We start from the raw sequence: 57,671 nt of genomic DNA, 5'->3' as shown, positions 1-57,671 counted from the left end.
GCAGGCTTTGCGTATAGGCGATACGCACGTGCTGGTTGGCGCGGTGGTGGCCGAAGTCGATGCCGGGGGTGAAGGCGACATGTTCGGTCTCCAGGAAATGCGCGCAGAAGGCCTGGGCATCGTCCGAGAATGCGCTGATGTCGGCGTAGAGGTAGAACGCGCCCTGCGGTTCGACGGCGATGTTGAAGCCGAGCTGGCGTAGCGCCGGCAGCAGATAGTCGCGGCGTCGCTGGAACTCGGCACGGCGGGACTCGAAGATGGCGATGCTGTCGGGCGTGAAGCAGGCCAGCGCGGCGTGCTGGGCGATCGTGGAGGCGCTGATGTAAAGATTCTGCGCGAGTTTTTCCAGCTCGGGTACCGCCGCGGGCGGGGCGATCAGCCAGCCCAGGCGCCAGCCGGTCATGCCGAAATATTTGGAAAAACTGTTCAGCACGAACGCGCTGTCATCCACTTCCAGCACGCTGTGCGCGTCCATGCCATAGGTCAGGCCGTGGTAGATCTCGTCCACCACCAGATGACCGCCGCGCGCATGCAGCGTCTGCGACAAACCGGCCAGTTGCGCGCCCGACAGCACGCTGCCGGTGGGATTTGCCGGCGAGGCGACCAGTGCGCCGACGCTGTCGGCGTTCCAGCAGGCCTCGACCAGGCCTGGCGTCAGTTGGTAATCGGTGCCTGCGCCGACCGGCACCAGTTGCGCGGTGCCTTCGACCAGGCGCAGGAAATGCCGGTTGCACGGATAGCCGGGGTCGGCGAGCAGCCAGTGTTTGTCCGGGTCGACCAGCAGGCTGCTGGCCAGCAGCAATGCACCGGAGCCGCCCGGCGTGACCAGGATCCGTTCCGGATCGATGGCGCAGCCGTAACGCTGCGCATAAAAACCTGCAATGGCGGCACGCAGCGCGGGCAGGCCACGGGCCGCGGTGTAGCGGGTGTGTCCCGCCGCCAGTGCGGCCTGTCCGGCCGCGACGATCGGAGCGGCGGTGGTGAAATCCGGTTCGCCGATCTCCAGGTGGATCACATCGTGGCCGGCCTGCTCCAGCGCATTGGCGCGCGCCAATAGCGCCATCACATGAAACGGGGCGATGTCCTGGCTGCGGCGGCTGTAGCGTGGAACGTGCAAATGTATGGAGTCCATGACGAAGAGGATAGAGCAGCATGACCTCGGGCACATGACGCTCCCGGCCGGCCTCTTCCACACTCGGGCGCTGGGATGGCATTGCGTTCATCCAACGGACCCCAATCTGATGAAACCTGTCCTCACTCTTTTGATCGCCAGCCTGATGACCACATCCGTTCCTTCCGCCTTCGCAGCTCTCCCGTCGCCGCCGGACGTGGCCAAGCGTCCGCATGTGGTCAAGGCCCCGTTCGGCGCCACCCGCAACGACGACTATTACTGGCTGCGCGACGACAAGCGCGAGGACAAGGCGATGCTGGCCTATCTCAACGCCGAGAACGCCTACACCGACACGCTGATGGCGCCGCTCAAGCCACTGGAAGACACGCTGTATACCGAGATCGTCGGGCGCATCAAGCAGGACGATGCCAGCGTGCCGTATCGCGAGCGGGGCTACTGGTATTACACGCGCTTCGAGGCCGGCAAGGACTACCCGATCCAGGCGCGCCGCAAGGGCAGCATGGAGGCGCCGGAGCAGATCCTGCTCGACGTCAACCAGATGGCGCAGGGCAAGGGCTACTTCAGCGTCGGCGATGCGGAAGTCAGCCAGGACAATCGCATCCTGGCCTGGGCCGACGATGCGGTGGGCCGTCGCCAGTACACGATCCGTTTCAAGAATCTGGACACCGGCGAGATCTACCCCGATACGGTAGAAGGCGTGTCGGCCAACGTGGTCTGGGCCGACGACAACAAGACCCTGTTCTATGTCGAAAACGATCCGGAAACGCTGCTCACCGTGCGCGTGAAAAAGCACGTGCTGGGCACGCCCTCCAAGGACGACGTGCTGGTCTATGAGGAGAAGGACGACAGCTTCTACATGGGCATCGGCCGTACCCGCGACGACAAGTACATCGTGATCGGCGTGGAAAGCACGGTATCGTCCGAATCGCGCTACGCGCCGGCCGACAATCCCGAGCGTTTCACCTTGCTGGCCAAGCGCGAACGCAATGTCGAATATCACCCCGAGCATTTCGATGGCCGTTGGGTGATCCGCACCAATGCCGATGGCGCCAAGAATTTCAAGCTGGTGACCGCACCCACCGATGCGACCACGCGCAAGCAGTGGACCGATTGGGTGGCGCACGATGACAAGGTCTATATCGAAAACTTCGAGCTGTTCGATGGCTTCACCGCCATCGAAGAGCGCTCCGGCGGGCTGGAGCGCGTGCGCCTTCAATTCAACAGTCCGCACATGGATGTGGGGGCTCTTGCGGGGGAGCCGCAATACGTCAAGGTCGACGAGCCTGCGTATTCGATGGGACTGGCGGTCAATTCCGAGCCGGACACCGCATGGTTGCGCTACAGCTACACCTCGCTGACCACGCCGGCCACCACCTATGAGCTCAATACGCAGACCGGCGAGCGCAAGCTGCTCAAGCAGCAGCCGGTGATTGGCTACGATGCCGGCAAGTACGTGACCGAGCGCGTCTGGGTGACCGCGCGCGACGGCGTCAAGGTGCCGGTGTCGCTGGTGTACAAGCAGGGCTTCAAGAAGGACGGCACTGCGGCGTTGTTCCAGTACGCCTACGGCAGCTACGGCATGTCGATGGACCCGGCCTTCAATCTGCCGGCGATCAGCCTGCTGGACCGTGGCGTGGTGTATGCCATCGCGCACATCCGCGGCGGCCAGGAAATGGGCCGCCAGTGGTACGACGACGGCAAGCTGCTGCACAAGAAGAACACCTTCACCGACTTCATCGACGTCACCCGCGGCTTGGTGGCGCAGGGCTATGCCGCCAAGGATCGTGTCGCCGCCTCCGGTGGCAGCGCCGGTGGATTGCTGATGGGCGCGGTGGCCAACATGGCCCCGCAGGACTACCGCGTGATGGTTGCGCAGGTACCGTTCGTCGACGTGGTCACCACCATGCTCGATGCCAGCATCCCGCTGACCACCAACGAATACGACGAGTGGGGCAACCCGGAAAAGAAGGCTTATTACGACTACATGCTGTCCTACTCCCCGTACGACAACGTGACCAGGCAAGCCTATCCGGCACTGTTCGTCGGTACCGGCCTGTGGGATTCGCAGGTGCAGTACTGGGAGCCCGCCAAGTGGGTCGCCAAATTGCGCGACGACAACACCGGCACCCAGCCGGTCGTCTTCCGCACCAATATGGAAGCCGGCCACGGCGGCAAGTCCGGCCGTTTCCGCCGCTACCGCGAACTCGCCGAGTCGTATGCGTTTGTGCTGGATCAGCTTGGGGTCAAGTAGCTGAGGGGCGGGGATTCGGGATTGGGGATTGGTAAGGGCAGGTGGCTGGGGCCAACGCCAACTCCCGGACCACCTCACCGCCCACTGGCCGTATCATTTACCCATGACGCGACCGACTCGATTCCGCTGGGCCTGGTGGTTGCTGGCCTACGCCAGCCTGGCGACCGGCATCGTCGGTATCTTCGTGCCCGGCCTGCCGACGACCGTGTTCATCCTCATTTCCGCCTGGGCCGCCTCGCACGGCTCCGAGCGGCTGCACAACTGGCTGCTCTCGCACCCGCGTTTCGGCCCGGCAATCGTCGAGTGGCAGACCTATCGCGCGGTCAGTCGCAAGGCCAAGTGGATGGCCACGCTCACCATGACCGTCTGCGCCGGCATCATGCTGTGGTGCGTGCCGGTGTTCTGGGTCAAGTGCCTGTCGATCGGCAGCATGGCGGTGGTGGCGATCTGGCTGTGGCTGCGCCCCGAGCCGCCACCGCGCGCGATCCCTGCGCCGCGCTGAGCGCACGGCAGTCAGGGTGTTCTGGCTATACTTCGGCGCATGAGCCTTCTGTCCCGACCATCCGTTCGCCTCGCACTGGTTGGTGCGACCTTTGTCCTGCTTGCCGCCTGCGGCAACAAGGGCCCGCTGGTGATGCCGCAGAAGCCGGTGCCGGTGGAAGCCCAGCCCGTGCTGCAGCCGCCGGACGCGCCGCAACCGCTGGATGAGTCCTCGCCCGCGCCTGCGCCGGTGGACACCGACACGCAGCCCGCGCCCACCACCGACCAGCCCGCTAGCAGCGGCAATGAGCGCTGACGGTCGCAGCGAGCGTCTGCGTTTCACCAAAATGCATGGCGCCGGCAACGATTTCGTGGTGCTGGACCTGCGCGACGGCACGCCGCCGCCGGACGCCGCGCTGGCCGCACGTCTGGCCGATCGCCATTTCGGGGTGGGCTGCGACCAGATCCTGACCATCGAAGCCCCACGTAGCGGCGAGGCGGTGGCCGCGTACGGCATCTGGAATTCCGACGGCACGGCCGCGCGCCAATGCGGCAACGGCGCGCGCTGTGTGGCGGCCTGGCTGGTGCGCGACGGCACCGCGCAGGGCGATGATTTCGTCATCGATAGCCCGTTCACTTCCCACCGCGTGCAACGTCTGGACGCCGGCACTTATGCGGTGGCGATGGGCGTGCCGCAATTCGAGCCCACACAGATCCCGCTGGCCGGCTTTGCGCGCGCGCGCGAGGAATACGCGCTGCCGGTGCATGGCGAAACCGTGCGCTTTGGCGCGGTGTCGATGGGCAACCCGCATGCGGTATTGGAAGTGGGGCGCGTGGATGCGGCGCCGGTGGAGCGCGTCGGCGCCTTGTTGCAGCAGAACGCCGCGTTCCCCGATTCGGTCAATGTCGGTTTTGTGCAGGTTGTCGACCCGACGCACGTGCGCCTGCGCGTGTTCGAGCGCGGCGTCGGCGAAACCCTGGCCTGCGGCAGCGGCGCGTGTGCGGCGGCGGTGGTGCTGATGCAGCGCGGCCGTGTCGAACGCGACGTGCAGGTGTCCTTGCCCGGCGGCGAACTGCGCATCCGCTGGGCCGGCGATCAACAGCACGTGGTGATGTCCGGTCCGGCCGTGTTCGTCTTCGATGGAGAGTGGAACTGATGAGCGAGAACACGGATACATTCAGCGCGCACGAAGTGGCAACCTGGTTGCGGCGCCACCCGACCTTCCTCAAACAGTTCCCGGACCTGGCGGTGAGTTTGCTGGTGCCGCGCGACGACGGCCCGACCGCGTCGCTGGCCACCTATCAGCTGGAAGTGCTGCGCGACAAGAATCGCGAACTGTCGCGGCGCCTGCACGAGCTTGGCCACAATGCGCAGGACAACGAGCGCCTGGCCGTGCGCACGCATCAACTGACCCTGGCGCTGATGCGCCAGACCAGCGCGGCCGACACGCTCAAGGCGATGGCCGCCTCGCTGGCGGAAGATTTCAACGGCGAACTGGTGCGGTTGGTGTTGCTCAAGCCGGTCGCCGGTCTGGACGCCGACTGGCTGCAGGTCATTGCCGCCGATGACGCGCGGCTTGCCCCGTTCCGCGATTGCCTGGGCGACGGCGAGCCGATCTGCGGCCGCCTGCAGGCAGAAAAGCACGCGCTGCTGTATGCCGGCCAGGCCGCCGATGTGCAATCCACCGCGCTGCTGCCGTTGCCCGGCATCGGCCTGATTGCGGTCGGCAGCAGCGACGCCAATCGCTTCTATCCCGGCATGGGTACCTTGTTCCTGCGCATGATGGGCGAGTCCTTGAGCGTGGCATTGCAGCGCTTCGACACATGATGCGCAACGCGGGGTGCGCCGATGCGTGCAGCCTGCGCTGGATGGCCGCGCAGATGGTGCGGCAGCGAGGAGCCTGAAGTGGCGTCGGTCGACGATTTCCTGGCGTATCTGCAGGTCGAGCGGCAGGTGTCTGCGCATACGCTGGATGCCTATCGGCGCGATCTTGCCGCGTTGGTGGGTTGGGCCGGCGAACAGGCCATCGACGATGTTGCGCAGCTGGAGAGCGCACAGTTGCGGCAATTCGTCGCGGCCGAGCACCGGCGCGGGTTGTCGCCCAAGAGCCTGCAGCGTCGCCTGTCGGCATGCCGCAGTTACTACGCCTGGTTGCTCAAGCATGGCCGCATCGCCGCAAGCCCTGCCGCGGCGCTGCGTGCGCCCAAGGCGCCACGTAAATTGCCGCAGGTACTGGATGCCGATGAGGCGGTGCGTCTGGTCGAAGTGCCGACCGATGCGCCACTGGGCCTGCGCGATCGCGCCTTGCTGGAGTTGTTCTATTCGTCCGGGCTGCGCTTGAGCGAGCTCTGCGCGCTGCGCTGGCGCGATCTGGATCTGGACAGCGGGTTGGTGATGGTGCTCGGCAAGGGCGGCAAGCAGCGCCTGGTGCCGGTGGGGTCGCATGCGATCGGCGCGTTGCGTCAATGGCTGCGCGACAGCGGCGGGCGTGCCGACACGCATGTATTCCCCGGCCGCGCCGGCGGAGCCATTTCGCAACGCGCAGTGCAGATCCGCATCAAGCAACTGGCGGTACGCCAGGGCATGTTCAAGGACGTGCATCCGCATATGCTGCGGCACAGTTTTGCCAGCCACATCCTCGAATCCTCCGGCGATCTGCGCGGCGTGCAGGAGTTGCTTGGCCATTCCGACATCGCCACCACGCAGATCTACACGCATCTGGATTTCCAGCATCTGGCCAAGGTCTACGACGCCGCGCACCCACGGGCCAAGCGCAAGAAAGCTGCCGGGTAAGTGGCACGCAGTGCCCGATGCTGCGATTGACTGGTGCGCAGCGTAAGGATTTGCCGATTGCGTGATGTACAGCCACAGGCAGTTGATGCACCTCGCTGACCGACCACCGCACGCTCAAGACACTCTCCCCCCGGAGAGGGGCTTGAGCGCACTCGGGCGCTGCCATGTCCGAAGACGGCGAGCAGGGCCGGCATGCGCGCGTCACGCTGTGCTTCCACCTCTGGAAGATCGCCATGACCTCGTTTCGTTTGACAGGGCTCGATCCGGCATTGTTCGCCCATCTGCACGGACTCGATGACGTTGCGTTGACCAATCACCAAGCAGTGCGCGTGATCGCCGATGCCGATCACGGATTTCCGTGTCGTGTCAGCCTGCAGGATGCGCGCGCAGGTGAGCAGTTGCTGCTGCTGCCGTATCTACATCAAGCTGCCGATTCGCCTTACCGCGCGAGCGGGCCGATCTTTGTGCGTGCCACAGCGGTGCTTGCGCAGCTGGAACCAGATGCAGTGCCGGCTGCGATCCGATCGCGGCTGATCTCGCTACGGGCTTACGATCATCGCCATCATCTGGTGACCGCCGAGGTGTGTGCAGGCGAACACGTCGCAGCGTGGCTGCACGCGTGTCTGGACGAGGCGCAGATCGCCTATGTGCATTTGCATCACGCACGTCAGGGCTGTTACGCGTGTCGCGCGGATCGCGTTGCGGGGACTGAGCGTGATTGACATCTTCCTGTAGGACAGACGTGTGGCTTGAGGGGGGGAGGGCGATGGATCAGCCAATGGCACGCCCAATGCCGTGCAGGAACCCGCAGCACAACTGCTTGAAGCAAGCTTGCGAGTGCCGATCCGCCGCAAGCGTGCCGGCGGCGGTGACGTGCGCACGCTGCGGCGTGCGTGGGCGCGCTCGCCCCCCTTCGATGCGGCGCATGGTCGCAGCATGCTTGAACCCGGCAGGGGCGTCCCCACCTCTTTGGAAACCCCCGGAGGACCCATGGACCCCAGCCAGAACCCCAACATCGTTCACGCCACCACCATCATTTCGGTTCGGCGTGGTGGGCATGTCGCCGTTGCCGGCGATGGCCAGGTCACCCTCGGCCACACCGTCATGAAGGGCAATGCGCGCAAGGTGCGCCGGCTCGGCCGCGAGGGGCAGGTGCTGGCCGGTTTCGCCGGCGCCGCCGCCGATGCGTTCACCTTGTTCGAGCTGTTCGAAGCCAAGCTGGACAAGCATGGGCAACTGACCCGTGCCGCCGTGGAGCTGGCCAAGGATTGGCGCACCGAGCGCCGCCTGGGCAAGCTCGAAGCCCTGCTTGCGGTCGCCGACAAGGAGACCTCGCTGATCATCAGCGGTACCGGCGATGTGATCGAACCGGAAGACGGCATCATCGCCATCGGTTCGGGCGGCTCGTACGCCTTGTCGGCCGCCCGCGCGCTGCTGGCGCACACCGAGCTCGATGCCAAGACCATCGCCACCGAAGCGATCAACATCGCCGGCGATATCTGCATTTATACCAATCGCAATGTGGTGGTCGAAGAGCTGTGAATCGGGAGTGGGGAATCGGGAATCGCAACAGCGGTTTTGGTTCCACTCCGACGACATAGGCTCTTGATTTCGCGCTTGCGATTCCCCTTTCCCCATTCTCGATTCCCCAATGCCCAACATCGATACCGCCACCATGACTCCGCGCGAAATCGTGCAGGAGCTCGACCGTCATATCGTCGGCCAGCACGACGCCAAGCGTGCGGTTGCCATCGCGCTGCGCAATCGCTGGCGCCGCATGCAGCTGCCCGAAGAGCTGCGCAACGAAGTGATGCCCAAGAACATCCTGATGATCGGTCCGACCGGCGTCGGCAAGACCGAGATCGCGCGGCGTCTGGCCACGTTGGCCAATGCGCCGTTCGTCAAGGTCGAAGCCACGCGCTTTACCGAAGTCGGCTATGTCGGCAAGGATGTGGAGCAGATCATTCGCGATCTGGCCGACACCTCGGTCAAGCTGTATCGTGAACAGGCCAAGGTGCGCGTGCGCAACCAGGCCGAGGAGCGTGCCGAAGATCGCATCCTGGATGCGCTGTTGCCGCGCCGTGCGGCCGGCATCGGCTTCGATCCGGAGGCGGCGCGCAACGAGCCCTCGTCGCAGGACAATGACACCCGCATCAAGTTCCGCCGCATGTTGCGCAACGGCGAGCTGGACGAGCGCGAGATCGAGCTGGAAGTGGCGGTCAACGCCAGCATGGACATCATGACCCCGCCGGGCATGGAAGAAATGGGCCAGCAGCTGCGGCAGATGTTCTCCAATCTAGGCAGCGGCAAGTCGCAGAAGCGCAAGCTCACCATCAAGGCCGCGCGCCCGCTGCTGATCGAAGAAGAAGCCGGCAAGCTGGTCAACGAAGACGATGTGCGCACGGCGGCGATCGAGGCCTGCGAGCAGCACGGCATCGTGTTCATCGATGAGATCGACAAGGTCGCCAAGCGGGGTGAAGCCGGCTCCAATGGCGGCGATGTCAGTCGCGAAGGCGTGCAGCGCGATCTGCTGCCGCTGGTGGAAGGCTCCAACGTGTCGACCAAGTACGGCACGGTCAAGACCGACCATATCCTGTTCATCGCGTCGGGCGCATTCCATCTGGCCAAGCCCAGCGATCTGATTCCCGAATTGCAGGGCCGTTTCCCGATCCGCGTCGAATTGACCGCGCTGACCAAGTCCGATTTCGTGCGCATCCTCACCGAGCCCAAGGCGGCGCTGATCAAGCAGTACGAAGCCCTGCTGCAGACCGAGGGCGTGAGCCTGACCTTCGGCGCCGATGCGGTGGAGCGCCTGGCCGAGATCGCCGCGCAGGTCAACGAGCGGCAGGAAAACATCGGCGCGCGCCGCCTGCACACGGTGCTGGAGCGTCTGCTCGATGTGCTGAGCTACGAGGCACCGGATCGCGACGGGCAGAGCGTCACCGTCGATGCGGCCTATGTCGATGCGCAGCTCGGCGAGCTGGTGCAGGACCCGGACCTGAGCCGCTACATTCTCTGAGCGCATTGCACCTGCTTGCCGATGTCGAATGCAATGCGCAGATACACCGAGTGCATTGCGAGCGCATCAGTGAGGGATAACGAAACGGGAGTGAGCGCGGTGGTTTTTGTCAGCCGCATCCCGTCAGATGCAGTCAAAAGCCGAGTCGGTCGAGGGCGCGGCGCCCTCACCGCTCGCGGGACACGCCGTGAATCCTTCCGTGGAGGCTCCTTGGCGACATCCATGCCGCCAAGGGTCCCGCAATCGGCGAGGGCACCGCGCCAAAGAGTTGTTCGGTGGTCACGCAAAAAGCTGCTTATCGCTCGACTTACGCCGGATGTTGCGCCGGCGCATCAGGATCAAACAACGAGCATCACGCACTGCCCTTACTGCCCTTACTGCTCTTAATTAAGCATACCGACCATCTCGACTTGGTCCTTGCCCGCCCACCGTCGCGGGACCTTACGCGGCATGGATGCCGCGTAAGAGCTTACAAGGACGTACTTGCAGCGTGTCCCGCGATGGTGGGCGGGCAAGGGCCCTGCAGCAAACTCGAAGCGTCGAGAGCGCGGCGCCCACACCGCTTGCGGGACACGCCGTGAACCCGTCCCTGGGGGGCTCGGTGGCGGCATCCATGCCGCCACACGGTCCCGCAATCGGCGAGGACACCGCACCAGACAGTGTGCTGACTTTTTTTAAAGACATGCACACCGACCATCTCGACCGGTCCTTGCCCGCCTACCGTCGCGGGACCTTGAGCGGCATGGATGCCGCGCTAGAGCCTACAAGGACGTACTTGCGGCGTGTCCTGCGATGGTGGGCGGGCAAGGGCCCTGCAGCAAAGCCGCAGATCAGCACCCCTGCAACGAAGGCTCAGATCATCGGCCCTGCAATGGACCTTCACCTTGGCAACCACCTGCACTGCACAGCCAACCTAAATCCGGCAAACCGCTCAGTCCTCGCCGATATCCTCGTTCCACACGTCGGGGTTGGCCGAGATATAGCCGCCCAGCAGGTCGATGCATTCCTGGCTCTGCAGGTCGATGACGTTGACGCCATGCTCGCGTAGCCACGACACACCGCCCTGGAAGGTGACCGACTCGCCGACCACCACGGTACCGATATTGAACTGGCGCACCAGTCCGCTGCAGTACCAGCAGGGCGCCAGCGTGGTGACCATGATGGTGTCCTTGTAGCGGCGTTGCCGGCCGGCCTTGCGGAAGGCATCGGTTTCGCCATGCACGGAGGGATCGTTTTCCTGCACGCGGCGGTTGTGACCACAACCGAGCAGGCGCCCGTCGTTGTGATACAGCGCCGCGCCGATCGGGATGCCGCCTTCGGCCAGCCCCTGGCGGGCTTCGGCAATGGCGGTGTCGAGCAGGGCGCGGTAGTCGGGGGTGGTGATCATGCAGGCTCCTGGGTGGCGGCGTCGGCGCGACGCAGCATGTCGATGTGGGGAATGCCGTCTTCCAGATACGGTGTGGACGAGGGCGTAAAACCGTGTGCTGCGTAGAACGCCTGCAGGTGCGCCTGCGCGCCGAGTTGCACTGCGCTGGTAGGCCAGTGTTGCTGCACCACGCGCAAGCCTTCGCGTAGCAGCGCATGGGCGAAGCCGTGGCCGCGCTGCGCGGCGGCAATCACTACCCGGCCGATGCTCGGTTCTGGATAACTCACACCGTGCGGCAAGATGCGCAGATAGGCGGCCAATGCATCGTCGTGGGTGCTGCCGAGCAGATGCAGCACACCTGGCAAGCTGTCCTTGCCATCCAGCTCCGGATACGCGCATTGCTGCTCCACCACGAACACATCCGAGCGCAGCCGCAGCAGCGCGTACAGCTGCGTGGTGCTCAGTTGGTCGAAGCGCAGGCACTGCCAGTTCAGCGAGGGTGGGGACCGGGACGACATCACCGCATGATAGCGGCTGTGTCGCTTCAGTCGACCGCGCTGTCGGTGTCGATCGCCACCACCACCGACATGCCCGGGCGCAGCCGCGGTGCCAGCGCCTGGTCGGGATCCACGCTGATGCGCAGTGGAATGCGCTGGGCGATCTTGACGAAGTTGCCGGTGGCGTTGTCGGCCGGCAGCACGCTGAATTCCGAGCCGGCTGCCGGGGAGATGTCCTGCACGCGCCCGTGCAGACGCGCATTGTCCAGCGCATCCACGGTGAAACTGGCGCGCTGCCCGATGCGGATCTTCGCCATCTGGGTTTCCTTGAAATTGGCCACGATCCATAGCGTGTCCGGCACCAGCGACATCAGCTGCGTGCCATTGGTGACGTAGGCGCCCTGGCGCACCCCGAGCTGGCCAAGCTGGCCATCGCGCGGGGCCAGGATGCGCGTGTTGTCCAGATTGATCTGCGCCAGTTGCACGGCCGCCTGCGCGTTGGCCACCGCCGCTTTCAGGGCGGCGCGATTGACGGTGACGCTGCGCGCGTTCTCTTCGGCGGCCTGCACGGCGGCACGCGCCTGAGCCACGCCGGCATCGGCCTGCGCCCGCGCGGCGAAGGCGGTGTCGCGGTCCTGTTCGGACACCAGCTTCCGGTCGGCCAGCTGTTGCGTACGCGCATACGCCGAGCGGGTGCGGTCGCGCTGGGCCTGGTTGCTGCTCAGTGCGGCGCGTTGTTCGGCGATGGTGGCAGCGGCGCTATGCCGCTGCTGGTCCCAGTTGGACAGGTTGGCCTGCGCGGTCTGCAGCTGCGCCCTGGCCTGCTCGAGCTGCTGGGCGTAGATGCGGTCGTCGATTTTGGCCAGCAACTGGCCGTGTTTGACGTGGGCGAAGTCCTGCACCGGCACATCGGTGACATAGCCGCTGACCTGCGGCGCGATCACCGTGATCTGGCCATGCACCATCGCGTTCTCGGTGCGCTCGAGGGCGCTGACGAACGGCGGCAACCGCCATGCGTACAGCACCAATGCGACGCCGAGCAGGGCCAGCCCGCCGAAGCCGATCACGCCACCGATGCGGCGACGTCTGCGTCGTTGCCGATCGGCAGGAGACGTTGAATCTGCAGGTGTATTCATGGGCGCGCTGTGGAAGCAGGAGAGGGAGGCGAAGCGGGTGGGCGCAGATAACGCCGCCACACCAGCACGGACAGGATCCATAGCCCGGTGGCGATGGCGATGCAGCCGATCAACAGGAACACGTCGTTGTAGGCGAGCACATTGGCTTCGCGCGTGGCCACGCTGCCCAGTGCGCGTACGCCCTGGGCCTGGCGCAGGGCCGGGTCGCCGATGCTGCGGCCGTACACAGCCGCATAGGCCTGCACGCGTGCGGCCACTTGCGGGTCGGTCAATGCCAGATGTTCGACCAGCTGGCTGGAATGGTATTTCTCGCGCAGCACCTGCACGGTGCCGAGCAGCGCGCTGCCGAGCAGACCGCCCATGTTCTGCGCCATGCCGAACAGCACGATGAAGCTGATCAGATTGCCCGGCTGCGCGATGACCCGGCCCAGCCCGGCCACCATCGCCGGGCCGATGAAGAAGGTGCTGCCAAAGGCGAGCAGGAACTGGCTGACGTACATCTGCTCCGGGCGGGTGAGGCTGGTGGCATGGGCATCCATGAAGCAGCCGACGCAGATCGCCGCCACCGCGATGATCAGGTGCTCGGCCACCCGCGCCGGATTGATCAGCCACGCGCTGGCGGCCACACCGACCACCGCGCCCAGCAACATCAGCGCGAACAGGGTCTGCAGTTGCGTGTTGGCCAGTCCCAGGGTCTGGAAAAAGCCGATCGCGCCGGTGCTCTGCTCGGACAGCACCAGCCGGATCAGCAGGATCGCCAGGCCCAGCCGCAGCATGTCGCCGCTGGCCAGCCAGCGCGTGTTGATCATCGGGTTGCGGCGGTTGTGCTCGATCCACGCCGCCGTGGACAGCAGCACGATGGAGGCCGCCAGCACCACGCCCAGCCACGGCGTGCTGGTCCACCACAGCAGCCGCCCCAGCGACAGCACCGCCGCCAGACCGGCCGAACCGGCTGCGAACAGGCCGAAAGTGAGGAAATCCAGCGGCTCGAACACGCGATAGCGATCGCTCGGCGGCAGCTTGAGCGCCAGCACGCAGGCCAGCGCGAACACCGCCAGGCCGAGTTCGAACAGGTACAGGCCCTGCCACTGCGCAAATTCCAGCAAATCGGTGGAGACCACTCGCGCCAACGGCAGCGCCAGCTGGGTCACCCCCAGCCCGGTCACCACCGCCTTGAGCCGGTATCTGGCCGGAAACGCTTGAATCACGTAATACAGCCCCAGCGAGCTGAGCGCGGCGCCCACCAATCCGTGCGCAGCACGCACGGTGATCGCCGAGCTCAGGCTGTGCACGAACAGATGCGCCAAGGCGATGGCCGCATACAGCGCCAGGAAGATCTCGGTGAAGCGCCGCAGCCCGAACTGCTGGCGAAACTTCACCAGCAGCAGGTTGGCCGACATGTTGGTCATTACGTAGGCGGCCGGCAGCCACGCCATTTCGGTGGCGTAGGCGCCCAGCGTGCCCTGCAGATAGGTCAGGTTGGCGGTGACCAGCGCATTGCTCAGTCCGCCGGTCAGCGCCACCACCACGCCCACCAGCCCGTACTGGATGCGGCGCCGGGTGGAGTGCAGGGGCGTGGAGGCCGACCCGGGCAGGGTGGGCTTCTCGTGGGGCTGCCAGTCGCGCTGGACGTACTTGTCGTGCACGTAAGGCTCGCAGGGCCGTCGCAGGAAAGGCGGTGATTGTGGTCCGGTTGCGGTCATGGCGGCGTCAGCAGTGCGATAATCCGCCCATGAGCGAATCCCCCTATACCTCCGGTACCACCCATTTCGGCTTCCGCGATGTCGCTGCCAAGGACAAGCAGAAGCTGGTCGGCGAAGTGTTCACCTCGGTCGCGCGCAACTACGACCTGATGAACGATCTGATGAGTCTGGGCGTGCACCGCGCATGGAAACGCTACTTCGTGGCGACCGCGCAGGTGAAGCCGGGCGACCGTGTGCTGGACCTTGCCGGTGGCACCGGCGACATCGCCGTGCTGCTCAAAGAGCGCGTCGGCAACGAAGGCGCGGTGGTGCTGGGCGACATCAACGCAGGCATGTTGTCGGTGGGCCGCGACCGGCTGACCAATCGCGGCCTGGTGGCCGGCTTCGATTACGTGCAATGCAATGCCGAGGCGCTGCCGTTCCCGGATCAGAGCTTCGATCTGGTGACCATTTCCTTTGGCCTGCGCAACGTCACCGACAAGGATGCCGCGCTGCGCGAGATGTATCGCGTATTGAAGGTGGGCGGGCAGGCGCGGGTGCTGGAATTTTCCGAAGTCACCACCGACTGGTTCAAGCCGATCTACGACTTCCACTCGTTCAAGATCCTGCCCAGGCTGGGCCAGCTGTTCGCACGCGATGCCGATAGCTACCAGTATCTGGCAGAAAGCATCCGCAAGCACCCGCCGCAGGAATCGCTCAAGGGCATGATGGGCGAGGCCGGGTTCGCGCGTTGCCACTACAAGAACCTGACCGGCGGCATCGTGGCGATCCACTCCGGCTACAAGATCTGACCCGGATCCGACGCGGCGTGATCTGAGTCTCCAGTCCGGCCAATACCACGCGCCGGACACCGCGCGAGCAGGCCATGCTCGTGTTCGCTTGCCGCACGATCGCAGTCTGCGCGTGTGCGTTTGCCGACAAACTTTTGAGACTCCCGTCGCGCCGGCTCCACCAACGGTCGGCGACACTGGGCGCTCTTTTGCCGGAGACGTGGATGCGCTTGTACGCAGGGTTGTCGCACGTGTTTCCCCGTTCCTTCAGTGCCAAGCTGCTGGCGGTGACCTTTGTCGGCATCCACCTGCCGCTGCTGTTGTTGATCGCCTGGCTGGCAGCGCAAAGCGAGTTGAGCGGGCGCCCACTATGGTCGGTGGTGATCGTGGCGCTGCTGGCCACGCTGGCAGGCACCGCGGCGACCTTGTCGGCTCTGTATCGCCTGCTCGCACCGCTGCGCATCGCCGCCGACGCACTGGATGCGTATTACGCCGACCAACGTCTGCCCAGCCTGCCCGAACATGGCGACGACGAGCTGGGGCGGTTGCTGCGCGGAATCAATCGCAGCCTGCGCGGCATCGATGCCGGCGTGCGCGATCTCAAGAAGCACGCCTTGTTCGACCCGCTGACCGAGGCCTTGAACCGGCGCGGATGCGAGCAGGCGATGCGCGATTCGGTCACCGCCGCGCAACGCGAAGGCTGGCCGTTCGTGCTCTTCGTGCTGGACATGGACAACCTCAAGCCGATCAACGATCGCTTCGGCCATCCGGCCGGCGATCGCGTGCTGGTGCGGCTGGTGGAATCGGCCTACGGCTGGCTGGGTGCGCAGGACTGGATCGGACGCTGGGGCGGCGATGAATTCATGATCGGCGTGCATGCCAGCGAAGACGACGCCACGCGCAAGCTCAATCAATGGCTGTCGACGCTCGAACGCGAGGATGCCGACGAAGCGCCGCTGCATGTGAGCGTCGGCAGCGCGGTGTGCGAGCGGGGCCTGGATGCCACCGAGCTGTATCGCCGCGCCGATGCGGCGATGTATCGCGCCAAGTTCTCCGGCGGCCGGCGGCTGGTGCGCGACGGGCATGACAGCCCGCGCAATCATCCGGTGGTCTAGGCGATCCGGAGATACCTGGCGGCCGGGCCACAGGCTGCTGCGCGCTGCGCAGTGGCGACATGCATCACGCCACGCCTGCTGCAGACGGTTCGCGCCGATCCAGGCAGCGACATGGGCATGGTCCTCCGCTGCCGAAGCTTGACCGGCCGCCAGGTGCCCGCCTGGCGCCGCACGGGCAGGCGACGGCCCGGGGCGTTAAAATGCCCTATTCCCTCGCTGCGGTGCCGTCGATGCGCTTCCCGTTCCTGTCGCTGTCCCTGGCCGTGTCCATCGCGCTGGCCGGCTGTTCCAATGAGTCCACGCCGCCGGCCGCCAGCACCGCCGCGCCGGCCGCCACCGCCAAGGCCCCCGTGAAAGCAGACGCCCGCAACCACGACGAAAGTTCCTACGCCCAGCCGCAGCTGGTAGTCATCAAGGATCTGTCGCTGGACCTGAAGCTGGATTTCGACAACAAGCAGATTGGCGGCACCGCCACCTACACGCTGGAGTGGAAGGACAAGGCCGCCAAGCAACTGGTGCTGGACACGCGCGAGCTGAGCATCGCGCAGGTGCAGGCCGACGACGGCAAGGGTGGCCTGGCGCCGCTGCAGTTCGCGCTGGCGCCGGCCGACAAGACCTTCGGCAGCAAGCTGACCATCGAGGCGCCGAATCAGCCGGCCAAGGTCGTGATCACCTATCACACCGCACCGACCGCCTCGGGCCTGCAGTGGCTTGAGCCGTCGATGACCGAAGGCAAACAGCTGCCTTTCATGTTCAGCCAGTCGCAGGCGATCCACGCGCGCAGCTGGGTGCCGTTGCAGGACACGCCGAGCGTGCGCTTCACCTATGGCGCGCACGTGACCTCGCGCCCGGACGTGATGGTGCTGATGAGCGCCGACAACGACCCCAAGGCCGCGCGCGACGGCGATTACAGCTTCAAGATGCCCGAGCCGATTCCGTCCTATCTGCTGGCGATCGCCGCCGGCGATGTGGTGTTCAAGCCGATTTCCGCGCGCTCGGGCGTATGGGCCGAGCCGGCCATGGCCGACAAGGCCGCCAAGGAATTCGAAGACACCGAAAAGATGATCGGTGCCGCCGAAAAACTCTACGGCCCGTATCGCTGGGGCCGTTACGACATGCTGGTACTGCCGCCGTCGTTCCCGTTCGGTGGCATGGAGAATCCGCGTCTGACCTTCGCCACGCCCACGGTCATCGTGGGCGACAAGTCGCTGGTCTCGCTGGTGGCGCACGAACTGGCGCACAGCTGGTCGGGCAATCTGGTGACCAACGCCAGCTGGAAGGACATCTGGCTCAACGAAGGCTTCACCACCTACGTGCAGGCCCGCATCACCGAGGCGCTGTATGGCGCCGAGATGGCCGAGATGGAACGTGAGATCGACCAGGGCGATCTGCTGGCCGAGGTGAAGGGCATGGCGCCGGCCGACCAGGCGCTGGCACTGCCGCCGCTGGCCGAGCGCGACCCCGATGAGGCCCTGAGCCAGGTGGCCTACGTCAAGGGCGCGTGGTTCCTGCAGTTTCTGGAGCAGCGTTTCGGACGCGAGGTATTCGACCCGTTCCTGCGCGGCTGGTTCGACGATCATGCGTTCCAGAGCGCCACCACCGCCCAGTTCGTCGATTACCTCAAGAAGAACCTGCTGGACAAGCATCCCAACACGGTCAGCGCGGCCGAGGTGGATGCGTGGTTGAAGCAGCCCGGCATCCCGGCCTTCGCCAGCAAGGCGCGCTCGCGCAGTTTCTCGATCGTGGACACCGCACGCATCGCCTGGAGCGGCAGCGGCACGCTGCCGAGCAAGCAGGTCACCGGCGACTGGGGCACGCAGGAGTGGGTGCACTTCCTCAGCGGCATGGGCGCCACGCTCAAGCCCGAGCAGCTCAAGCAGCTGGATGAGGCCTACCACTTCACCGGCACTCCGAACGGCGAAATCGCCATGCGCTGGTATCCGCTGGCGATCCGCAGCGGCTACACCGATGCGCGCGCCGCTGCAGGCGGGTTCATCGAACGCGTCGGCCGCCGCAAGCTGGTGCTGCCGATCTACGCCGAGTTGTTGAAGACCCCGGACGGCATCGCCTTCGCCGAGCAGGCCTTCGAAAAGGCCAAGCCGAGCTACCACCCGATCACCACCGCATCGGTGGCCGAGATGATCGCCAAGGCCAAGGCGCCCCCGCCGACGCAGCCGTAATGGCGGGCGAGGGCGTTGCAGATGCCCTCCCGCCGCTTCCATCGCTGCAATCGCCGCCGTAGGAGCGCACCCGGGCGCGACAGGGGCTTTCCCGGTGGAGCCCCACGCCCTCCCGCCGCTTGCAGCGCCGCACCGTGCCCCGCAATCACTGTCGTAGGAGTGCACCCGGGCGCGACAGGGCTTTCCCGGCGGAGCCCCATCGCGCCCGGGTGCACGCCCTCCCGCCGCTTGCAGCGCCGCACCGTGCCCTGCAATCACTGTCGTAGGAGCGCACCCGGGCGCGACAGGGCTTTCCCGGTGAAGCCCCGTCGCGCCCGGGTGCGCTCCTACGGTGTGCGGCGGTTTGATCGCGGGTCATGCGGGCAGGCTGGTATCGTTGCCGCTGCTTTTCATGCATTCCGGAGTCGACGATGAAGTATCTGCTGAGCGCGGCCTTGTGCGTCGCTGCAGTGAGTGGCTGTACTGATCGCGAGGCGCAACGCCAGGCGCAGGAAACCGCGCAGGCGCAAGCCAAAGAACACGAGGCCGATGCACTCGCCAAGCAATACGACGAGGCGGTGAAGGCCGGGAACTGGGACATGGCGCGTGCGCATGGCGCTGCGGTGCTGGAAGGTTTCCCGGGCACGGCGGCGGCCACACGCATCGAGCCCGGTTATGCCGACATCAAGGCCAAGGGCGAACAGGCGCGTGAACTACGCCGCATGCAGGCGTTGTGGCAGTACTCGCAAGTGCCGGCCAAGGGCGGCACGCAGCGCTCGGCGATGATCGAGGCCAAGAACCGTGTGGATGTCGACGGCAGCGGCCCCAAGCCGGTCAGCCTGGTGTTCCGCGATCACCCGCAGTGGAAGCGCCACAGCTATCTGGTGCTCAAGGCCGGCGACTTCAACTGCTATGGCGGCTGCAAGGTGCAGGTCTCGGCCGATGGTGGCGCACCACGCGCGATGGCCGCGCACCGCCCCGACACCGATGAAGCGATCGCGATGTTCATCGACGACGACAAGGCGCTGTGGAAGCTGGTGCGCAATGCCAAGCGCATCAGCATCGCGTTCCCGGTGAAAGCCGGCGGCACGCGCACGGCAGAGTTCGACGTGGGCGGCCTGGAGACCACCCAGATGCCTGGCTGGAAGTAGGCACGACCGCCGGCTGCACGGCACCAGGCGCGCAGCCGGTGTACTGCATCGGCATGGAGTGCCGTCCTTTCGGGTGAGTGTGCGAGGTATGCGTTCACCTGATGAGGCTTGCGGTGTTGCGTCAACCATCTCTCGAGTCTTCGCACGTATGGACGGTATGGCCATCACACAGATCTCTCCCGCGTTGTCCGGTTACCGCCATTGGGTGTTCGACATGGACGGCACGCTGACCGAAGCCGTGCATGATTTCGCGTTGATCCGGCGTGCGTTGGACATTCCGCCCGAGGCGGACATCCTGCATCACCTGGCATCGCTGCCGGCCGACCAGGCCGCAGCCAGACACGCCTGGTTGCTAGAGCACGAGCGTGAACTCGCGCAGACCGCACGGCCCGCACCGGGCGCAGTGGCATTGGTGCGCGCGTTGCAGGCAGCCGGATGCCGGCTCGGCATGCTGACCCGCAACGCGCGCGCATTGGCACAGGTGACATTGCAGGCGATCGGCCTGCACGATGCATTCGCCTGGGACGACATCGTCGGCCGTGATGAAGCCGCCCCCAAACCCGCACCCGACGGCCTGCAGTACTTCGCACGACGCTGGGCGGTGGACGGTGCAGCACTGGTCATGGTCGGCGATCACCACAACGACCTGGCCTGTGGTCGTGCAGCCGGTGCCTGCACCGTGCTGGTCAATACGCCCGGCGATCCGTGGCCGGGACTTGCCGACTGGCGGTTGCAGGATTGCACGCAGTTGCTGGCGCAGTGGGACGGCTAGCGTGACGTTTCGCGAGTAGGCGACGAGTGCGGAAGGATGGATAGCGATGCGTGGCTAAACGCGTGTCGTTGGATGACGAGGACGATTGAGGCACCGTCAGCGCATTGGAGGGAAATACCTTGCGCCCGAAGGGCCTGAGAGCTGCTGAATTTTTCGCCACACGCCAACCTACGCCAGACCTTACACCGCTGTCGACGCCGTACCCTCATCCGCCCTTTGGGCACCGTCTCCCGGCGGGAGAAGGCAAAGCTGCGCCACCAATGTCACAGCACGCCCGGCGCAAACTGTGCCAGAAGCGTGACAGTGCACCTGGCGCAAGCGACTGCCATCACAGCAAACCCCCACTGCCCCGGCATGGTGCATCGCATCAGCGCGCTGGCATGGCGCTTGCTCTTTCCCTCTCGACGTTTCCGACGTCCGCGACGCAACTGGCGGGTGCAACGCCTGCGCCGCGGGATGTTTCAACCGACTGGTTGTTCAATCGAGAGGGGTAGACGTATATGCACCAATCTTCCTGTCGCAGCCTGCGCAGCAGCGTGCTGCTCATGCTTGCGCTGAGCGCCGCGTTGGCCGGCTGTAAGAAAGACGCCGCTACGGAAACGACAACGCCTGCACCGGCCGCCACTCCCGCCGCCGCGCCGGCGGCCGCCGTGGTCGATACCGATAGCGAGTTCACCGCCAATGCCGGCAATCCGGACAACTGGGGCGGCATCGGGCGCGACTTCGCGCTCACCCGGCACAGCCCGCTGGCCGAGATCAATCGCGACAACGTCAAGAATCTGAAGATGGCGTGGGAAATGAAGACCGATGCCACGCGCGGCCACGAAGGCCAGCCGCTGGTGATCGGCAGCGTCATGTACATGGTCAGCGCGTATCCGAACAATGTGTTCGCCATCGACCTGGCGGCGCAGGACGACGGCGGCAAGGTGCTGTGGAAGTACACCCCGCAGCAGGACGAGCGCTCGGTCGCGGTGGCGTGCTGCGATACGGTCAACCGCGGCGCCTCGTATGCCGATGGCAAGCTGGTGTTCGGCAGCCTGAGCGGCGATGTGATCGCACTCGATGCCAAGACCGGCAAGGAAGTGTGGAAGCAGAAACTCGCGCACCCGGACAAGGGCGAGACCATCACCATGGCGCCGATCATCGCCGATGGCAAAGTGGTGGCCGGCATCAGCGGCAACGAGTTCGGCGTGCTTGGTCGTGTCGCTGCCTACAACCTGGCCGATGGCAAGCAGTCCTGGTCCTGCGCTGCCGCCGGCACCGACAAGGCGATCTGCCTGGGTGCGGATTTCAACAAGGCCAATCCGCAGCACGGTCAGCTCGGCGATCTGGGCGTCAAGACCTTTCCCAACGACGAATGGAAGCGTGGCGGCGGTGCGGCCTGGGGCTGGTACAGCTACGACCCGAAGTTGAAACTGCTCTACTACGGCACCGGCAATCCCGGCCTGTGGAGCCCGTCGTATCGCTGCGGCAAGACCTCGCATGAGGAATGCAACAACGGCGAACATGACAACAAGTGGTCGATGACCTTGTTCGCGCGCAAGATCGATACCGGCGAAGCGGTGTGGGGCTACCAGAAGACGCCGTTCGACCAGTGGGATTACGACGGCATCAACGAGCCGATCCTGGTCGATCTGACCATCGACGGCAAGCAGGTTCCGTCGGTAGTGCAGTTCGATCGCAACGGCTTTGCCTACGTGCTCGATCGTCGCGACGGCACCTTGCTGCGCGCGCACAAGTTCGTGCCGGCCAACTGGGCCGAACGCATCGACATGAAGACCGGCCGCCCGGTCAAGGTGGCCGCGCATTCGCCGCTGGAACGCGGCAAGAAAGTGCAGGCATTTCCCTCGGCCATGGGCGGCAAGGACCAGCAGCCGTGCTCGGTGGATCCGGCCAATGCGGCAGTGTTCTTCTGCGGCACCAACAACTGGCATATGGAACTGGAGCCGCAGGAACGCGGCAACACCATGATGGGCCTGCCGTACGTGTTCGCCAACGTGATGATGAAACCCAATGAGCCGGGTGCGCTGGGCATCGTCAAGGCCTTCGATGTGGTGGAAGGCAAGTCCAAGTGGGAGATCAGGGAGAAGTTCCCGGTATGGAGCGGCACCCTGGTCACCGACGGCGGGCTGGTGTTCTACGGCACGCTGGATGGCTGGTTCCGTGCGGTGGACAAGGACACCGGCAAGAAGTTGTGGGAGATGAAACTGCCCTCCGGCATCATCGGCAACCCGATCGCCTACAAGGCCAATGGGCACCAGTACGTGGCGGTGTTCTCCGGCATCGGCGGCTGGATCGGCCTGCCGGTGGCCGCAGGTCTGGATCCGTCCGATCCGTATGGCGCCCTGGGGGCTGCGGGGCTGGCGTTCGGCGCCGGCTTCGACAAGATCCCGCTCGGCGGCATGGTGCATACCTTCCGTATCGATGGTGCGGGCAAGACCGTGACCGCCGGTACCACCGCCACTGCAGCGGCAGGCGGCGGCGCCGCCAACGCCGTCGCGAAGACGGCACGATGAGCTCCAGGCACGGCGTTGGACGCGCGCACCGGCAGTTCGCCGCCGGTGCGCGTGGCATGCACCGGCAGCTGTGTCGGGTGCTGGTGGTTTGCAGCCTCGGACTCGTCGCCGCAGGTTGCACCCGCGAGCCGTCCTCACCGACGGCTCGCGCTTCTCATTCCGATGCGGCGCCTACTGCGGCGGCTGCATCCACTGCGGCACCGGTCGCGGCGAATGCCCCGCCGCCTGCGCCCGACCCGCATGTGCTGCGGGTCTGCGCCGACCCGGGCAACATGCCGCTGTCCAACAAGGCTGGCGACGGTTTCCAAAACAAGATCGCGCAGGTCGTGGCCGATGCCATGGGCCGGCGCCTGGAATACGAGTGGCGCACCTACTACCAACGCGGGCTGGCACGCAGCACGATCAATGCCGGCCGCTGCGATGTGCTGATGGATCTCAACAGCGATTTCGAGCAAGGCCTGACCACGCGCCCGCTGTATCGCTCGGCCTACGTGCTGGTGACGCGCAAGGGTCTGGATCTTGTACCGACATCGCTGGACGACCCGGGGCTGAAAAAGCTGCGGCTCGGCGTATTCCAGAGCTCGCCCGCACGCCAGGCGTTATACGAGCACGGCATCAGCGGCGATGTGCAGTACCTGTTCTACGACTCGGCCACCGCGCCGGAAGAACATCCCGGCAAGCTGGTCGAACGCGTCGCCGCCAACGAACTGGATGCGGCCGAATCCTGGGGCCCGGTGGCCGGTTATTACGCGCAACGCAGCGGGCTGGGCGTGGTGCAGCTCAACACCATCGACGATTCGGTATTGGAATACTCGATGGCGTGGGCAGTGTCGCGCAAGAACGCGGACCTGCGCGATGCGTTGAACGCGGCCATGCAACAGAGCGCGGCAAAGATCGCGCAGATCCTGCGCAGTTACCACGTGCCGCTGGTGCGGTGTAGCGACTGCGTGGTGGCCGGCGATCTGGCATCGCACGGGCCGTATGCGACGCCGACGCCAGCGTCGAAAGCGCCGAGCCCGGCCGCGTCGTCGCAGGAACTGGCGCAGCTGCAACTGCGCATCGCCGACGGTGCCGACCCGAACCAGGAGCTGGCGCATGCGCTGGATGCCGGCGATGGCGTGCGTGCGGCGTGGTTGTTGCGGCATGGCGCCGATGCCAATCGTCCCAACCTGCTCGGCGAGCCGCCGCTGCATCAGGCCATCCGCAATCAGGAACCGGACCTGGTCGGTTTGTTGCTCGATGCCGGTGCAGCTTTGGATGCACGCGATGCCAGCGGCTGGACCGCATTGATGAAGGCGGCCTGGGCCAACGATGCCGACAGTGTGGCCAGGTTGCTCGGCAAGCGTGCGCCGGTGGACACCGTCTCCGGCGATGGCTGGAGCGCGCTGGAGCTGGCGGTGTCCTACGCCGATGTCGGCGTGGTGCAGGCATTGCTGAAGGCGGGGGCGAACGTGCGGCGTGCCAATCCCACCGGCTTCACCCCGGTGATGTTTGCAGTGGCGCGCGACGACCCGGAAATTCTCGATGCGGTGCTGGCAGGCGGTGCCGAGGTCGGCCACGCGAATCAGGCTGGCGTCACCGCATTGATGCTGGCCGCCGCGGCCGGGCGCGAGACGATGGCCAGGCGCTTGCTGGCAGCCGGTGCCGACGCTTCCGCACGCAATCGCGACGGCAAGACCGCCGCCGCATTGGCGCAGGCGCGCGGCGATAGCGCGCTGGCCACGTTGCTCACCGAGGCCAAGCGCCCATCCCGGCAATGACTGTGTCACCCGCCGCGTGCACGGGGTGCGCGGTGTTCCCTCCGATCAGAAAGGTTCGTTCATGCGCAAGTCCACCGTGGGTTGTTTCGATCGTTCCGTCCGCGCGCCGTTGTGCGCGGTGCTGCTCAGCATGCTGCTGGCCGCCTGCGGCAAGGAGGCACCGCCGCCCGCGTCCGAGGCCGCCGCTCCGCCGGCTGCCGGCACGCCTGCGCCGGCCACCGGCAGCGCCTCGCCTGCAGCTGCGCCCGCAGCGGCGACCGCCGGGGTGCCCAACCCGGCCGCGGGGCCTGCACCGGATCCGTCCACCCCGCCCGCAGCGCCCGCCACTGTGGTGCCGATCCCGAAGGGGCCGGAGGTCAAGGTCACTCCCGAACTGATCGCCGAAGGCAAGAAGATCTATTTCTCGGCCGGCTGCAATGCCTGTCACGGCGGCACCGGTGGCGGCGGCATGTGCCCGCCGTTGACCAACGACATCTGGGTCTACGGCAGCGACGACGACACCTTGCGTACGCTGATCAGCGAGGGCACCGCGGCGATGATCACCCACGGCAAGACCCGTGTCGGGCATGAGAAAGTGGTCGGGCAGATGCCACCATTCGCGCCGGTGCTCAAGCCGGGCGATACGGAGAAACTGCTCGCCTTCATCCATTCGATCAACAAGACCGCGGGCAAGGCGCAATGAGGCCAGCGCCCATCGGCTGGCAGCGCGTCCTGGCGACCACCGCGCTGGGCGTGCTGCTGACCTTGGCCGGTTGCCGGCGCGATGCGGAGCCGCCGGCGTCCAACGCTGCGCCGGCGACAACGACGACTGCGACTCCCGCAGCGACACCGGCGCCATCGACACCGCCGGTGTTTGCGTATGTGCCCAATCAACGTAGCGGTACGGTGTCGGTGATCGATACGCACACCGATACGGTGGTGCGCACGCTCAGCGCGCAGGGGCAACTGGGCAAGCGCTTGCAGCAGGTGTTGCCGGGCCCGAACGGCCATCTGTATCTGATCGATGCCGAGCATCATCGCCTGATCGAACTCGATACCGGAACAGACGCGGTGCTGCGCAGCGTGCAGATCGGCGAGAACGCCGAGGGCATTGCGCTGTCGCCGGACGGCAAGCAATTCGCGGTGTGCGTGGAAGGGCAGAACCAGGTGATGTTGATCGATGCGGCGCAGTTCAGCGTACAGCAGGTGATCGCCACGCGCGGGCAGGCACCGGAGCATTGCGCCTACACGCCGGACGGACGGTGGTTGCTCACCAGCAACGAGGGCTCCAACGACATGGACATGATCGAGCTGGCCACCCGTCGCTCGCGTGGCGTGGTCGCCACCAGTGGCCATCCGCGCGGCATGGCGTTCGCGCCCGACGGGCACAGCGTCTACATCGCGCAGGAGACCGCCAACGTGGTGGACGTGATCGACCTGGACACGCGTCAACGCCGTACCAGCCTGCCGGCCGGCGTGCGCACGGCGGGCGTGGCGTTGTCGGCCGATGGCACGCGGCTGTATGCGTCCAACGGCGGTGCCGGTACGGTCAGCGTGATCGATACCAACACTGCGCGCAGTCTTGCCGAGATTGCGGTGGGGGTAAGGCCGTGGAATCCGGCACTGACCCCGGCCGGCGACAAGCTGTATGTCGCCAACGGGCGCTCGAACACGGTGAGCGTGATCGATACCGCCACACTGCAACAGATCAAACAGATCCCCGTCGGCGAGTTGCCGTGGGGCGTGGTCATCGCGCGCTGAGTGGCGGCCATGCCGCAGCGCGCCAGGGAGGCCGGATGAAGACACGCGCTGCGGTGGCATGGGGTCCGCACCAGCCGCTGACCATCGAAGAGGTGGACCTGCAGCCGCCGCGGCCCGGCGAAGTGCTGGTACGCCTGGTCGCCACCGGTATCTGCCACGGCGATGCGCATGCGTTGGCGCACGGGCAGGCGAGCAGCTTTCCGGTGATCCTGGGGCAGGAGGGCGCCGGCATCGTCGAGGCGGTCGGCATCGGCGTCACCAGCGTGCAGCCCGGCGATCACGTCATCCCGCTGTATATGCCCGAATGCGGCGTGTGCAAGTTCTGCCGCTCCGGTCGCACCAACCTGTGCCAGGCGATCCGCAGCAGCCAGGAGCGCGGCCTGATGCCCGATGGCAGCAGCCGGTTCTCGTTGCACGGGCGGCCGATCCTGCACCACATGGGCACCAGCACGTTTTCCGAATACACCGTGGTGCCGGAGATCGCGGTCGCGCGGATCCCGCCGGATGCACCGCTGGATCAGGTCTGCCTGCTTGGCTGCACGGTCACCACCGGCGTCGGTGCGGTGCTCAACAGCACGCATGTGCGGCCCGGCGATTGCGTAGCGGTATTCGGCCTGGGCGGCATCGGCTTGTCGGTGGTGCAGGGCGCGGTGCTGGCGCAGGCCGGGCGCATCATCGCGGTGGATATCGACCCGGCCAAGTTCGCGCTGGCGCGTGCCTTGGGGGCGACCGACTGCCTGGATCCGCGCGACTACGGTGCGCCCATCCAGCAGGTGATCGTGGACCTCGCCGACGGCGGCGCCGACCACAGCTTCGAATGCGTGGGCGATGTCGGCGCGATGCGCGCGGCGCTGGAGTGCTGCCACAAGGGCTGGGGCGAGAGCGTCATCCTTGGCGTGGCCGACGACGCGCAGGAAATCAGCACGCGCCCGTTTCAACTGGTGACCGGGCGGGTGTGGCGCGGCAGCGCGTTCGGCGGAGTGAAAGGGCGCAGCGAGTTGCCGGGCTATGTCGCGCGTTACCTGCACGGCGACATCCAGCTGGCCCCGTTGATCACGCGCACCCTGGCGCTGGACGACATCAATCAGGCGCTGGCGGACTTACGTGCGGCGCGCGGCATTAAATCGATCGTGCTCTATTGAGGGAGACGCAGATGGCAGCAGGCACACGCAGCACCGCAAGGTTGCACCATCATGTAATGGCAGGCGCCAGCGCCTTGCTCGCGAGCAGCGCGCTGGCAATGGCGGCCGACGCGCCGCAGGTGACCTGGCTGGACCGCATCGAGGTCACCGCCACACCGATTCCCGGCACCACCATCGACGCGGCGCAGTTGCCGTACATGGTGCAATCGGCCACCAATGGCGAGCTGTCGCGCGGGCGCAGCAACAACCTCAGCGATCTGCTGCAGCGGCGCTTTGTCGGTGTGGACGGCAACGATGTGCAAGGCAGTCCGTTCCAGAACGATCTCACCTTCCACGGTTTCCGTGCCTCCGCCTTGCCTGGCGCTTCGCAAGGCGTGTCGGTGTATCTGGACGGCGTGCGTTTCAACGAACCGTTCGCCGACATCGTCAGCTGGGACATGCTGCCCGAGTCGGCGATCAACGCGGTGACCCTGATGCCCGGCTCCAATCCCTTGTTCGGGCCGAACACGCTCGGTGGCGCGGTGGTGCTGTCCACCGCATCGGGCCTCACCGCACCGGGATTGCAGGGCGAAGTGAGCATCGGCAGCGGCGCGCGCAAGCGGCTGGACGCCAGTTACGGCCTCGCCAGTCAAGACGGCTGGCATGGCTTTGTTGCAGTCACCGGCTTCGACGAAAACGGCTGGCGTGATGCCTCCGAAGGACGTCTTGGCACGCTGTTCGGCAAGGTAGGCAAGCAAGGCGAGCAGACCGATTGGAGCCTGTCGGTGCTGCACGGGCGCAGCCGCCTGATCGGCAACGGCCTGCTGCCGGACACCCGCTACACCGACGAAGGCCCACAGCCCGGCCTGTATCGCGCCGACCGCCGCGCGGTGTACACCTCGCCCGATCTCACCCGCAATCGCAATACGCTGTTCACCGTGCAACTGGACCATCGTTTCGATGCGGACACCGCACTGCATGCACTGGCCTACTCGCGCGTGGGCCGCCGCGACACCGTCAATGGCGATATCGGCGAGGACTACGAAGAATTCGTCGAAGAATGCGCCTCCGGCTACGCCGCCGACGGCAGCGCGCTGGATGCCGATTGCGATGTCGCACGCGCCGATGCCGATGCATTGCCCACCGGCGCGCTCAACACCACCCAGATGCTCCAGGAGGCGCAGGGGCTTGCGCTCAACCTGAGCAAGCAATGGGGCGCGCATGCGCTCAGCACCGGCGTGACCTTCGATCGTGGTCATGTGCGCTATCGGCAATTCGCGCGCGATGGCTGGGTGCAGCCGGACCGCTCGGTTGCCGCCGATCCGGATGCCGAGCGTGCGTTCTTTTCCGGCGTGCGCGGCAGCACCAAGACGCTGGGCGTGTTCGTCGCCGACACCTGGGCACTGAACGCCACCACCCATCTCACCGCCGCAGTGCGCTGGAATCGTGTGGTGGTGGACAACATCCTTTCCACCGCCGAAGACGGCGACCGCCCACGCGAGCGTTTCGTCTATGCCAAGGCCAACCCGTCGTTGGGTCTGACCCATCGGCTCGATTCGGGGCTGACGCTGTACGGCTCGGTCGCCCAAAACAGCCGTGCGCCAACCGCGATCGAACTGGGCTGCGCCGATCCCACCCAGCCGTGTCGATTGCCGACCGGCCTGCAGGCCGACCCACGCCTGGAGCAGATCGTTTCGCGCACCTATGAACTGGGCGCGCGCTGGGCGCCATCTGCCAACAGCAACGCCAGTTTGTCGGTGTACCGCGCCAACAATCGCGACGACATCCTGTTCCTGCGCGCACCGGACACGCAGCTGGGATACTTCGACAATGTCGGCCGCACCCGCTATCAAGGCGCGGATCTGACGCTGCGCCTGCACAGCGGCAACTGGCAGTGGTCGGCCGGCTACAGCCTTCTGGATGCGACCTACCGCAGCGACGGCGAGCTGCTATCCGGCGAGCGCGTGATCGCCTTGCGGCCGGGCCTGCGCATCGCGGCGTTGCCGCGCCACAACCTCAAGCTCGGCGTGGAATGGCAGCACGATGCGCTGACGCTGGGCGCCGGGGTACGTGCGGTCTCCGGGCGCGTGGCCAGCGGCAACGAGGATGGCCAGGTCGACAACGCCGAAGACGGCGAGTCCGCATCCGAGCGCATCGACATCGGCACCGCCGGCTACGCGCTGGTGGACCTGCAGGCACGTTGGCAAGTCAGTGAGCGGCTGTCGCTGTTCGCCCGCGTCGACAACGTCTTCAACCGCCGCTATGCCACGTACGCAGCCGTGGCCGAAGACGTGTTCCCCGATGGCGAACTGGCGCGCCCGCAGGAGGCACCCGTGGAAACCGGCCCGGCGCGGTTTCTCGCACCGGGCGTACCGCGGCAGTATCTGATCGGGGTGCGTTGGGCGCTCTGATCGCGGAGGAATGGGGAATCGGGAATCGGGAATCGGTAAGTGCAGGGCGTTAGCTCTACGATTCCCCATTCCCGATTCCCCATTCACCCGGTATCCAGGCCGTGCTTGCGCAGCTTGCGATACAGCGTATTACGGCTGATGCCCAGGGCATCGGCGGTGCGGCTGACGTTCCAGCGATGGCGTTCGAGTTGCTGCTGCAACACCAGACGCTCGGCCTGGTCGAGTGCGACGCGGCCGGGCATGTCGTCGGCGGCCACCGCGCGGCCATCGACCAGGCACGGTGCGCTGCCGGCATCGACGATTTCCTGCGGCAGATTCGGCAGGCGGATCACCCCATCGCTGCACAACACTGCGGCTGTGCGCAGCACATTGCGCAACTGGCGCAGATTGCCCGGCCATGCGTAGCTCAGCAGTTTGTGCATCGCTTCTTCGCTGATGCGCACGCTGTGCTCGCTGTTTTCCTCGCGCAGCAGGGTGCGGATCAGCTCGGCCTTGTCGCTGCGCTCGCGTAACGGTGGCAGATGCAGCACCACGCCATTGAGCCGGTAATACAGGTCCTCGCGAAACTCGCCGGCCGCCACCCGCTGGGCCAGATCGCGATGGCTGGCGCTGATCACGTGCAGCTCCAGCGGCACCGCGCGCTCGCTGCCCAGCGGAGTGACGCATTGTTCTTCCAGCACGCGCAGCAGGCGGCTCTGCAAGGGCAGCGGCATGTCGCCGATTTCATCCAGGAACAGCGTGCCGCCGCTGGCCTGCAGCAATTTGCCATGGCGGCCTTCGCGCGCGGCATCGGTGAATGCGCCGCGTGCATACCCGAACAATTCGCTCTCGATCAACGCCTCGGGAATCGCCGCGCAGTTGATCGCCACAAAGGCGCCGCCTGCCCACGGCGAGCCACGGTGCACCGCCTTGGCGAACTCCTCCTTGCCGGTGCCGGTGTCGCCGCGCAGCAGAATCGACACCCGATGCGCGGCCAGCTTCAACGCGTTGGCCAGGTTGTGGCGCATGCGCGAATCCGAGCCGACATGCTCGCCGGGTTGCAGCTCGGTATCCGGTGCCAGCTGCGCCGGCCCGCCCACCGCCGGCAGCGCAGCGCGCGCGCGCGGCGGACGCACCAGTGCGTAGAACCGCCGCCCGTGGCAGGCGCAGCGGATCGACCACAAGGTGCCGGCATCGCTGCCTGCGCGGTGCTCGAGGGTGTCGAAATCCAACTGCATCACCTGCGCGATATTGCGGCCCACCAGCTGGCTGCGATCGATCTTGCCCAGTTGCTCCAGCACCGCCTCGTTGACTGCCAGCACGCGGCCGTCGGTATCGATCGCGATCAGTGCCTCGTGCAGCAGGCCGGCGAACTCGGGCCGGCTGTGGAAGCGCAGGATGAAGGCATGGCCGAACTGGTTGAGGAAATGCGAGCGCGAGATCTGCGCCGCCGACATGCTCACCAGGGCCACGGTGTGGCGCTGGGTCTGCTTGCCGTCCTGCGCGTTGGGGGTGGACGCATCCAGCACCGCCAGCAGGCCGCCATGCGGGTCCAGGATCGGCGCGCCGCTGCACGACAGCGGCAGATGGCGGGTCAGATAATGTTCGCCGCGATGCACGCTCACCGCAGTGCGCTCGGCCGCGCAGGTGCCCAGGCCGTTGGTGCCCTGATGACACTCTGCCCAGCTGGCGCCGCAAAACAGACCTGCCTGGCGGAATTCGCGTAGCAGTGTGGGGTCGTGCACGCTGTGCAGCACGGTCGCTTCGGCGTCGGCAAAGATCACTGCATAGCCGCTGCCGGCGATCTGCTCGTAGAGGTTTTCCATCTCCACCTTGGCAATGCGCAGCACATCGCCCAGACGTTGCTGGCGCTCGCGCACATGCAACGCATCGTGCACCAGCGGCGCGGGGGCTGCCTCGGGCAACAACGCGTAATCGTCCAGGCAGCGCCGCCACGAGCGCGACAGTGGTGCGGCAAGCGGCGCGATGTCGCGCAGCCGGCGGATCTGCCGGAGCGCATCCGGTTCGATCTCCGGCAAGACGATGGACGTGGCGGCGACAACGCTTGGCTCGGACATGGGCCAGCGTTCCTCAGTGGGCGCGAAGCGTCAGTAGAGGCACAGATCGGTCCCATGCTCAAACTGCATTGCAGCAAATTGCGTGGTGCTGCGAGGCCGCGTCCAGCGATCTCAGGTGCCGGATATGGCCGCTATCCGCTTGGCAGCGGGTGTATGCGACTCGCCCCCTTCCCCTCGGGGCGAGAGAAGGCACAGCTGGCACGCCACTGGCGTGCGTGCCTCGCAGCGCCCGCGCTGCTGGCGCGGGGCCGCGGCGCGAGCGAGGGTTGGGGTGAGGGGGCGCGGCGAAGCCCGCGTCACTTTCAAGCTGCACGAGGCTTCGCACGTACCCTCATCCGCCCCTGCGGGGCACCTTCTCCCGACGGGAGAAGGGTCAGGCGGGCTCGGCGCTGCGGATCAGGCCAGCGTCAGAGCGCGTAGCCGAACTGCTGCTTGAACTGGTCGTTGAATTCGCTGAAATCAAATCGCTGGTTTTGCGTGCCCGGATGCTCCACCTTCAGCGCGCCCATCAGGTTGCCCATCCGCCCGATCGTCAGCCAGTCGTAGCCGCCCTGGATGCCGTAGATCAGGCCGGCGCGGAAGGCATCGCCGCAGCCGGTCGGATCGACCACGCGGCGCTCGTGCGCCGGCGGGATGTCGTAGGTCTTTTCCGGCGTATGCACCAGCGCGCCCTTCGGGCCCTGCGTGGTGATGTAGGCCTGCACGCGCGAGACGATGTCCTTTTCGTTCCAGCCGGTGCGTTCCTGCAGCAGGTTGGATTCGTAGTCGTTGACCACCACGTACTGGGCCTGCTCGATGAACTGGCGCAGTTCCGGGCCGTTGAACAACGGCATTGCCTGGCCGGGGTCGAAGATGAAGGGGATGCCGGCGGCAGCGAACTCTTCCGCATTCTGGATCATGCCCTCGCGCCCGTCCGGGCCGACCAGGCCCAGGGTCACGCCCGGCACGTCCTTCACGTGGTTTTCGTAGCTGCGCATCATCGCGCCCGGATGGAACGCGGTGATCTGGTTGTTATCGTGGTCGGTGGTGATGAAGGCCTGCGGGGTAAACAGCTCGTCGATGATCTTCACCCGCGACAGGTCGATGCCCAACGCTTCGAAGTGTTCGCGATACGGGCCGAAATCCTGGCCCACGGTGCCCATCGGGATGGGCGCGCCACCGAGCAGATGCAGGTTGTAGGCGATGTTGCCGGCGCAACCGCCGAACTCGCGGCGCATGCGCGGGACCAGGAACGACACATTCAGGATGTGCACCTTGTCCGGCAGGATGTGGTTCTTGAACTGGTCCGGAAACACCATGATGGTGTCGTAGGCGAGGGAACCACAGATCAGTGCGGACATCGAGTCAGGCCTTTGCGTTGGGAAATACCCGCCAGTTGCCGGGCATGGCAGCGGGACGGCGCGAGCGCCGCGGCGCAAAGGGTAACGGCTGCGACCGATCAGGGCCACAACCGCACACCATGCCCGGCGTGACCGGCACATGAAAACGCCGCCGCAACGGCCGATTTTTCCTTGCCCGCACCGGGGGGGATTGCTAGGCTAGCGGACTTCGTTTTCTGCCCGCTTATCGACCAGTTGTTTCTGCATTGGCGACAGGGCAAGCGACTCTTTCAGGAACGGCTCCCTCGATGTTCAAGAAACTCCGTGGCATGTTCTCCAACGACCTGTCCATCGACCTGGGCACGGCCAATACGCTGATCTACGTGCGCGGGCAGGGCATTGTGCTGAACGAACCTTCGGTGGTGGCGGTGCGTCAGGACCGCGCAATCGGCGGCACGCGCTCGGTGGCCGCCGTCGGCGCCGAGGCCAAGCAGATGCTCGGCCGCACCCCGGGCCACATCACCACGATCCGCCCGATGAAGGACGGCGTCATCGCCGACTTCACCTACACCGAGGCAATGCTGAAGCACTTCATCAAGAAGGTGCACAAGTCGCGCTTCCTGCGCCCCAGCCCGCGCGTGCTGGTGTGCGTGCCGGCCGGTTCCACCCAGGTCGAGCGCCGCGCCATCAAGGAGTCGGCGGAAGAAGCCGGTGCGCGTGACGTCTACCTGATCGAAGAACCCATGGCCGCCGCGATCGGTGCCGGCATGCCGGTGACCGAGGCGCGCGGTTCGATGGTCATCGACATCGGCGGCGGCACCACCGAAGTGGCGGTCATCTCGCTCAACGGCATCGTCTACTCGCAGTCGGTGCGCGTGGGCGGCGACCGCTTCGACGAGTCGATCACCAATTACGTGCGCCGCAACCACGGCATGCTGATCGGCGAAGCCACTGCCGAGCGCATCAAGCTGCAGATCGGCTGCGCCTACCCGCAGGAAGAGGTGCAGGAGATGGAAATCTCCGGACGCAATCTTGCCGAAGGCGTGCCGAAGATGATCAAGATCAACTCCAACGAAGTGCTCGAGGCATTGCACGAGCCGCTGTCGGGCATCATCTCCGCGGTCAAGCTGGCGCTGGAACAGACCCCGCCGGAACTGTGTGCCGACGTGGCCGAGCGCGGCATCGTGCTCACCGGCGGCGGCGCGCTGCTGCGCGACCTGGACCGCCTGATCTCCGAAGAAACCGGCCTGCACGTGCAGGTGGCCGACGACCCGCTCACCTGTGTGGCCCGCGGCGGCGGTCGTGCGCTGGAGCTGGTGGACATGCACGGCAACGAGTTCTTCGCGCCGGAGTGATGGGGACGGGAATCGGGAATCGGGAGTGGGGAATCGTGAAAGCATTCCCTGCCTGGGGCCCTGAGCGGTTGCGACGCGGTTCCGCCCATGTGAGTTTTCGCCTCAACCGTCTCGGGGACAGCCGACTGCTTCCCGATTCTCCATTCCCGATTCCCCATTCCCGGCCCTGACAGTGCCCTCCTACGCCGGTCCTCCCGTCGCCTCCCGTCCGGGCGAAGTCACCTCCACGCTGCGGCTGCTGGTCTATCTGGTGCTGGCGATCGTGCTGATCGCGCTCGATAGCCGGGGTGGGTGGCTGAGCCAGGCGCGTCTGCAGGCCAATCTGCTGATCCAGCCGATCTGGGCCGTGGCGGGGTTGCCGGGGCGGATCGGCTCGCAGGTACGCGACAACGCCGCCACCCATGCGCAACTGGTGGAAGAAACCCGCTCGCTGCGCAATCAGCTGCTGGTGGCCAACGCGCGCCTGACCCGCCTGCAGACCGCCGCGCTGGACAATGCGCAGCTGCGCGAACTGCTCAACGTCGCCGAGCGCCGCGGCCTGGACGTGCAGCTGGCGCCGATCCTGGATATCGACCTGGACCCGACCCGGCAGCGCCTGATGCTGGATGCCGGCAGCCGCGATGGCGTGCTGATGGGCCAGGCGGTGATCGATGCCGGCGGGCTGATGGGCCAGGTGATCGAAGTGACGCCGCTGCATTCGACGGTGCTGCTGCTGACCGACCCCGACCACGCGGTGCCGGTCAGCGTGGCGCGCAACGGCGTGCGCCTGATCGTCTACGGCCGCGGCGACCGGCTGGAATTGCGCGACATCCCGCTCAGTGCCGGCGTGCAGGTGGGCGATGAAATCGTCACCTCCGGCCTCGGTGGCCGCTTCCCGGCCGGCTTCCCGGTCGGCAAGGTGTCCGAGCTGCATCCGGACGACACCCACGCCTTCCTGGTCGGCGAACTGACCCCGGCCGCCAAGCTGGATCGCGGCCGCGATGTGTTGTTGCTGCGCGCCGGCAAGCCGCTACGCGTGGTGCCGGGGGCCGGGAGTCGGGAATCGGGAATCGGGAATGGCAACGGCGCCGAGGCGACGCCCTCCGCGCGATTGACCAGGCAAGCCGCAGCACCTGCATCGTCGCAAGGGGCTGTGCCTGCTAATTCCCAACTCCCGGATCCCGACTCCCGTCCCCAAAACAACCAGGGCGCAGCCACCGCGACGCCGCAGCGTGGCGCTCCTACCAATTCCCGGTTCCCTATTCCCAATTCCCGGCCCCGAAACAACCAGGGCGCAGCCACCGCACCGCCGCAGGGCAGCGCTCCTACCGATTCCCCATTCCCGATTCCCGATTCCCGTCCGGCTCCGCAGGAGACGGAGCAATGACCCGCATGCGCAACACCTGGATCCTGCCGGCGAGCATCGTCATCGCGCTGGTGCTGGGCCTGCTGCCGCTGCCGCTGGTGGTGCAGCCGCTGCGGCCGTACTGGCTGGCGCTGGTGCTGGCGTACTGGGTGATCGAGGAGCCGGACCGGGTCGGGCTGGGCATCGCCTTCGTGGCCGGGGTGCTGGCCGACCTGCTGTATGGCGGGCTGCTCGGCGAGCAGGCGCTGCGGCTGGTGATCATGACCTTCATCCTGCAGCGCTTCCGCGCGCGGATGCGCTTCTTCCCGGTCTCGCAGCAGGCGCTGGCGATCGGCGGGCTGCTGCTCAACGACCGCATCGTCTCCTCGGCCGTGCATCTGGCGGTGGGCGAGCCGACCCTGCCGTGGAGCTACTGGTGGGCGCCGCTCCTGGGCATGGCGCTGTGGCCGCCGCTGTTCGTGTTGCTGGATGCGGTGCGGCTGGGCAAGCGGAGCAAGAAGTAAGCCATGCACGGGCGTCGCCACTCCAAGAACCCGCATGCGGAGGCCGAGCAGTTCCGTCGGCGTGCGGTGCTGGGCTTTGTGATGGTGGTGATCTGCCTGGTCGGCCTGGGCGGCTGGTACTTCAAGCTGCAGGTGCTCGACCACGAGGTCTATGCCACGCGCTCGGAAGCCAACCGCATCAAGCCCAAGCCGGTGGTGCCGGGGCGCGGCATGATCTACGACCGCACCGGCCGGCTGCTGGCCGAGAATGTGCCGGCCTTCCGCCTGGACGTGACCCCGGACAAGGTCAACGACATGGACGCCATGCTGGCCGCGCTGGGCAAGGTGATCCCGATCGCGCCGGAGGATCTGGAGCGCTTCAATCGCGAGCGTCGCGCGCGCCGCAGCTTTCTGCCGGTGACGCTCAAGCTGCGCATGAGCGACGAGGAAATGGCGCGTTTTGCGGTGGAGCGCTGGCGCTTTCCCGGGGTGGAGCTGGAGCCGTACCTGACCCGGCGCTATCCGTACGGCCCGCTGTTCGCGCACATCATCGGCTACGTCGGCCGCATCGACGAAAAAGACCTGGCGGTGCTGGGCGAGGGCAATGCCGCGCTCACCCACATGGGCAAGTCCGGGCTGGAGCGCTACTACGAGCAGGACCTGCGCGGCCAGGTCGGTTACGAGCAGGTCGAAACCAACGTGCAGGGGCGGGCGATCCGTACCGTCGGTCGGGTCGCGCCGCAGTCGGGCGCGGACCTGCGCCTGTCGGTGGATGCCGACCTGCAGCGGGCGATGGTGGCCGCGTTCGGCGAGCACGAAGGCGCGGCGATCGCGATGGACCCGCGCACCGGCGAGATCCTGGGCATGGTCAGCCTGCCCAGCTACGACCCCAATCTGTTCGTCAACGGCATCTCGCATACCGACTTCAAGATGCTCAACGACAACCCGTCGCGGCCGCAGTTCAACCGGCTGGTGCTGGGCGGCGTGGCGCCGGGCTCCACGCTCAAGCCGCTGATCGCGCTGGCCGGCCTGGACAGCGGCCTGCGTCGGCCGGAAGACCGGGTGTTGTCCACCGGCATGTTCTACCTGCCCGGGGTCAGCCGCGGCTGGGGCGACTCGCATCGCGGCGGCCATGGCTGGACCGATCTGCGCAAGTCCATCGCCCAGTCGGTCAATACCTATTACTACCGGCTGGCGGTGGACATGGGCATCGAGCGCTTCGACCACTACCTGGGCGAGTACGGCTTCGGCCAGCCGACCGGGGTGGACCTGCTCGGCGAGATCGGCGGCATCCTGCCGTCGCCGGCCTACAAGTACAAAACCCGCAAGGAGCGCTGGTATCCCGGCGACACCGTCAACATCGCCATCGGCCAGGGCGACTGGAAGGTGACCCCGCTGCAACTGGTGCGCGGCATTTCGGCGATCGCCAGCGGGCTGCTGCTGCGCCCGCATCTGGTGCTGGAGCAGCGCACCGGCTTCGATCACCCCTGGCAGCCGATGATCCAGCCGCCGGGCAAGCCGATCAGCCCGAACCCGGCGCATGTGCAGGTGGTGCGCGAGGGCATGATGGACACCATGCGCCCCGGCGGCACCGGGTATGCGATCACGCCGGGTGCGCCGTATCAGATGGCCGGCAAGACCGGTACCGCGCAGGTGGTCAGCCGCAAGGGCGTGGCCGCGGTGGACCCGCGCAGCCTGCCGATGCATCTGCGTCACCGTGGCCTGTTCGTCGGCTTCGCACCGGCCGACAACCCGGTCATCGCAGTGGCGGTGGCGGTGGAGGGCGGCGGCTTCGGTACCAGCTCGGCAGCGCCGATCGCACGCAAGATCTTCGACGCCTGGCTGCTCGGCAAGCTGCCCGCCGGCCTGGAGCCGCTGGACAGCGAGCTCGGCATGACCGCCGTGGGCGTCAACCAGTTCGAAGCAGGCGCCACCGATGCGCGCCAGGCCGGCGATGCGGCCGCGGCCACGCTGGCCGAGCTGCCGGTGGTGATCGGCCAGGCCGCCGTGGCGTTGGACCCGAATACGCCGGCGCAGCCGGTGGTACCGGATGTACCCGATGCGGTCCAGGAAACCGACCATTGAGTGACATCCTGCGCTGGCTGGTGGACATGGTCGTGCGCCTCACGCGCAGCCTGGACTGGGTGCTGTGCCTGGCGTTGGGTGCGCTGATGGTGATCGGCCTGTCGGTGCTCAAGAGCGCCGGCGGCGCCGCCAACGGCGATCATCTGGTGATGGCGCAAGCCGTGCGCTTCGTCATCGGCCTGGCCGCGATGTGGGGGATTTCACGCATGTCGGTGCTGCGCCTGCGCGCCTGGACGCCGTGGGTGTACGGCTTGTCGATGCTGCCGTTGCTGGCGGTGTTCGCACTGGGCACCGGCAAATACGGCCGCCAGTGGCTGGATCTGAAACTGTTCTACCTGCAGCCGGCCGAACTGCTCAAGATCAGCCTGCCGATGATGGCGGCCTGGTATCTGCACCGCATGCCGTTGCCGCCGCGCATCTCCACCGTGCTGGTGACCGGCGTGATCATCGGCGTACCGACTGCGCTGATCATGCTGCAGCCGGACTTCGGCACCGGCGTGCTGATCGCCGCCAGCGGCGTGTTCGTGCTGCTGCTGGCCGGCTTGCCGTGGTGGTGGGTGGCGGTGGGCGTGGGCGGCATCTCGGCGGCCGCGCCGGTGGCCTGGTTCTGGCTGCTGCGGCCCTACCAGAAGGACCGCATCATGATGTTCCTCAACCCGGAAAACGATGCGCTGGGCGCCGGCTGGAACATCATCCAGTCCAAGATCGCGATCGGTTCCGGCGGCCTCGACGGCAAGGGCTGGGGGCTGGGCTCGCAGTCGCATCTGAACTTCATTCCCGAACAGACCACCGACTTCGCGTTCTCGGTGCTCAGCGAGGAGTTCGGCTGGATCGGCGTGGCGACCGTGCTCAGCCTGTACCTGATCGTGATCGCGCGGTGCCTGTGGATCGCCGCGCAGGCGCGCGACACCTATTCGCGCCTGATCGCCGGTGCCACCGGGCTGGCCTTCTTTGTCTACGTGCTGGTCAACGGCGGCATGATTTCCGGCCTGCTGCCGGTGGTGGGCGTGCCGATGCCGCTGATGAGTTACGGCGGTACCTCGGCGGTATCGCTGCTGGCCGGGCTGGGCCTGGTGATGGCGGTCAAGGCGCACCGCCCGGTGCATGGGTATTGAGTCGGCGCGGTTTTGCAGCCAACGGTGACAGTTGCTTGCCCACGTCGAAAGAACGCACCAGAGCTGGCCAAGCGCACTACGCCGCTTTGCGACAGGCACATGTCGGGCGGCTGACGCTTCGCACGGCGGGCGCGGTTCTGAACGCTGCGTTGCAATGACGAGAGACCGACGCAGGGCCGCTTCGCGCATGCGGCTTCGGGTTCGCTCACCTTCTGTGCGTGAGGGCGTTGCGCCGTAGAGTCCGATGGACCGCTGTCCTGCCCGCGGCCGTGTCGCGTTGCAGCTGCCGGCACGCGCCATTCCTCTTTCAGGTGACTTCTCCCATGAAACTGCTAACCGCCGCCATCGGCGGTGTCTGTCTGACGTTCGCCGCACACGCCGGCGCCATCACCCTTGCCACCGGCGATACGCGCGCGCTCTCCCAGCCGGCGATTCCTGCCACCTGCCAGCCGGTGAGCGCCAGCCACACGCCGAGCGGTCGGCTGTTCAACGCCGCGTTGGAAAGCGCGCCGCCCGACACCAAAACCATCCAGGCCGCGCTGACTGCCTGCACCGGCAAGAACGGCAGCGTGCTGCTCAAGGCCGGTACCGGCAATGCGTTTCTCACCGGCCCGCTGTCGATTCCTACCGGCGTCACCCTAGTCGTCGATCAGGGCGTGACCTTGTACGGCTCGCGCAATCCGGCCGACTACGGCAGCGGTTGCGGCGTTGCTGGCTCCAAGAGCGGTGGTTGCCTGCCGCTGATCAGCATCAAGGGCACCAAGTCGGGCGTGATGGGAGTACGCACCGGCGGGCGTCAGGGCACGATCGACGGACGCGGCGACCTGCCCATGCTCGGCAAGAGCACCACCTGGTGGGAGTTCGGCGAAAACGCCAAGAACGCCGGCAAGGTGCAGAACAGCCCGGACCTGATCAAGGTGCAGAACTCCACTACGTTCACCCTCTACAACGTCAATCTGATCAATGCGGCGTACTTCCATTTCTTCGCGCACATCGTCGATGGCCTGACCATCTGGGGCGTGCGGGTGAAGTCGCCGGCCACCAGCCCCAATACCGATGGCCTGGATCTGGACAGCGTGGTCAACGCCAGCCTGATCGACAACGATGTGATGGGCGGCGACGACTGCGTGGCGATCAAGACCATTGCGTCCAGGTCCGGCAACATCACCGTGCGCGACAACCGCTGCTACGGCACCCATGGCATCTCGATCGGGAGCGAAGTGATGTCCGGTGTCAACAACGTGCTGGTCGGCAACAACGTCATCACTGCCACCGACGACGCCGGCAATCGCAGCACCGACAACACCGGGCTGCGCATCAAGACCAGCCTCGCCAAGGGCGGCCCGGTCAGCCTGGTCACCTATCGCACTACCTGCCTGTACGGGGTGACCAGCCCGCTGGTGATCAACCCGTTCTATTCGACGGGCGGTAGCGGCACCAAGCCCAGCTTCAGCGAGATCGTCGTCGACGGCCTGCGTACCACCGGCGATGCCGGCCTCAAGGGCAAGGGCTGGATCCTGAAAGGCTTCGATGCGCAGACGCCGCTGGACCTGACGCTGGCCAACGTGGCGAGCGGCAATACCGCGGTCACCGCCAGCGACGCGCGGATCGGGCTCAGCAACAGCGCGCTCACCCCGACCGGCACCAATGTCACCACGCCCACCGTGCAACTCAGCGGCAGCGTGCCCACCTGCTCGGCTGCGCCGCGCTTCCCGGCCTTGTGATCGACCAGGCGCGGCCCCCGGCCGCGCCTGACGGCTGGATCGACGTCGAAGGGAACGCCAAAGCCGGCCGGTCATGCCGTCTAGTGAAGAAACCAGAAGCAGGCCCACGGCATGGCGCCGAACGCAAAGCCTCGTCAGCCCATAGCCCGGTTCACCAGACAACCCCGGTCCGCACACGAACAGCACGCACCCCATTCCCCATTCCCCATTCCCGCGCAGCACCAAACCAATCCCCAATCCCCGCTCGCAAATGGCGCGCTAAAGCTGTTTCGTTTCATGGTCTTATTGCCAGAAGTTCATCTGTTCTCTGTTACCCTCAGCCAATGATTCGACGCACTCTGACCTGCCTGCTCACCCTCGGCCTTGTCGCCTGCGCGACTCAGCCCAGCCCTCCGACCCCGCCGCCGGCCGCCAGCGCGCCCCCGGCCAAGCCGCCGAGCGTCCCGGTCGCGCCCGTCAGTGCCGCCGCCGAAGCGCCCGCGCTGCCGCCGGTGGACCTGACGCCGGTGCCGTTCGACATCGCCCGCGCCAACTTCGTGCGCGACACCGCCGCCAAATACGGCATCGATGCCGCTCAGATCGACGCGGTGCTGGCACAGGCGCAGTTCAAGGACGCCATCGTCACCGCGATGTCGCGCCCGGCCGAGCGGGTCAAACCCTGGAACGAATACCGCCCGATGTTCATCACCCAGGCGCGGATCGATGGCGGCCGCAAGTTCCTGGCCGAACATCGTGCCGAACTGAACAAGGTCGAAGCGGCCACCGGCGTGCCGGCGCAGGTGATCGTGGCCATCATCGGGGTGGAGACCAGTTACGGCAGCAACGCCGGCAAGTACCGCGTGCTGGACGCGCTGTACACGCTGGCGTTCCGCTACCCGCGCAGCGGCGACCCGGCCAAGCTCGAACGCGAAGTGCGTCGCGAGCTGTTCTTTCGCGATGAACTTGGCCAGCTGTTCGCGCTCGGCAAGGAAGAGCAACTCGATGTCACCACGCTGATCGGCAGCTATGCCGGCGCGATGGGCATGGGCCAGTTCATGCCGTCCAGCTACCGTCAGTTCGCCGTCGATGGCGATGCCGACGGCAAGCGCAATCTGTTCACCGACCACAACGACGTGTTCGCCTCGGTCGCCAACTACTTCGTCAAGAAGGGCGGTTGGGTGCGCGGTGGTCAGGTCGCGGTGCCGGCCACGCTGGCCGCCGGCCATGAGGAACTCAACCCCACCGACTGGTCGCCGGTGTACACGCTGGCCGATCTGTCCACGCGCGGCTATCACCCCAATGCGCCGGTGGTGGCCGGCAGCACCGCCACGCCGATCACCCTGGACGATGCCAACGGCAAGCAGTACTGGCTGGGCTTCCAGAATTTCTACGCGATCACTCGATACAACATTTCCAAGATGTACGCGATGGCCGTGTTCCAGCTGTCCGAGGCCATCGCCGGCAAGGAGTTACCCCCGGCATGAACAGCACGACAGGCCCCAAGTGGTTGATCCCGATGGCGCTGATGCTCGGCCTGGCGGCCTGTAGCAGTGCACCGAAGAAAAGCGCCGGTAACGGCGGAAGCGGCGCGATCAAGAGCGTCAAGGTCGACGGCAAGGGGCCGGCGTATGTCGCCACCGGTTGCCCTTCGATCTCACCGTACGCGGCCGCCAAGGAGGATCCGTCCACGCGCGGCGACTACACCGCCGGCGGCCTGTACAAGCCCGGCGTCAAGGACGCCACGCCGGACCACGTGCCCAACGTCGCCTGCATTCCCGAACCGCTGGTCGCCAACGAGCCGCGCTCGGCGGTGGGCAACCGCTCGCCATACGAAGTGCTGGGCAAGCGCTACGTGGTGATGGACAACCCCGGCGACTATGTCGAACGTGGTACCGCCTCGTATTACGGCAGCAAATTCCACGGCCGGCTGACCTCCAACAAGGAGGTCTACGACATGTACGCCTTCACTGCCGCCCACAAGACCTTGCCGCTGCCCAGCTTCGCCTTGGTGACCAATACCGACACCGGCGACTCGGTGGTGGTGCGCGTCAACGACCGCGGCCCGTTCCACGATGGTCGCGTGATCGATCTGAGCTACGCTGCGGCGGTCAAGCTGGGCATCACCGGCAAGGGCACCGGCAACGTCGAAGTACGTGGCCTGACCGAAGCCGACAACGGCAATCTGCTGGCCAAGCGCCGCAGTGGCAGCGCACCTGTCAGCACCGCGGTGGCCGCCGCACGGCCGGCCGCCAGCGCCAGCCAGATCGATGGGCTGGTGCAGCGTCTGCCCACCCGCACCGTGCCGGCCGCCGCCCCGCGTGCAGTGGCTGCCAGCGCCGCCGCCCCGGCGGCCGCCGCGGCGGCAGGCAGTGCGGGGGCCGCTGCGGTCCCCGCGGGCGAGCGTTGGCGTTACCGCGTGGCCGATTCGCGCCAGCCAGGCAATGCCGACAACTTCGATGCCTGGATGAAGGCGCAAGGCGTGCGCGTTGCCACCGGCAAGCCGGCTGCCGCCGCGCCACGGCCTGCCTCGTCCGTCGCGGTGGCCGCCGCCCCGGTCGCGGTTGCGGCGATCAAGCCCACCGACAGCGCACCGGCGCGTCCGCTCAGGAGCGAGCCGGCGCCAGCCAAGGCGCCGAGCGTGGCCGAGGCGGCATTGGGCGACATCCTGTTGCAGGTGGCCAGTTTCGCCAGTCGCGAAAACGCCAATCGCGCGCTGTCGCAACTCGCTTCGGCCGGTATTGCCGGCGCCAGCGTCAGCGACATCGTCAGCGGCGGCCGCACCTTGTGGCGGCTGCGCGTCAACGCGCGCGATCACGCCAATGCCTCGGAAATCGCGCAGCGCATCGCCGGTCTGGGCTTCGGGCGTCCGCAGATCGTTGCCAACTAGGCCGGGGCGATCTGTCTGCCAAGGCGTCGGCGGGTAGGCCGGCGCCCCTGACATCGGAAGGTATGGTCGAGCAGTCGTGATCACTGCGCGCCCTGTATGGATTGCCCGATTGCCCAGTCCCGTCAGCCGCGTTCAGCATGCCGCCTGCCGCCATCGCTGAACTGCGCAGGCGCGCGCACCCTCTGGCGCGTCGCCCTGATCGCCGCGGCGCCTTACAATTTCGCATTACCCAGCCTTCGGGCCCGTCAGGAGTCGTTCTTCAATGAAATTCCGCTTCGCCGCCGCTGCGGTGGCCACGTTCGCCTTTGGCCTGGTCTGCGCCCAGACGCCTGCGCCGCAGCCGACGCCTGCCGTCGCCGCTGCGCCGGCCGCCGTCCCGGTTCCGCCAGCACCCGCGCCGGCCGTGTCCAAGTCGTGGATCCTGATGGATTACGCCACCGGGCAGGTGCTGGCCGGTGAAAACATCCACCAGCAACTGGCGCCGGCCAGCATCACCAAGGTGATGACGTCCTATGTGGTCGCTGCCGAAATCAAGAACGGCAAGGTCAAGCGCGACGACCAGGTCATGATGAGCGAGCGCGCCTGGCGCGAGGGCGGTGCCGGCACCGATGGCAGCTACAGCGGCTTCCCGGTCAACCAGACCGCGCGTCTGGAAGACATGGAAAAGGGCATGGCGATCCAGTCCGGCAACGATGCCGCGATCGCATTGGCCGAACATGTGGCCGGCAGTGAAGAAGCCTTCGCCTCGCTGATGAACAGCTACGCCGCCAAGATCGGCATGAAGGACTCCTACTTCGTCAATGCGCACGGCCTCAGCGCCGAAGGCCACCATTCCACCGCCTACGACCTGGCCATGCTGGGCCGCGCGATGGTGCGCGATTACCCGGAGACCTACGCCTACAACAAGATCAAGGAATTCCAGGTCGGCAGCATCAAGCAGAACAACCGCAACCTGCTGTTGTGGCGCGACCCGGCGGTGGACGGCATCAAGACCGGCCACACCTCCGAGGCCGGCTACTGCCTGCTGAGCTCGGCCAAGCGCGGCGACCAGCGCCTGGTGGCGGTGGTGATGGGCGATTCGTCCGAGCGCCAGCGTGCCGACGACAGCCTGGCCCTGCTCAACTGGGGCTTCCGCTTCTTCGAAACCCACAGCCTGTACGCGCCCGGCAAGGTCGTGACCAAGCAGAAGGTCTGGAAGGGCCAGCAGGACGAAGTGCAGCTCGGCGTGGCCCAGCCACTGCTGGTCAGCCTGCAGCGCGGCCGCTACAACGACCTCAAGCCCAGCATGGAAGTGGCCAAGAACCTGCAGGCCCCGATCAAGCAGGGCCAGCAGATCGGCACCGTCAAGGTCAGCCTGGACGGCAAGATCATCGCCCAGGCCCCGCTGGTCGCCATCAACGCCGTGGAAGAAGGCGGCTTCTTCAAGCGCCTCTGGGATGCGTTCTGGATGTGGTGGGAATCGGAGTGATCCAAAGAAAAAGCCGGCGAAAGCCGGCTTTTTCTTTGGAATCGGGAATCGGGAATCGCGAATCGGAGAGGCGGGAATCGCAGAAGCGGCGTGTCGCTCTTGCTCTACCTATTCCCGATTCTCAGTTCCCGATTCCCAGCCCTCAAAGCATCCGACTGATCGTGAAGCTGCCATACACCGGCGTTTCGCGCTGGGTGTCGAATTCGCGGGTACGGTGATAGCGGGCGATGGCGAACTTCCAGCGGCCGTACATCACCGCCAGACCGTAGCCGACATCGCCCACGAACGGGCGCTTGTCCACGCTGTGGCTGTTGCGGAAGGTGTTGCCGTCCAGCGTGATGTCGCGCAGCACCCAGCGCGCATCGGTGGTCACGAACAGATGGCCCGACCAGCCGCTGGCGCGTCCGAGCCGGCTGGGAGCGGTATTCTCGCCGGCCGGGCGGGTCGGGGTGCTGCCGAAGTCGTCCGGCAGCTTCCAGCCGAAGCGCGCCTCGCCGCCAGCGTTCAGATGCGTGGCCATGTTGCCGACCGCGCCACCCCAATGCGAAATGAAATCCCAGCCGAAGCCGTCCGCATTGACCGCCGCATCGCTCGGCCAGCGGCGCATGCGCTCGTGCACCAGGTTGATCAGCGGCTCGTTGTGCAGCTGGTTGTCCCAGCCCTGGAATTTTTCGTCGCCCAGCGCATCGTGGATCGCATCCTGCGCTTCCTGCGCAAATGCCCACGGGCCGACCACGCCGAGCTGCAGCTGGGTGGTGCGCAGATGCGCCTCGTTGCGCGCGTTGTAACCGAAGCTCGCCAGCAGGATGCCCGCATACGGGCGATCGTCGGGAATCACATCGCGGCGGGTAGCATCGGTGGGAGTGAAAATCGCCTGGCCGATCGAGAACACCATGTTCTGCTGGTCGAACTCGCTCGGATGCAGGCGCTCCAGATAGCCGTTGACCCAGCGCGCGGTGCGCGGCAGGCAGGGGTCGTCGGTGTAGTCGACCAGATTGGGCGACACCAGCGTCAGCACCGCACCATTGGAATAGCCCTGATCCTGATCCTCTCCGCCGAACAGGTCGTTGTCGACCCGGAAGTTCACCGCCGGCGGAGTCCGGCTCATTCTGCTGGAGTCGCACTGGTCGGCGGCCAGGGCCGGCATCGACAGCCCGGAAAGAGAGAGCAGCAGGGCAGCGGACAACGCGCGCGGTCGAAGCATGGAGGGCCTGAAAAGGTAAGAGAGGGCGGTGTTCAGCAAAGGTGCCTGCGGCCACGGCTGCGCCGCGTGAATGTGTGCCGGAGCGGGAAGCATTTTCTGCGGGCGCGCTTCCGTGTAGAACCATTGCCGGCGCGTAGCTGTGTTTGGTCCTGGACTGTAATGACAGATTCTTGCTGAAAGTTGGGAGCTGACCGTCAGACTCCCTGGCAGCGACACGCTCATCGGTCCGGTCGGCGCGGGCTTGGGTTTGTCCGCCATCGTCCCGATAATGGGCGGATGGAAATCAGCACCGACAACTCCGATCACGGCTTCCAGTTTCCCGGTACCTTCGAGCTCAGCGCCATGGGCGCGGCCGAGCGCGGGCTGGAAAGCGAACTTCCGCGTCTGCTCGCCGCCACCGGCGTGGAACTGCTGGAGGAAAGTATCAGCTGGAAGCATTCGTCCAGCGGCAAATATGTCTCGGTGAAGATCGGCTTTCGCGCCGAGAGCCGCGAGCAGTTCGACGCTGCGCACCAGGCGCTGCGCGATCACCCGGAAGTGAAGTGGACGCTGTAGCGGTTCAGGCGCTGGCGAGCGCTGTTCCCGTTCTGCCAGCGCAGTTGCGCGACCTCGGTCGACAGGAGTACGCGCCGGTGTGGCGCGCGATGCAGCGTTTCACCGATGCGCGTGATGAGGCAACGGCAGACGAGGTGTGGGCGGTCGAGCATGCGCCGGTGTTTACGCTGGGCCAGGCGGGCAAGCCCGAGCACGTGCTGGCGCCGGGCGAGATTCCGGTGTTGCAGGTCGATCGCGGTGGACAGGTGACCTATCACGGCCCGGGCCAGCTGGTGGTCTATCCGCTGCTGGATCTGCGCCGGCTCAGGATCGGCGTGCGCGATTACGTGTGCAAGATCGAGCAGGCGCTGATCGATACGCTGGACGAGTGGAACATCGTCGCCGAGCGCCGCGAGGGCGCGCCGGGCGTTTACGTGGGCGGGGCCAAGATCGCCGCGCTCGGGATCCGGGTGCGGCGCGGCTGCACCTTCCACGGCCTGTCGTTCAACGTGGCGATGGACCTGGAGCCGTTCCACCGCATCAACCCCTGTGGCTACCAGGGCCTGCGGGTGACCTCGGTGCTAGACTTGGGCGGCCCCTCCGGGATGGACGCCGTCAAGGCGGTGCTGCTCGACCAGCTGGCGCGCCAGTTCGGTCTCGTGTTGCAGCCTGTCTCCGCGTTGCCCGACCTTTCGCTTCCGGCCTGAGCGCCCGTTATCGCCATGACCCAGCCTATCGCCCGTTCCATCCCCTTGCAGGTCGTCTCCGGCGACACCGCCGCACCTGCGCCGTTGCAGACCGGCGTCAAGCAGATCGGTGGCGACAAGATCAATCGCTCGCCGGTGCAGTTCGTCGATGCGCCGGTGCTGCGCAAGCCGTCGTGGATCCGCGTGCGGATTCCATCCGGCAATGCGGTGCAGAACCTCAAGGCCAAGCTGCGCGAAAACCGCCTGGTCACGGTCTGCGAGGAAGCCAGCTGCCCGAACATCCACGAATGTTTCAGCCACGGCACCGCGACCTTCATGATCCTGGGCGAGGTGTGCACGCGGCGCTGCTCGTTCTGCGATGTGGCGCACGGCCGGCCCAAGCCGCCGGATGCAAACGAGCCGGCCAGCCTGGCCACCACCGTGGCCGACATGGGCCTGAAATACGTGGTGGTGACCAGCGTGGATCGCGACGACCTGCGCGACGGCGGTGCCCAGCATTTCGTCGACTGCATTGCGGCCATCCGGGTCAGCTCACCCAAGACCCGTATCGAGATCCTGACCCCGGATTTCCGCGGCAAGGGCCGCATGGACCGCGCACTGGAGATCCTGGCGCTCAGCCCGCCGGACGTGTTCAACCACAACATCGAAACCGTGCCGGACCTGTACCCCAACGTGCGTCCGGGTGCCGACTACCAGTGGTCGCTGACCCTGCTGCAGCGCTTCAAGGCGCAGCATCCGTCCATCGCCACCAAGTCGGGCATCATGCTCGGCCTGGGCGAGACGATGGAGCAGGTGCAGGCGACCTTGCGCGACCTGCGCGCGCACGATGTGGACATGATCACCATCGGCCAGTACCTGCAGCCGACCCCGCACCACCACCCGGTGATGCGCTACTGGACGCCGGAGGAATACAAGGCGCTGGAGGACTACGGCAACGCGCTGGGCTTCAGCCATGTCGCATCCGGACCGATGGTGCGCTCGTCGTACCACGCCGACCGGCAGGCGGCCGGCGCCGGCGTCGCTGCTTGAGACAGCCGATGGCGTCCGCGCTCAGGCGGCCGCGGCCGCCAGTCCGGGCGGATGCATCGTCTGGCGCCGCAGCTCCTTGCGGGCCGGGCGCATCCCACTTGGCAACTGCGTGCGAGCGGTTGCAACGATTTCGATGCCGAGCGACGCACTAGACCCCGGATCTTTCGGGGTCTTTTCGTATCCGGCCTCTGCGTTTTTGGCCTGCAGGGTACGGTCGCGTTCACAATCCGCTACAGGCCCGGCGCTAGGCTGATTCAGCCAGCGGATGACAACGCCAGCAACTTTCGGCACTGTCATGCTGTCCGATCCGTTCACCGCCTTTCTTTCGTCGGCCCTGTGCCGAGAGCCATTCGATGACCTACAACGTTTCTGCGTCCATGAAGGCCGGCCTGCTGGCGCTGGTGTTGACCACTCCGATGGCATTGCTCGCACGCGCCGACACGGCGTTGCCGGCGGCAGCCACGCCCGATCAGGCCACAGCGACCAAGCTGGTCTATGGCCTGCTCTCCGATAGCCGCTACGCCTACCGTCCGCGCACGCTGGACGAGGCCATGACCAAGGACGTGTTCAAGCGCTATCTGGAAACCCTGGACGGCAGCAAACAGTTCTTTACCCAGACCGACATCACCGGCTTTGCGCCGCTGGAAGCAGGCGTGGGCGATGCGCTGCGCGGTGGCAAGCTGGATCCGGCGTTCCAGGTGTTCTCGGTCTACAAGAAGCGTGTCGACCAGCGCGTCAAGTACGCACGCGACCTGCTCAAGCAGGACTTCGATTTCACCGGCAGCGACAAGTTCGAGTACGACCGCAAGGATGTGCCGTGGGCTGCCGACGACAAGCAGCTGGACGTGCTGTGGCGCCAGTCGGTGATGAACGACTGGCTGCGCCTGAAGCTGGCCGGCAAGAAGCCCGAAGACATCCGCAAGACGCTGGACAAGCGCTATGCCGCGCTGGCCGATTCGGTCAACGAGTTGAAGGCCGAGGACGTGTTCCAGTTCTTCGTCAACGCCTACACCAATGCGGTCGATCCGCACACCGATTACTTCACCCCGCGCACGGCCGAAAACTTCAATCAGCAGATGTCGCTGTCGCTGGAAGGCATCGGCGCGCAGCTGCAGAAGCAGGACGACATGGTGGTGATCCGCGAGGTGATCCCGGGTGGTCCGGCGGCGGTAGATGGCACGCTCAAGCCGGGCGATCGCATCGTCGGCGTGGGCCAGGCCAAGAACGGCGCGATCGAGGATGTGATCGGCTGGCGCATCGACGATGTGGTGGCCAAGATCCGCGGCAGCAAGGACACCCAGGTGCGCCTGGAATACATCCCGGCCGAGTCGGGGATCGACGGCAAGCACCGCACAGTGACGCTGACCCGGCAGAAGGTGCGCCTGGCCGAACAGGCCGCCAAGGGCGAGACCATCACCCTGCCGGCCAAGGGCAGTGAGCCCGAGCGCCGCATCGGCATCATCAAGCTGCCGGGCTTCTATCAGGATTTCGAAGGCCGTCGTCGCAACGCGACCGACTATGCCTCGGCAACACGCGACGTCGCCAAGCTGCTGGCCGGCTTCAAGACCGACAAGGTCGACGGCGTGGTGCTGGACCTGCGCAACAACGGCGGCGGTTCGCTGGACGAAGCGATCGAGCTCACCGGCCTGTTCATCGAGCAGGGCCCGGTGGTGCAGGTGCGTGAATCCGGTGGCCGCGTCACCGTCAACGGCGACAGCAATCCCAAGGTTGCCTGGGACGGTCCGCTGGGCGTGTTGATCAATCGCGGCTCGGCGTCGGCGTCGGAGATCTTTGCCGGTGCCATCCAGGATTACGGTCGCGGTCTGGTGATCGGCGAAACCAGCTTCGGCAAGGGCACCGTGCAGAACATTGTCGACCTGGACCGCTGGCCTGCTGCAGAAGGTCAGCGCTATGGGCAGGTCAAGCTGACGATCGCGCAGTTCTTCCGCGTCAGCGGCTCCAGTACCCAGCACAAGGGCGTGGTGCCGGACATCGCGTTCCCGGCCAGCGTGGATGCCACCGAGTTCGGCGAGAGCACCTACGACAATGCGCTGCCGTGGACGCGCATTGCCGCCGCGCCGCATACCCAGTACGGCAACTTCGCACCGCTGTTGCCCAAGTTGCAGGGCCTGCATACCGCGCGCATCGCCACCGACAAGGAGTTCCAGTGGTGGGAAGAGGACGTCAAGCAGTTCCGCGATGAGAAGGCCAAGAAGTACATCTCCTTGAACGAAGCCGAGCGCGTGGCCGAGCGTCAGAAGCAGGATCAACAACGCAAGGATCGCCAGCAGGCGCGCAAGCAGCTCGGCCTGCCGCTGGATCCGCTTGCCGAAGACAGCGACGACGGCCTGACCGGCAACGAGCGCGATATCGTCAAGGACACCGCACGCGAAAAGGCTGCGGAAAAGCGCCCGGATCCGTTGCTGCACGAATCGGCCGCCATCCTGGCCGATGCGCTGGGCCTGCTGTCGCAGGACCAGCCGTTGTCGGCGCAGGTACTGCCGCAGTCGACCGCCCCGGGTCGTTGGGCCGATTGATCGTTCGCCGAGCACCTGACGGCAACATTGGGTTGAAGCACAAAAAACGCCACCGCATTGCGGTGGCGTTTTTGTTGGCCGGCCCTTTCATATGGGGCACGACGGCGCGAGCGGGCTTGACTGATGATCGATTGGACGGCTGCCGTGCCCGTGTGCCGTGCAACGCTTGATTGCGTCCGACGTGGCGTTACGCCAGTGCCTGCCAAACGCCTTGCAGGCCGAGCACCAGCAACGTGGTGAAAAAAAAGCGCCGAAACGTATCGGCGGAAATGCGATTGCGCACCCAGGCACCCAGCGACATGCCGATGGCGGTAGGCAGCAGCGCCCATAGCGACGGAGCGATCGCCGCGCCGGGTAGCGCGCCGTGCCAGGCCAGGGCACTGGCCAGCGCCAGTGTCGCAACGCCGAAACACCAGCCTAGAGACCGGATCAACAGGTCGCGCGGGAGCTGCAATGCGGTGAGGTAAGGCAGTGATGGCAGCACGAACACGCCGGTGGCGCCACTCAACAGACCGGTGACCAGGCCGGCCACTGGCCCGGCCCAGGGTTCGTGACGCGCCTGCAGCGTCCACTGTCGGCGCGCCAGCCCAAGCAGGGCATACAGCGCCAGCAGCACGCCCAACCCGGCGCGGACCAAAGTGGGATCGGCGCCTGTCATCACTCCTGCGCTCAGCCAGGTGCCGAGCGTCACGGTTGCCAGCAATGGCCACAGGCGTCGCAACAGGGCGAGCATGTCTGGTCCCCAGGCTTGCTGCACATTCGTCACCAGCGAAGGCAGCGCCAGCAACGTCGCTGCCTCGGCAGGTGTCAGCCATAGACCCAGCAGCCCCATTGCCACGGTCGGCAAGCCCATTCCGGCCACGCCCTTGACCCAGCCAGCCAGCAAAAAAATACCTGCGATCAGATACCAGTGAGTGTGCAATGTCGCCATGCAGCCAAGGATCCGGGCTTGTTCCGCAGCAGACAATGCGGGATTGTTTGATGCAGTCTTCGGTTGAGCCGAAGGCTGAGACACAGGATGCGTAGCATGGAAAGATCCATGGACGGGCCGGCCTGTTTCGTCGGCGGCGAGTGCACTTGGATTGACGTACGCGTGTGTGTGGAGCGCTCATGCATCTGGAATTTGTCGATTTACGGTTGTTCATCGCGGTGGTCGAGGCGGGCAGCATCACTGCCGGCGCGCAACGCGCGGCGTTGTCGTTGGCAGCTGCCAGCGCGCGGATTCGTGCGCTGGAGCTGCAAGTGGGCGCGGTCCTGCTGGAACGCGGGCGCCGCGGTGTCAGCCTGACCCCGGCCGGTGGTGTGTTGTTGCGGCACGCACGGCAATTGCAGCGGCAGACCGAGGCGCTGCAGCTGGAGCTGGGCGGCTACGGAGGCGGTGGGCAGGTGACGCTGCGGCTGGCGGCCAATACCGCGGCGCTGTCGGCATGGCTGCCCGAACGGTTGGCGGATTTTCTCATCGCGCATCCGCAGCTGGATCTGGCGTTGACCGAGCAGGGCAGCGACGAAGCCGCCGATGCGGTGCGCGAGGAACGCGCCGACATCGCCGTGGTCGCAGGCCATGCCGACGTCAGTGGGCTGCAGGTGCTGCCGTTTCGTGAGGATCGGCTGGTGCTGGTGATGGCTGCCGCGCATCCACTGGCCGGCGCCTCGACGCTGCGATTGAGCGAACTCGCCGGAATGGACACGCTGGGCCTGGCCGGCGACAGCGCCTTGCAACGGCACCTGCGCGTGCAGGTGAACCGCGCCGGCGTGCAGTTGCGCACGCGTGCAAAGGTACAAGGCATCGACGCGCTGTGCCGCATGCTCGCGCAAGGCATGGGCGTGGCGATTCTTCCGCACGCCGCAGTGCAACGCTCATGCGTGCGCGATCGGCTGGTGACGGTGACCCTGGATGAAGCCTGGGCACCTCGGCAACTGTCGATCGTGCTGCGTCACGGGTCTGCGTCATCGACCATGCTGCAAGCGCTGGTCGATTGGCTGCAACGCGACTGACCTGCGTAGCGTCAGACAGGCCGGCATCGTGAGCGTGTCACGCCGCCGGCACGATCAACGCGGCCAGGCGAATTCGGCCAGCACCGGATAGTGATCGGACGGCAACACACCGCCGGGGCGAGTATCCAGCGTGGAAAAGCGTGTCGGTGTCAGGCCACGGAACAGGATCCAGTCGATGCGTCGGGTCGGTTGCGTGGTGAAGTCCTGGAAGGTTTTTTCCGGGCCCTGCGGCGCCAAGACGCGTGCGCGTGCATCGCCAAGCGTGGCGGTGAGGACGCGGTAGGTGCCTTGGTCAGGATCGCTGTTGAAGTCACCGGTCAGCACCACCGGCATGGCGGCCGGCAGCGTCGCGATGCGCGACAGGATCACGCGCGCGCTGTGCTCGCGGGCGGCCTCGTCCTGGTCACGGTGGGCCAAATGCGTGTTGAGCAGATAGAAGCGGCGTTTGTCGCTGCGGCGCTCGAACAGGGCCCAGGTCACCATGCGCGGCAGGTCGGTGTTCCAGCTGCTGCTGCCGGGCACCTGTGGCGTTTCCGATAGCCAGAAGTCGCCCGATTCCACCACCGACACCGCGCGGCTGTCGTAGAACACGCCCATGTGTTCGCCGCTGCCGTCGGCGTCGCGGCCTTTGCCGAACCAGCGGTAATCAGGCAGTTGCGCAGCCAGATACTGCGCCTGTTCCTGCACCAACTCCTGCGTCCCGAAGACGTCAGGGTGCGCTTGTTCGATCGATGCCACCATCGCCGTGCGGCGCACGCTCCAGCGCTTGTCGCCGTCGGTATCCACCGGCACGCGTACGTTGAACGACATCACCCGCAAGGGTGCGGGCGCAGGAGCAGCCGAAGCCGACGCCGACGCCGACGCAGCAGCCGACGCAGGCAAGGCGATGCACAGCAGCGCGAGTGCGGCGAACAAGGAACGTGACATAGCGCGATAGGACAGGCGTGGCATGCAGGCGATTCCTCAAGGACAAATCGGCGAGTCTAATCGGCATGCATGACCGAAATGTCATTGCGACACCGCGCCGGCTTGACGTCGTCACGCATCGGCGTAGCATTTGCACCAAGCCATCGGATAGACCGCTGGCTGCCTACTCAACCGTGAGGGATTCTCATGGCACCGCAGTACGACTATCTGGTGTTTATCGGGCGTTTCGAGCCCTTTCATAACGGCCACGCCGCCGTCGCCCGCCACGCGCTGGGCAAGGCGCACAAGCTCATCGTGTTGATCGGCTCCGCCGATACCCCTCGCACCATTCGCAATCCCTGGACTGTCGCCGAACGCGCGGTGATGATCGAGTCCGCCTTGCCGGGCGAGAGCCAGCGGCTGATCCTGCGCCCGTTGCGCGACCATCTGTACAACGAAAGCCTGTGGATTGCCGAGGTGCAGCGGCAGGTTGCCGAGGCCGTGCAGGCCGATGGCGGCACGCTCGATGCACGCATCGGCCTGATCGGCATGGACAAGGACGCCAGCAGCTATTACCTGCGCGAGTTCCCGCAGTGGCCGCTGGAAGATGTGCAACATACCGCCACGCTGTCGGCCACCGAATTGCGCCGTTATCTGTTCGAGGCCGGCGAGATTGGTTTCCACGGTGGGTTGCTGATGCTGCGCGGCAACGTGCCGGCGCCGGTGTACGACATGCTGGACGCGTTCCGGCGCAATTCGCCGAGCTACGCACAGCTGGTGGCCGAATACCGTTTCATCGAGCAGTACCGCGCCGCCTGGAAGGATGCGCCGTATCCGCCGACCTTCGTCACCACCGATGCGGTGGTGGTGCATTCGGGCCACGTGCTGCTGGTGCGTCGCCGCGCCGAGCCCGGCAAGGGCCTGTGGGCATTGCCCGGTGGCTTCGTCGGCCAGGACGAAGGCCTGCTGGACGGCTGCCTGCGCGAACTGCGCGAGGAAACCCGGCTGAAAGTGCCGGTGCCGGTGCTCAAGGGGTCGTTGCGTGGACGCCAGGTGTTCGATCACCCCGAGCGCAGCTTGCGCGGGCGCACCATCACCCATGCGTTTCATTTCGAGTTTCCGGCCGGTGAACTGCCTGCGGTGCGCGGCGGCGACGATGCCGACAAGGCGCGCTGGATTCCGCTTGCCGAAGTGATGGCAATGGGGCCGCGCCTGTACGAAGATCATCTGCATATTCTCGAATTCTTCCTGGGTCGCGGCTGAGGGCGATAGCGGGTGCGTGCCGTCATCCACCAAAGGCAACCGCGCGCAATCCGAGATCGGCTTGAACCGTAGCCTCCCGCCGGCGGACAGACCGCCGGTTCATTCGACGCGAAGGAGCTTCCGTCATGCATTACCTCGATAACCTGCTGCTCAACACCGACAGCTACAAGGCCAGCCACTGGCTGCAGTATCCACCCGGTACCGATGCGGCGTTTTTCTATGTCGAATCGCGCGGTGGCGTCTACGACCAGACCGTGTTCTTCGGCCTGCAGTCGATCCTGAAAGAGGCCATCAACCGGCCGGTGACGCACGCCGACATCGACGATGCGAAGGCCTTGCTGGCCGCGCATGGCGAGCCGTTCAACGAAGCCGGCTGGCGCGATATCGTCGATCGTCTCGGCGGGCAGTTGCCGATCCGCATCCGCGCCGTGCCCGAAGGCGCGGTCGTGCCCACGCACAATGTGTTGATGACGATCGAATCCACCGATCCCAAGGCGTTCTGGGTGCCGTCGTATCTGGAAACGCTGCTATTGCGCGTGTGGTACCCGGTGACGGTGGCAACGGTGAGCTGGCAGGTGAAGCAGGTCGTGCGCGATTACCTGCAGCGCACCAGCGACGATCCGGAAGGGCAGCTGCCGTTCAAGCTGCATGACTTCGGCGCGCGTGGGGTGTCCAGCCTTGGCTCGGCCGCGCTGGGCGGTGCCGCGCATCTGGTGAACTTCCTCGGCACCGATACCTTGTCGGCGTTGTTGCTGACGCGTGCGCATTACCACACGCCGGTGGCGGGGTACTCGATTCCCGCCGCCGAGCACAGCACCATCACCAGCTGGGGCCGCGAGCGCGAGGCCGATGCGTACCGCAACATGCTGACGCAGTTCGCACGCCCCGGCTCGCTGGTGGCGGTGGTATCGGACAGCTACGACATCTATCGCGCGATCCGCGAGCATTGGGGCACCACCTTGCGCGAGGAGGTGATCGCCTCCGGCGCGACGGTGGTGATCCGTCCGGATTCGGGCGACCCGGTGGACGTGGTCGAGCAATGCCTGCTGCTGCTGGACGAGGCGTTCGGCCATCGGCTCAACGGCAAGGGCTACAAGGTGCTCAGCCATGTGCGGGTGATCCAGGGCGATGGCATCAATCCGCAGTCCCTGCGCGCGATTCTCGAACGCATCACCGCTGCCGGGTATGCCGCCGACAACGTCGCCTTCGGCATGGGCGGTGCGCTGTTGCAGAAGGTGGATCGCGACACGCAGAAGTTCGCGTTGAAGTGTTCGGCAGTGCGTGTGGACGGGCAATGGATCGATGTCTACAAGGACCCGATCACCGACAAGGGCAAGCAGAGCAAGCGCGGTCGTTTGACCTTGCTGCGCGACCGTGGCGATGGCAGCTATCGCAGCGCATTGCTGGACGACGTCGCCACGCATGCAGACAGCGAAGATGCGCTGGTGACGGTGTGGGAAAACGGCGTCATGCAGCAGGAGTGGACCCTGGAGCAGGTGCGCGCACGTGCCGACGCAGCGCGTCGCTGACGTTCGCCACGCAGGCACCGCCATGCGCGCCTTCATCGACGACGACGCGTTGCTGTCTGCCTCGCCGCTGCTGGCCGGCTTGCGCGCCGCCGCGCCCAGCCTGTGGCGGCGCGTGCCGCAGCAGGGCGAGAGCAGCCGATGGCATGCGCTGCGCATCGGCGCGCACGCATATCGGGTAGCGTTGCCGATCACCTTGACCCCGTATGCGTCGGTACGGCCGTGCTCGGCGCGGTGCGGATTCTGTTCGGAAAACCTGCG

General features: G+C 66.2%; 48 protein-coding genes (2 of these 48 running past the window's edge). 37 read left to right on the top strand and 11 right to left on the bottom strand.

Features of this window, described 5'->3' with window-relative positions:
- Positions 1-1,132, bottom strand: partial view of a pyridoxal phosphate-dependent aminotransferase gene (locus XaplCFBP3123_RS05950; RefSeq protein ID WP_104533152.1) — the 5' portion only. Its footprint begins 53 nt before the window's first position; the window shows 1,132 of its 1,185 coding nt (coding positions 1-1,132); its start codon is at positions 1,130-1,132; its stop codon lies off the left edge, out of view.
- Between the two features lie 109 nt (positions 1,133-1,241).
- On the opposite strand from XaplCFBP3123_RS05950, the gene XaplCFBP3123_RS05945 reads away from it, so the two are divergent.
- The 9 genes from XaplCFBP3123_RS05945 (at position 1,242) to hslU (ending at position 9,676) form a co-directional block, all read left to right on the top strand.
- Positions 1,242-3,383, top strand: a complete 2,142-nt coding sequence (locus XaplCFBP3123_RS05945) for a S9 family peptidase (RefSeq protein WP_104533151.1) — start codon at positions 1,242-1,244, stop codon at positions 3,381-3,383.
- A gap of 103 nt (positions 3,384-3,486) precedes the next feature.
- Positions 3,487-3,885, top strand: a complete 399-nt coding sequence (locus XaplCFBP3123_RS05940) for a YbaN family protein (protein ID WP_104533150.1) — start codon at positions 3,487-3,489, stop codon at positions 3,883-3,885.
- Between the two features lie 39 nt (positions 3,886-3,924).
- A complete protein-coding gene (gene lptM / locus XaplCFBP3123_RS05935; protein WP_104533149.1) occupies positions 3,925-4,179 on the top strand; it encodes an LPS translocon maturation chaperone LptM in 255 nt (84 codons plus the stop codon).
- Positions 4,169-5,020: a diaminopimelate epimerase gene (dapF, locus tag XaplCFBP3123_RS05930; protein WP_104533148.1), complete on the top strand. Its 852-nt coding sequence runs from the start codon at positions 4,169-4,171 to the stop codon at positions 5,018-5,020. Before lptM ends, dapF begins: the two co-directional genes overlap by 11 nt.
- Positions 5,020-5,691, top strand: coding sequence for a DUF484 family protein (locus XaplCFBP3123_RS05925; protein ID WP_172453090.1), 672 nt, complete (start codon positions 5,020-5,022; stop codon positions 5,689-5,691). The genes dapF and XaplCFBP3123_RS05925 overlap by 1 nt, the downstream gene beginning before the upstream one ends.
- 78 nt (positions 5,692-5,769) lie before the next feature.
- Entirely contained in the window at positions 5,770-6,657 is an 888-nt protein-coding gene (gene xerC / locus XaplCFBP3123_RS05920; RefSeq protein ID WP_104533146.1) for a tyrosine recombinase XerC, read from the top strand.
- Between the two features lie 164 nt (positions 6,658-6,821).
- The gene (locus tag XaplCFBP3123_RS05915; RefSeq protein ID WP_253254137.1) at positions 6,822-7,379 is read left to right on the top strand and encodes a DUF1203 domain-containing protein; all 558 of its coding nucleotides are present in this window, start codon (positions 6,822-6,824) and stop codon (positions 7,377-7,379) included.
- 268 nt (positions 7,380-7,647) lie between these two features.
- On the top strand, positions 7,648-8,199 hold the full coding sequence (gene hslV / locus XaplCFBP3123_RS05910; protein WP_005997221.1) for an ATP-dependent protease subunit HslV: 552 nt from the start codon (positions 7,648-7,650) through the stop codon (positions 8,197-8,199).
- Positions 8,200-8,308: 109 nt separating this feature from the next.
- On the top strand, positions 8,309-9,676 hold the full coding sequence (gene hslU, locus XaplCFBP3123_RS05905; RefSeq protein ID WP_104533145.1) for an ATP-dependent protease ATPase subunit HslU: 1,368 nt from the start codon (positions 8,309-8,311) through the stop codon (positions 9,674-9,676).
- A gap of 931 nt (positions 9,677-10,607) precedes the next feature.
- Here the strand turns inward: hslU and XaplCFBP3123_RS05900 are convergent.
- From XaplCFBP3123_RS05900 to XaplCFBP3123_RS05885, 4 genes are read right to left on the bottom strand one after another with little or no spacing between them, the layout of a single operon-like run.
- A complete protein-coding gene (locus XaplCFBP3123_RS05900) occupies positions 10,608-11,063 on the bottom strand; it encodes a nucleoside deaminase (RefSeq protein WP_006451321.1) in 456 nt (151 codons plus the stop codon).
- Positions 11,060-11,560 (bottom strand): GNAT family N-acetyltransferase, encoded by a 501-nt coding sequence (locus tag XaplCFBP3123_RS05895; protein ID WP_104533144.1) that lies wholly within the window; start codon positions 11,558-11,560, stop codon positions 11,060-11,062. The genes XaplCFBP3123_RS05900 and XaplCFBP3123_RS05895 overlap by 4 nt, the downstream gene beginning before the upstream one ends.
- 26 nt (positions 11,561-11,586) lie before the next feature.
- Positions 11,587-12,675: an HlyD family secretion protein gene (locus XaplCFBP3123_RS05890; RefSeq protein ID WP_104533143.1), complete on the bottom strand. Its 1,089-nt coding sequence runs from the start codon at positions 12,673-12,675 to the stop codon at positions 11,587-11,589.
- Entirely contained in the window at positions 12,672-14,321 is a 1,650-nt protein-coding gene (locus XaplCFBP3123_RS05885; protein ID WP_104533142.1) for an MFS transporter, read from the bottom strand. Before XaplCFBP3123_RS05885 ends, XaplCFBP3123_RS05890 begins: the two co-directional genes overlap by 4 nt.
- 86 nt (positions 14,322-14,407) lie before the next feature.
- On the opposite strand from XaplCFBP3123_RS05885, the gene ubiE reads away from it, so the two are divergent.
- From ubiE to XaplCFBP3123_RS05830, 11 genes are all read left to right on the top strand, one after another.
- Positions 14,408-15,169 carry a bifunctional demethylmenaquinone methyltransferase/2-methoxy-6-polyprenyl-1,4-benzoquinol methylase UbiE gene (ubiE, locus tag XaplCFBP3123_RS05880; RefSeq protein WP_104533141.1) on the top strand — a complete coding sequence of 254 codons (762 nt, stop codon included), beginning with the start codon at positions 14,408-14,410 and terminating at the stop codon, positions 15,167-15,169.
- A gap of 203 nt (positions 15,170-15,372) precedes the next feature.
- On the top strand, positions 15,373-16,263 hold the full coding sequence (locus XaplCFBP3123_RS05875; protein ID WP_172453089.1) for a GGDEF domain-containing protein: 891 nt from the start codon (positions 15,373-15,375) through the stop codon (positions 16,261-16,263).
- Between the two features lie 230 nt (positions 16,264-16,493).
- Entirely contained in the window at positions 16,494-18,443 is a 1,950-nt protein-coding gene (locus XaplCFBP3123_RS05870) for a M1 family metallopeptidase (protein ID WP_172453122.1), read from the top strand.
- Positions 18,444-18,853: 410 nt separating this feature from the next.
- Positions 18,854-19,573 carry a hypothetical protein gene (locus tag XaplCFBP3123_RS05865; protein ID WP_104533138.1) on the top strand — a complete coding sequence of 240 codons (720 nt, stop codon included), beginning with the start codon at positions 18,854-18,856 and terminating at the stop codon, positions 19,571-19,573.
- 148 nt (positions 19,574-19,721) lie between these two features.
- Positions 19,722-20,345 (top strand): HAD family hydrolase, encoded by a 624-nt coding sequence (locus tag XaplCFBP3123_RS05860; RefSeq protein ID WP_104533137.1) that lies wholly within the window; start codon positions 19,722-19,724, stop codon positions 20,343-20,345.
- Between the two features lie 500 nt (positions 20,346-20,845).
- Positions 20,846-22,861, top strand: coding sequence for a methanol/ethanol family PQQ-dependent dehydrogenase (locus tag XaplCFBP3123_RS05855; RefSeq protein WP_343125485.1), 2,016 nt, complete (start codon positions 20,846-20,848; stop codon positions 22,859-22,861).
- Positions 22,858-24,621, top strand: a complete 1,764-nt coding sequence (locus tag XaplCFBP3123_RS05850) for a quinoprotein dehydrogenase-associated putative ABC transporter substrate-binding protein (protein ID WP_104533136.1) — start codon at positions 22,858-22,860, stop codon at positions 24,619-24,621. Before XaplCFBP3123_RS05855 ends, XaplCFBP3123_RS05850 begins: the two co-directional genes overlap by 4 nt.
- Positions 24,622-24,646: 25 nt before the next feature.
- Complete coding sequence (locus XaplCFBP3123_RS05845; RefSeq protein WP_172453088.1) at positions 24,647-25,303, top strand: c-type cytochrome; 657 nt, start codon at positions 24,647-24,649, stop codon at positions 25,301-25,303.
- Positions 25,300-26,361, top strand: coding sequence for a beta-propeller fold lactonase family protein (locus XaplCFBP3123_RS05840; protein ID WP_104533135.1), 1,062 nt, complete (start codon positions 25,300-25,302; stop codon positions 26,359-26,361). The genes XaplCFBP3123_RS05845 and XaplCFBP3123_RS05840 overlap by 4 nt, the downstream gene beginning before the upstream one ends.
- A gap of 35 nt (positions 26,362-26,396) precedes the next feature.
- Positions 26,397-27,503: an S-(hydroxymethyl)glutathione dehydrogenase/class III alcohol dehydrogenase gene (locus XaplCFBP3123_RS05835; protein WP_104533134.1), complete on the top strand. Its 1,107-nt coding sequence runs from the start codon at positions 26,397-26,399 to the stop codon at positions 27,501-27,503.
- 11 nt (positions 27,504-27,514) lie between these two features.
- Positions 27,515-29,893, top strand: a complete 2,379-nt coding sequence (locus XaplCFBP3123_RS05830; protein WP_104533133.1) for a TonB-dependent receptor — start codon at positions 27,515-27,517, stop codon at positions 29,891-29,893.
- Positions 29,894-29,976: 83 nt separating this feature from the next.
- Here the strand turns inward: XaplCFBP3123_RS05830 and XaplCFBP3123_RS05825 are convergent, their stop codons facing one another.
- Entirely contained in the window at positions 29,977-31,950 is a 1,974-nt protein-coding gene (locus tag XaplCFBP3123_RS05825; RefSeq protein WP_104533132.1) for a sigma-54-dependent Fis family transcriptional regulator, read from the bottom strand.
- Positions 31,951-32,357: 407 nt separating this feature from the next.
- Positions 32,358-33,290, bottom strand: coding sequence for a carbohydrate kinase family protein (locus tag XaplCFBP3123_RS05820; protein ID WP_104533131.1), 933 nt, complete (start codon positions 33,288-33,290; stop codon positions 32,358-32,360).
- Between the two features lie 287 nt (positions 33,291-33,577).
- Here XaplCFBP3123_RS05820 and XaplCFBP3123_RS05815 point away from each other — a divergent pair, with 287 nt between their 5' ends.
- From XaplCFBP3123_RS05815 to XaplCFBP3123_RS05775, 9 genes are all read left to right on the top strand, one after another.
- Positions 33,578-34,624, top strand: a complete 1,047-nt coding sequence (locus tag XaplCFBP3123_RS05815; protein ID WP_104533130.1) for a rod shape-determining protein — start codon at positions 33,578-33,580, stop codon at positions 34,622-34,624.
- A gap of 172 nt (positions 34,625-34,796) precedes the next feature.
- A complete protein-coding gene (gene mreC, locus XaplCFBP3123_RS05810; protein ID WP_104533129.1) occupies positions 34,797-35,990 on the top strand; it encodes a rod shape-determining protein MreC in 1,194 nt (397 codons plus the stop codon).
- The gene (gene mreD, locus XaplCFBP3123_RS05805; protein ID WP_104533128.1) at positions 35,987-36,472 is read left to right on the top strand and encodes a rod shape-determining protein MreD; all 486 of its coding nucleotides are present in this window, start codon (positions 35,987-35,989) and stop codon (positions 36,470-36,472) included. The genes mreC and mreD overlap by 4 nt, the downstream gene beginning before the upstream one ends.
- 3 nt (positions 36,473-36,475) lie before the next feature.
- On the top strand, positions 36,476-38,536 hold the full coding sequence (gene mrdA / locus XaplCFBP3123_RS05800; protein ID WP_104533127.1) for a penicillin-binding protein 2: 2,061 nt from the start codon (positions 36,476-36,478) through the stop codon (positions 38,534-38,536).
- A complete protein-coding gene (rodA, locus tag XaplCFBP3123_RS05795; protein ID WP_104533126.1) occupies positions 38,533-39,651 on the top strand; it encodes a rod shape-determining protein RodA in 1,119 nt (372 codons plus the stop codon). The genes mrdA and rodA overlap by 4 nt, the downstream gene beginning before the upstream one ends.
- A gap of 323 nt (positions 39,652-39,974) precedes the next feature.
- Positions 39,975-41,375, top strand: coding sequence for a glycoside hydrolase family 28 protein (locus XaplCFBP3123_RS05790; protein ID WP_104533125.1), 1,401 nt, complete (start codon positions 39,975-39,977; stop codon positions 41,373-41,375).
- A gap of 323 nt (positions 41,376-41,698) precedes the next feature.
- Entirely contained in the window at positions 41,699-42,838 is a 1,140-nt protein-coding gene (mltB, locus tag XaplCFBP3123_RS05785; RefSeq protein ID WP_104533124.1) for a lytic murein transglycosylase B, read from the top strand.
- A complete protein-coding gene (locus tag XaplCFBP3123_RS05780) occupies positions 42,835-44,241 on the top strand; it encodes a septal ring lytic transglycosylase RlpA family protein (RefSeq protein ID WP_104533123.1) in 1,407 nt (468 codons plus the stop codon). The genes mltB and XaplCFBP3123_RS05780 overlap by 4 nt, the downstream gene beginning before the upstream one ends.
- 262 nt (positions 44,242-44,503) lie before the next feature.
- A complete protein-coding gene (locus XaplCFBP3123_RS05775; RefSeq protein WP_016900824.1) occupies positions 44,504-45,709 on the top strand; it encodes a D-alanyl-D-alanine carboxypeptidase family protein in 1,206 nt (401 codons plus the stop codon).
- A gap of 142 nt (positions 45,710-45,851) precedes the next feature.
- Here XaplCFBP3123_RS05775 and XaplCFBP3123_RS05770 read toward each other — a convergent pair whose 3' ends face one another.
- Positions 45,852-46,913 carry a lipid A deacylase LpxR family protein gene (locus XaplCFBP3123_RS05770; RefSeq protein WP_104533122.1) on the bottom strand — a complete coding sequence of 354 codons (1,062 nt, stop codon included), beginning with the start codon at positions 46,911-46,913 and terminating at the stop codon, positions 45,852-45,854.
- Between the two features lie 276 nt (positions 46,914-47,189).
- Here XaplCFBP3123_RS05770 and XaplCFBP3123_RS05765 point away from each other — a divergent pair, with 276 nt between their 5' ends.
- The 3 genes from XaplCFBP3123_RS05765 to lipA are packed head-to-tail and all read left to right on the top strand — an operon-like array spanning position 47,190 to position 49,183.
- On the top strand, positions 47,190-47,468 hold the full coding sequence (locus XaplCFBP3123_RS05765) for a YbeD family protein (RefSeq protein ID WP_104533121.1): 279 nt from the start codon (positions 47,190-47,192) through the stop codon (positions 47,466-47,468).
- Positions 47,456-48,154, top strand: a complete 699-nt coding sequence (gene lipB, locus XaplCFBP3123_RS05760) for a lipoyl(octanoyl) transferase LipB (protein ID WP_104533120.1) — start codon at positions 47,456-47,458, stop codon at positions 48,152-48,154. The genes XaplCFBP3123_RS05765 and lipB overlap by 13 nt, the downstream gene beginning before the upstream one ends.
- A gap of 15 nt (positions 48,155-48,169) precedes the next feature.
- Positions 48,170-49,183 carry a lipoyl synthase gene (gene lipA / locus XaplCFBP3123_RS05755; RefSeq protein WP_104533119.1) on the top strand — a complete coding sequence of 338 codons (1,014 nt, stop codon included), beginning with the start codon at positions 48,170-48,172 and terminating at the stop codon, positions 49,181-49,183.
- 21 nt (positions 49,184-49,204) lie between these two features.
- On the opposite strand, the gene XaplCFBP3123_RS21175 is transcribed toward lipA, so the two are convergent.
- Positions 49,205-49,480, bottom strand: coding sequence for a hypothetical protein (locus XaplCFBP3123_RS21175; protein ID WP_146091273.1), 276 nt, complete (start codon positions 49,478-49,480; stop codon positions 49,205-49,207).
- A gap of 80 nt (positions 49,481-49,560) precedes the next feature.
- Between XaplCFBP3123_RS21175 and XaplCFBP3123_RS05750 the strand changes: the two genes are divergently transcribed.
- Entirely contained in the window at positions 49,561-51,720 is a 2,160-nt protein-coding gene (locus XaplCFBP3123_RS05750) for a carboxy terminal-processing peptidase (protein WP_172453121.1), read from the top strand.
- A 187-nt stretch (positions 51,721-51,907) separates the two neighbouring features.
- Here XaplCFBP3123_RS05750 and XaplCFBP3123_RS05745 read toward each other — a convergent pair whose 3' ends face one another.
- Entirely contained in the window at positions 51,908-52,651 is a 744-nt protein-coding gene (locus XaplCFBP3123_RS05745; RefSeq protein WP_104533117.1) for a sulfite exporter TauE/SafE family protein, read from the bottom strand.
- 179 nt (positions 52,652-52,830) lie between these two features.
- Between XaplCFBP3123_RS05745 and XaplCFBP3123_RS05740 the strand changes: the two genes are divergently transcribed.
- The gene (locus XaplCFBP3123_RS05740) at positions 52,831-53,715 is read left to right on the top strand and encodes a LysR substrate-binding domain-containing protein (protein WP_104533116.1); all 885 of its coding nucleotides are present in this window, start codon (positions 52,831-52,833) and stop codon (positions 53,713-53,715) included.
- 54 nt (positions 53,716-53,769) lie between these two features.
- Here XaplCFBP3123_RS05740 and XaplCFBP3123_RS05735 read toward each other — a convergent pair whose 3' ends face one another.
- Positions 53,770-54,666: an endonuclease/exonuclease/phosphatase family protein gene (locus tag XaplCFBP3123_RS05735; RefSeq protein WP_104533115.1), complete on the bottom strand. Its 897-nt coding sequence runs from the start codon at positions 54,664-54,666 to the stop codon at positions 53,770-53,772.
- 162 nt (positions 54,667-54,828) lie between these two features.
- Between XaplCFBP3123_RS05735 and XaplCFBP3123_RS05730 the strand changes: the two genes are divergently transcribed.
- The 3 genes from XaplCFBP3123_RS05730 to XaplCFBP3123_RS05720 all read left to right on the top strand — a co-directional run.
- Positions 54,829-55,884 carry a bifunctional nicotinamide-nucleotide adenylyltransferase/Nudix hydroxylase gene (locus XaplCFBP3123_RS05730; protein ID WP_104533114.1) on the top strand — a complete coding sequence of 352 codons (1,056 nt, stop codon included), beginning with the start codon at positions 54,829-54,831 and terminating at the stop codon, positions 55,882-55,884.
- A 125-nt stretch (positions 55,885-56,009) separates the two neighbouring features.
- Positions 56,010-57,413 carry a nicotinate phosphoribosyltransferase gene (locus XaplCFBP3123_RS05725; protein ID WP_104533113.1) on the top strand — a complete coding sequence of 468 codons (1,404 nt, stop codon included), beginning with the start codon at positions 56,010-56,012 and terminating at the stop codon, positions 57,411-57,413.
- 22 nt (positions 57,414-57,435) lie between these two features.
- On the top strand, positions 57,436-57,671 hold the beginning of the coding sequence (locus tag XaplCFBP3123_RS05720; protein ID WP_104533302.1) for a hypothetical protein. It continues 865 nt past the right edge of the window; only the first 236 of its 1,101 coding nucleotides appear in the window; the start codon lies at positions 57,436-57,438; the stop codon falls past the right edge of the window.

It is taken from the genome of Xanthomonas arboricola pv. populi (assembly GCF_002939945.1).
Lineage (GTDB): Bacteria > Pseudomonadota > Gammaproteobacteria > Xanthomonadales > Xanthomonadaceae > Xanthomonas > Xanthomonas arboricola_A.
The sequence above is the reverse complement of the archived record's forward strand: the minus strand, read 5'-3'. Positions and strand labels throughout refer to the sequence as shown.

Bases quoted from the DNA above. Each gene is read 5' to 3' on its own strand.
- XaplCFBP3123_RS05780 (WP_104533123.1), top strand. From the start codon at position 42,835: ATGAACAGCACGACAGGCCCCAAGTGGTTGATCCCGATGGCGCTGATG.
- XaplCFBP3123_RS05945 (WP_104533151.1), top strand. From the start codon at position 1,242: ATGAAACCTGTCCTCACTCTTTTGATCGCCAGCCTGATGACCACATCC.
- XaplCFBP3123_RS05890 (WP_104533143.1), bottom strand. From the start codon at position 12,675: ATGAATACACCTGCAGATTCAACGTCTCCTGCCGATCGGCAACGACGC.
- XaplCFBP3123_RS05860 (WP_104533137.1), top strand. From the start codon at position 19,722: ATGGACGGTATGGCCATCACACAGATCTCTCCCGCGTTGTCCGGTTAC.
- XaplCFBP3123_RS05940 (WP_104533150.1), top strand. From the start codon at position 3,487: ATGACGCGACCGACTCGATTCCGCTGGGCCTGGTGGTTGCTGGCCTAC.
- mltB (WP_104533124.1), top strand. From the start codon at position 41,699: ATGATTCGACGCACTCTGACCTGCCTGCTCACCCTCGGCCTTGTCGCC.
- XaplCFBP3123_RS05875 (WP_172453089.1), top strand. From the start codon at position 15,373: ATGCGCTTGTACGCAGGGTTGTCGCACGTGTTTCCCCGTTCCTTCAGT.
- XaplCFBP3123_RS05770 (WP_104533122.1), bottom strand. From the start codon at position 46,913: ATGCTTCGACCGCGCGCGTTGTCCGCTGCCCTGCTGCTCTCTCTTTCC.
- XaplCFBP3123_RS05825 (WP_104533132.1), bottom strand. From the start codon at position 31,950: ATGTCCGAGCCAAGCGTTGTCGCCGCCACGTCCATCGTCTTGCCGGAG.
- hslU (WP_104533145.1), top strand. From the start codon at position 8,309: ATGCCCAACATCGATACCGCCACCATGACTCCGCGCGAAATCGTGCAG.
- XaplCFBP3123_RS05830 (WP_104533133.1), top strand. From the start codon at position 27,515: ATGGCAGCAGGCACACGCAGCACCGCAAGGTTGCACCATCATGTAATG.
- ubiE (WP_104533141.1), top strand. From the start codon at position 14,408: ATGAGCGAATCCCCCTATACCTCCGGTACCACCCATTTCGGCTTCCGC.
- XaplCFBP3123_RS05870 (WP_172453122.1), top strand. From the start codon at position 16,494: ATGCGCTTCCCGTTCCTGTCGCTGTCCCTGGCCGTGTCCATCGCGCTG.
- XaplCFBP3123_RS05835 (WP_104533134.1), top strand. From the start codon at position 26,397: ATGAAGACACGCGCTGCGGTGGCATGGGGTCCGCACCAGCCGCTGACC.
- XaplCFBP3123_RS05895 (WP_104533144.1), bottom strand. From the start codon at position 11,560: ATGTCGTCCCGGTCCCCACCCTCGCTGAACTGGCAGTGCCTGCGCTTC.
- XaplCFBP3123_RS05855 (WP_343125485.1), top strand. From the start codon at position 20,846: ATGCACCAATCTTCCTGTCGCAGCCTGCGCAGCAGCGTGCTGCTCATG.
- XaplCFBP3123_RS05745 (WP_104533117.1), bottom strand. From the start codon at position 52,651: ATGGCGACATTGCACACTCACTGGTATCTGATCGCAGGTATTTTTTTG.
- XaplCFBP3123_RS05820 (WP_104533131.1), bottom strand. From the start codon at position 33,290: ATGTCCGCACTGATCTGTGGTTCCCTCGCCTACGACACCATCATGGTG.
- XaplCFBP3123_RS05865 (WP_104533138.1), top strand. From the start codon at position 18,854: ATGAAGTATCTGCTGAGCGCGGCCTTGTGCGTCGCTGCAGTGAGTGGC.
- XaplCFBP3123_RS05790 (WP_104533125.1), top strand. From the start codon at position 39,975: ATGAAACTGCTAACCGCCGCCATCGGCGGTGTCTGTCTGACGTTCGCC.
- mrdA (WP_104533127.1), top strand. From the start codon at position 36,476: ATGCACGGGCGTCGCCACTCCAAGAACCCGCATGCGGAGGCCGAGCAG.
- hslV (WP_005997221.1), top strand. From the start codon at position 7,648: ATGGACCCCAGCCAGAACCCCAACATCGTTCACGCCACCACCATCATT.
- XaplCFBP3123_RS05815 (WP_104533130.1), top strand. From the start codon at position 33,578: ATGTTCAAGAAACTCCGTGGCATGTTCTCCAACGACCTGTCCATCGAC.
- XaplCFBP3123_RS05915 (WP_253254137.1), top strand. From the start codon at position 6,822: ATGTCCGAAGACGGCGAGCAGGGCCGGCATGCGCGCGTCACGCTGTGC.
- XaplCFBP3123_RS05850 (WP_104533136.1), top strand. From the start codon at position 22,858: ATGAGCTCCAGGCACGGCGTTGGACGCGCGCACCGGCAGTTCGCCGCC.
- lptM (WP_104533149.1), top strand. From the start codon at position 3,925: ATGAGCCTTCTGTCCCGACCATCCGTTCGCCTCGCACTGGTTGGTGCG.
- XaplCFBP3123_RS05730 (WP_104533114.1), top strand. From the start codon at position 54,829: ATGGCACCGCAGTACGACTATCTGGTGTTTATCGGGCGTTTCGAGCCC.
- mreD (WP_104533128.1), top strand. From the start codon at position 35,987: ATGACCCGCATGCGCAACACCTGGATCCTGCCGGCGAGCATCGTCATC.
- XaplCFBP3123_RS05840 (WP_104533135.1), top strand. From the start codon at position 25,300: ATGAGGCCAGCGCCCATCGGCTGGCAGCGCGTCCTGGCGACCACCGCG.
- XaplCFBP3123_RS05900 (WP_006451321.1), bottom strand. From the start codon at position 11,063: ATGATCACCACCCCCGACTACCGCGCCCTGCTCGACACCGCCATTGCC.
- dapF (WP_104533148.1), top strand. From the start codon at position 4,169: ATGAGCGCTGACGGTCGCAGCGAGCGTCTGCGTTTCACCAAAATGCAT.
- XaplCFBP3123_RS05765 (WP_104533121.1), top strand. From the start codon at position 47,190: ATGGAAATCAGCACCGACAACTCCGATCACGGCTTCCAGTTTCCCGGT.
- lipA (WP_104533119.1), top strand. From the start codon at position 48,170: ATGACCCAGCCTATCGCCCGTTCCATCCCCTTGCAGGTCGTCTCCGGC.
- XaplCFBP3123_RS05775 (WP_016900824.1), top strand. From the start codon at position 44,504: ATGAAATTCCGCTTCGCCGCCGCTGCGGTGGCCACGTTCGCCTTTGGC.
- XaplCFBP3123_RS05750 (WP_172453121.1), top strand. From the start codon at position 49,561: ATGAAGGCCGGCCTGCTGGCGCTGGTGTTGACCACTCCGATGGCATTG.
- XaplCFBP3123_RS21175 (WP_146091273.1), bottom strand. From the start codon at position 49,480: ATGACAGTGCCGAAAGTTGCTGGCGTTGTCATCCGCTGGCTGAATCAG.
- XaplCFBP3123_RS05725 (WP_104533113.1), top strand. From the start codon at position 56,010: ATGCATTACCTCGATAACCTGCTGCTCAACACCGACAGCTACAAGGCC.
- XaplCFBP3123_RS05740 (WP_104533116.1), top strand. From the start codon at position 52,831: ATGCATCTGGAATTTGTCGATTTACGGTTGTTCATCGCGGTGGTCGAG.
- XaplCFBP3123_RS05925 (WP_172453090.1), top strand. From the start codon at position 5,020: ATGAGCGAGAACACGGATACATTCAGCGCGCACGAAGTGGCAACCTGG.
- XaplCFBP3123_RS05735 (WP_104533115.1), bottom strand. From the start codon at position 54,666: ATGCCACGCCTGTCCTATCGCGCTATGTCACGTTCCTTGTTCGCCGCA.